51 protein-coding genes, 1 tRNA gene and 4 pseudogenes (2 of these 56 running past the window's edge) are annotated in these 56803 nt (G+C 63.4%); 20 read left to right on the forward strand and 36 right to left on the reverse strand.

The features are described from left to right. Positions 1-314: the final stretch of a hypothetical protein gene (locus KDC96_RS04645; protein ID WP_212451104.1), read on the forward strand. Its footprint begins 1030 nt before the window's first position; the window shows 314 of its 1344 coding nt (coding positions 1031-1344); the start codon falls outside the window, past its left edge; the stop codon is at positions 312-314. Between the two features lie 78 nt (positions 315-392). On the opposite strand, the gene KDC96_RS04650 is transcribed toward KDC96_RS04645, so the two are convergent. Genes KDC96_RS04650 through KDC96_RS04665 form a run of 4 tightly spaced genes read right to left on the reverse strand, consistent with a single transcriptional unit; the run spans position 393 to position 3130 of the window. Next, on the reverse strand, positions 393-1121 hold the full coding sequence (locus KDC96_RS04650) for an NYN domain-containing protein (protein WP_212451106.1): 729 nt from the start codon (positions 1119-1121) through the stop codon (positions 393-395). A 39-nt stretch (positions 1122-1160) separates the two neighbouring features. Beyond that, on the reverse strand, positions 1161-1802 hold the full coding sequence (locus KDC96_RS04655) for a carbonic anhydrase (RefSeq protein ID WP_212451107.1): 642 nt from the start codon (positions 1800-1802) through the stop codon (positions 1161-1163). 33 nt (positions 1803-1835) lie between these two features. Further along, positions 1836-2144 (reverse strand): P-II family nitrogen regulator, encoded by a 309-nt coding sequence (locus tag KDC96_RS04660; RefSeq protein WP_212451108.1) that lies wholly within the window; start codon positions 2142-2144, stop codon positions 1836-1838. Then, positions 2141-3130 (reverse strand): sodium-dependent bicarbonate transport family permease, encoded by a 990-nt coding sequence (locus KDC96_RS04665; RefSeq protein WP_212451109.1) that lies wholly within the window; start codon positions 3128-3130, stop codon positions 2141-2143. Before KDC96_RS04665 ends, KDC96_RS04660 begins: the two co-directional genes overlap by 4 nt. Positions 3131-3261: 131 nt before the next feature. On the opposite strand from KDC96_RS04665, the gene lipA reads away from it, so the two are divergent. Both lipA and KDC96_RS04675 read left to right on the forward strand, forming a co-directional pair. Beyond that, entirely contained in the window at positions 3262-4209 is a 948-nt protein-coding gene (gene lipA, locus KDC96_RS04670) for a lipoyl synthase (RefSeq protein ID WP_212451110.1), read from the forward strand. Further along, the gene (locus tag KDC96_RS04675; protein WP_212451111.1) at positions 4209-4670 is read left to right on the forward strand and encodes a type II toxin-antitoxin system RatA family toxin; all 462 of its coding nucleotides are present in this window, start codon (positions 4209-4211) and stop codon (positions 4668-4670) included. Before lipA ends, KDC96_RS04675 begins: the two co-directional genes overlap by 1 nt. On the opposite strand, the gene KDC96_RS04680 is transcribed toward KDC96_RS04675, so the two are convergent. From KDC96_RS04680 to KDC96_RS04690, 3 genes are read right to left on the reverse strand one after another with little or no spacing between them, the layout of a single operon-like run. Further along, positions 4631-5143 carry a CinA family protein gene (locus KDC96_RS04680; RefSeq protein WP_212451113.1) on the reverse strand — a complete coding sequence of 171 codons (513 nt, stop codon included), beginning with the start codon at positions 5141-5143 and terminating at the stop codon, positions 4631-4633. The genes KDC96_RS04675 and KDC96_RS04680 overlap by 40 nt on opposite strands. An 11-nt stretch (positions 5144-5154) precedes the next feature. Beyond that, positions 5155-5700: a hypothetical protein gene (locus KDC96_RS04685; protein WP_212451115.1), complete on the reverse strand. Its 546-nt coding sequence runs from the start codon at positions 5698-5700 to the stop codon at positions 5155-5157. Further along, entirely contained in the window at positions 5700-6866 is a 1167-nt protein-coding gene (locus KDC96_RS04690) for a bifunctional 2-C-methyl-D-erythritol 4-phosphate cytidylyltransferase/2-C-methyl-D-erythritol 2,4-cyclodiphosphate synthase (RefSeq protein ID WP_212451117.1), read from the reverse strand. Before KDC96_RS04690 ends, KDC96_RS04685 begins: the two co-directional genes overlap by 1 nt. Positions 6867-6943: 77 nt before the next feature. Here KDC96_RS04690 and dusB point away from each other — a divergent pair, with 77 nt between their 5' ends. The 7 genes from dusB to hflX all read left to right on the forward strand — a co-directional run bounded on the left by dusB (position 6944) and on the right by hflX (position 16285). Further along, complete coding sequence (dusB, locus tag KDC96_RS04695) at positions 6944-7960, forward strand: tRNA dihydrouridine synthase DusB (RefSeq protein WP_212451119.1); 1017 nt, start codon at positions 6944-6946, stop codon at positions 7958-7960. A 5-nt stretch (positions 7961-7965) separates the two neighbouring features. Beyond that, complete coding sequence (locus tag KDC96_RS04700; RefSeq protein WP_212451120.1) at positions 7966-9090, forward strand: nitrogen regulation protein NR(II); 1125 nt, start codon at positions 7966-7968, stop codon at positions 9088-9090. Then, on the forward strand, positions 9087-10505 hold the full coding sequence (locus KDC96_RS04705) for a sigma-54 dependent transcriptional regulator (protein ID WP_212451121.1): 1419 nt from the start codon (positions 9087-9089) through the stop codon (positions 10503-10505). The genes KDC96_RS04700 and KDC96_RS04705 overlap by 4 nt, the downstream gene beginning before the upstream one ends. 60 nt (positions 10506-10565) lie before the next feature. Then, complete coding sequence (locus KDC96_RS04710) at positions 10566-12806, forward strand: ATP-binding protein (protein ID WP_212451122.1); 2241 nt, start codon at positions 10566-10568, stop codon at positions 12804-12806. Between the two features lie 34 nt (positions 12807-12840). Continuing rightward, the gene (locus tag KDC96_RS04715) at positions 12841-14229 is read left to right on the forward strand and encodes a sigma-54 dependent transcriptional regulator (RefSeq protein ID WP_212451123.1); all 1389 of its coding nucleotides are present in this window, start codon (positions 12841-12843) and stop codon (positions 14227-14229) included. 167 nt (positions 14230-14396) lie between these two features. Beyond that, positions 14397-14969 (forward strand): RNA chaperone Hfq, encoded by a 573-nt coding sequence (hfq, locus tag KDC96_RS04720; protein WP_212451124.1) that lies wholly within the window; start codon positions 14397-14399, stop codon positions 14967-14969. 17 nt (positions 14970-14986) lie between these two features. Beyond that, the gene (hflX, locus tag KDC96_RS04725; protein ID WP_212451126.1) at positions 14987-16285 is read left to right on the forward strand and encodes a GTPase HflX; all 1299 of its coding nucleotides are present in this window, start codon (positions 14987-14989) and stop codon (positions 16283-16285) included. Between the two features lie 7 nt (positions 16286-16292). Here hflX and mazG read toward each other — a convergent pair whose 3' ends face one another. The 11 genes and pseudogenes from mazG to KDC96_RS04780 all read right to left on the reverse strand — a co-directional run bounded on the left by mazG (position 16293) and on the right by KDC96_RS04780 (position 26019). Then, positions 16293-17060, reverse strand: coding sequence for a nucleoside triphosphate pyrophosphohydrolase (mazG, locus tag KDC96_RS04730; RefSeq protein WP_212451128.1), 768 nt, complete (start codon positions 17058-17060; stop codon positions 16293-16295). 49 nt (positions 17061-17109) lie between these two features. After that, positions 17110-17292 carry a hypothetical protein gene (locus KDC96_RS04735; protein WP_212451130.1) on the reverse strand — a complete coding sequence of 61 codons (183 nt, stop codon included), beginning with the start codon at positions 17290-17292 and terminating at the stop codon, positions 17110-17112. Beyond that, on the reverse strand, positions 17289-18071 hold the full coding sequence (locus KDC96_RS04740; protein WP_212451132.1) for an MBL fold metallo-hydrolase: 783 nt from the start codon (positions 18069-18071) through the stop codon (positions 17289-17291). The genes KDC96_RS04735 and KDC96_RS04740 overlap by 4 nt, the downstream gene beginning before the upstream one ends. Beyond that, positions 18068-18844: a TatD family hydrolase gene (locus tag KDC96_RS04745; protein WP_212452403.1), complete on the reverse strand. Its 777-nt coding sequence runs from the start codon at positions 18842-18844 to the stop codon at positions 18068-18070. The genes KDC96_RS04740 and KDC96_RS04745 overlap by 4 nt, the downstream gene beginning before the upstream one ends. Continuing rightward, entirely contained in the window at positions 18844-20427 is a 1584-nt protein-coding gene (metG, locus tag KDC96_RS04750) for a methionine--tRNA ligase (protein WP_212451134.1), read from the reverse strand. Before metG ends, KDC96_RS04745 begins: the two co-directional genes overlap by 1 nt. Next, the gene (locus KDC96_RS04755; RefSeq protein ID WP_212451135.1) at positions 20420-21382 is read right to left on the reverse strand and encodes a DNA polymerase III subunit delta'; all 963 of its coding nucleotides are present in this window, start codon (positions 21380-21382) and stop codon (positions 20420-20422) included. Before KDC96_RS04755 ends, metG begins: the two co-directional genes overlap by 8 nt. Next, a pseudogene (gene tmk, locus KDC96_RS04760) lies at positions 21382-22016 on the reverse strand (dTMP kinase). Before tmk ends, KDC96_RS04755 begins: the two are co-directional and overlap by 1 nt. Next, complete coding sequence (locus tag KDC96_RS04765; RefSeq protein ID WP_249171926.1) at positions 22013-23116, reverse strand: D-alanyl-D-alanine carboxypeptidase family protein; 1104 nt, start codon at positions 23114-23116, stop codon at positions 22013-22015. The pseudogene tmk and the gene KDC96_RS04765 overlap by 4 nt, the downstream one beginning before the upstream one ends. Positions 23117-23236: 120 nt before the next feature. Next, positions 23237-24226 (reverse strand): lytic transglycosylase domain-containing protein, encoded by a 990-nt coding sequence (locus tag KDC96_RS04770; protein WP_249171993.1) that lies wholly within the window; start codon positions 24224-24226, stop codon positions 23237-23239. Positions 24227-24367: 141 nt separating this feature from the next. Then, entirely contained in the window at positions 24368-25105 is a 738-nt protein-coding gene (locus KDC96_RS04775; RefSeq protein WP_249171927.1) for a sulfotransferase, read from the reverse strand. After that, complete coding sequence (locus tag KDC96_RS04780; protein WP_212451139.1) at positions 25102-26019, reverse strand: aminotransferase class IV; 918 nt, start codon at positions 26017-26019, stop codon at positions 25102-25104. Before KDC96_RS04780 ends, KDC96_RS04775 begins: the two co-directional genes overlap by 4 nt. Positions 26020-26150: 131 nt before the next feature. Between KDC96_RS04780 and KDC96_RS04785 the strand changes: the two genes are divergently transcribed. After that, positions 26151-26240: transfer RNA gene (locus KDC96_RS04785), tRNA-Ser, on the forward strand. A 96-nt stretch (positions 26241-26336) separates the two neighbouring features. On the opposite strand, the gene KDC96_RS04790 is transcribed toward KDC96_RS04785, so the two are convergent. From KDC96_RS04790 to KDC96_RS04805, 4 genes and pseudogenes are all read right to left on the reverse strand, one after another. Next, the gene (locus KDC96_RS04790) at positions 26337-28904 is read right to left on the reverse strand and encodes an EAL domain-containing protein (RefSeq protein WP_212451141.1); all 2568 of its coding nucleotides are present in this window, start codon (positions 28902-28904) and stop codon (positions 26337-26339) included. A gap of 582 nt (positions 28905-29486) precedes the next feature. Beyond that, positions 29487-30898 (reverse strand): annotated as a pseudogene (lpdA, locus tag KDC96_RS04795) (dihydrolipoyl dehydrogenase). Between the two features lie 102 nt (positions 30899-31000). Continuing rightward, positions 31001-31390, reverse strand: coding sequence for a hypothetical protein (locus KDC96_RS04800; RefSeq protein ID WP_212451143.1), 390 nt, complete (start codon positions 31388-31390; stop codon positions 31001-31003). Beyond that, positions 31387-32793: a 2-oxo acid dehydrogenase subunit E2 gene (locus tag KDC96_RS04805; protein ID WP_212451145.1), complete on the reverse strand. Its 1407-nt coding sequence runs from the start codon at positions 32791-32793 to the stop codon at positions 31387-31389. The genes KDC96_RS04800 and KDC96_RS04805 overlap by 4 nt, the downstream gene beginning before the upstream one ends. 119 nt (positions 32794-32912) lie before the next feature. Between KDC96_RS04805 and KDC96_RS04810 the strand changes: the two genes are divergently transcribed. Further along, the gene (locus KDC96_RS04810) at positions 32913-33365 is read left to right on the forward strand and encodes a universal stress protein (protein WP_212451146.1); all 453 of its coding nucleotides are present in this window, start codon (positions 32913-32915) and stop codon (positions 33363-33365) included. A gap of 19 nt (positions 33366-33384) precedes the next feature. Here the strand turns inward: KDC96_RS04810 and KDC96_RS04815 are convergent, their stop codons facing one another. The 9 genes and pseudogenes from KDC96_RS04815 to radA all read right to left on the reverse strand — a co-directional run bounded on the left by KDC96_RS04815 (position 33385) and on the right by radA (position 43483). Then, positions 33385-33900 (reverse strand): peroxiredoxin-like family protein, encoded by a 516-nt coding sequence (locus KDC96_RS04815; protein WP_212451147.1) that lies wholly within the window; start codon positions 33898-33900, stop codon positions 33385-33387. A 61-nt stretch (positions 33901-33961) separates the two neighbouring features. Next, the gene (rnr, locus tag KDC96_RS04820) at positions 33962-36253 is read right to left on the reverse strand and encodes a ribonuclease R (protein ID WP_249171928.1); all 2292 of its coding nucleotides are present in this window, start codon (positions 36251-36253) and stop codon (positions 33962-33964) included. Between the two features lie 24 nt (positions 36254-36277). Further along, positions 36278-37639: a M28 family peptidase gene (locus tag KDC96_RS04825; RefSeq protein WP_212451148.1), complete on the reverse strand. Its 1362-nt coding sequence runs from the start codon at positions 37637-37639 to the stop codon at positions 36278-36280. 63 nt (positions 37640-37702) lie between these two features. Further along, positions 37703-38293: a polyhydroxyalkanoate synthesis repressor PhaR gene (phaR, locus tag KDC96_RS04830; RefSeq protein WP_212451149.1), complete on the reverse strand. Its 591-nt coding sequence runs from the start codon at positions 38291-38293 to the stop codon at positions 37703-37705. 67 nt (positions 38294-38360) lie between these two features. Then, entirely contained in the window at positions 38361-39410 is a 1050-nt protein-coding gene (gene alr, locus KDC96_RS04835; RefSeq protein WP_212451150.1) for an alanine racemase, read from the reverse strand. Further along, positions 39394-41057 (reverse strand): annotated as a pseudogene (locus KDC96_RS04840) (MFS transporter). Before KDC96_RS04840 ends, alr begins: the two are co-directional and overlap by 17 nt. A 55-nt stretch (positions 41058-41112) precedes the next feature. Continuing rightward, positions 41113-41562 (reverse strand): iron-sulfur cluster assembly scaffold protein, encoded by a 450-nt coding sequence (locus KDC96_RS04845; RefSeq protein WP_212451151.1) that lies wholly within the window; start codon positions 41560-41562, stop codon positions 41113-41115. Beyond that, positions 41559-42104 (reverse strand): CvpA family protein, encoded by a 546-nt coding sequence (locus KDC96_RS04850; protein WP_212451153.1) that lies wholly within the window; start codon positions 42102-42104, stop codon positions 41559-41561. Before KDC96_RS04850 ends, KDC96_RS04845 begins: the two co-directional genes overlap by 4 nt. Positions 42105-42115: 11 nt before the next feature. Next, the gene (radA, locus tag KDC96_RS04855) at positions 42116-43483 is read right to left on the reverse strand and encodes a DNA repair protein RadA (protein WP_212451155.1); all 1368 of its coding nucleotides are present in this window, start codon (positions 43481-43483) and stop codon (positions 42116-42118) included. A gap of 72 nt (positions 43484-43555) precedes the next feature. Between radA and KDC96_RS04860 the strand changes: the two genes are divergently transcribed. Further along, a complete protein-coding gene (locus tag KDC96_RS04860) occupies positions 43556-45871 on the forward strand; it encodes a patatin-like protein (protein ID WP_212452413.1) in 2316 nt (771 codons plus the stop codon). A 21-nt stretch (positions 45872-45892) separates the two neighbouring features. On the opposite strand, the gene KDC96_RS04865 is transcribed toward KDC96_RS04860, so the two are convergent. The 3 genes and pseudogenes from KDC96_RS04865 to dnaK all read right to left on the reverse strand — a co-directional run bounded on the left by KDC96_RS04865 (position 45893) and on the right by dnaK (position 49979). After that, positions 45893-46786 carry an MBL fold metallo-hydrolase gene (locus KDC96_RS04865; RefSeq protein WP_212451157.1) on the reverse strand — a complete coding sequence of 298 codons (894 nt, stop codon included), beginning with the start codon at positions 46784-46786 and terminating at the stop codon, positions 45893-45895. Positions 46787-47021: 235 nt separating this feature from the next. Next, positions 47022-47971 (reverse strand): annotated as a pseudogene (locus KDC96_RS04870) (molecular chaperone DnaJ); the annotation flags it as partial. 73 nt (positions 47972-48044) lie between these two features. Beyond that, complete coding sequence (gene dnaK / locus KDC96_RS04875; RefSeq protein ID WP_212451159.1) at positions 48045-49979, reverse strand: molecular chaperone DnaK; 1935 nt, start codon at positions 49977-49979, stop codon at positions 48045-48047. A 165-nt stretch (positions 49980-50144) separates the two neighbouring features. Here dnaK and KDC96_RS04880 point away from each other — a divergent pair, with 165 nt between their 5' ends. From KDC96_RS04880 to KDC96_RS04900, 5 genes are all read left to right on the forward strand, one after another. Further along, positions 50145-50648 (forward strand): copper chaperone PCu(A)C, encoded by a 504-nt coding sequence (locus KDC96_RS04880; protein WP_249171929.1) that lies wholly within the window; start codon positions 50145-50147, stop codon positions 50646-50648. Between the two features lie 182 nt (positions 50649-50830). Then, positions 50831-51175: a vgr related protein gene (locus tag KDC96_RS04885; protein ID WP_371815531.1), complete on the forward strand. Its 345-nt coding sequence runs from the start codon at positions 50831-50833 to the stop codon at positions 51173-51175. Further along, complete coding sequence (locus KDC96_RS04890) at positions 51168-51662, forward strand: GNAT family N-acetyltransferase (RefSeq protein WP_212451161.1); 495 nt, start codon at positions 51168-51170, stop codon at positions 51660-51662. The genes KDC96_RS04885 and KDC96_RS04890 overlap by 8 nt, the downstream gene beginning before the upstream one ends. A gap of 123 nt (positions 51663-51785) precedes the next feature. Beyond that, a complete protein-coding gene (locus KDC96_RS04895; RefSeq protein WP_212451162.1) occupies positions 51786-52454 on the forward strand; it encodes a crotonase/enoyl-CoA hydratase family protein in 669 nt (222 codons plus the stop codon). Positions 52455-52533: 79 nt separating this feature from the next. Then, positions 52534-53700, forward strand: coding sequence for an indoleamine 2,3-dioxygenase (locus KDC96_RS04900; protein WP_212451164.1), 1167 nt, complete (start codon positions 52534-52536; stop codon positions 53698-53700). A gap of 61 nt (positions 53701-53761) precedes the next feature. On the opposite strand, the gene grpE is transcribed toward KDC96_RS04900, so the two are convergent. Continuing rightward, the gene (gene grpE / locus KDC96_RS04905) at positions 53762-54340 is read right to left on the reverse strand and encodes a nucleotide exchange factor GrpE (protein ID WP_212451166.1); all 579 of its coding nucleotides are present in this window, start codon (positions 54338-54340) and stop codon (positions 53762-53764) included. Between the two features lie 27 nt (positions 54341-54367). Then, entirely contained in the window at positions 54368-55411 is a 1044-nt protein-coding gene (hrcA, locus tag KDC96_RS04910; protein WP_212451168.1) for a heat-inducible transcriptional repressor HrcA, read from the reverse strand. 103 nt (positions 55412-55514) lie between these two features. On the opposite strand from hrcA, the gene rph reads away from it, so the two are divergent. Together rph and rdgB are read left to right on the forward strand one after the other, a co-directional pair. Next, complete coding sequence (rph, locus tag KDC96_RS04915; protein ID WP_212451171.1) at positions 55515-56228, forward strand: ribonuclease PH; 714 nt, start codon at positions 55515-55517, stop codon at positions 56226-56228. Continuing rightward, positions 56225-56803, forward strand: partial view of an RdgB/HAM1 family non-canonical purine NTP pyrophosphatase gene (gene rdgB, locus KDC96_RS04920; RefSeq protein WP_212451173.1) — the 5' portion only. Its footprint extends 51 nt past the window's final position; only the first 579 of its 630 coding nucleotides appear in the window; its start codon is at positions 56225-56227; its stop codon lies off the right edge, out of view. The genes rph and rdgB overlap by 4 nt, the downstream gene beginning before the upstream one ends.

A 56803-nucleotide genomic window follows, 5' to 3' on the forward strand; every position in this document is an offset into this window, starting at 1 on the left:
CCGGTGCGGCGGGCGCGTCGCTGCGGACCGTCGTCGCTGCGGGCGATGCATTCCTGAGCTACGGCGAATACGCCAAGGCAGCGCGGTTCTACGAGAAGAGCCTGGGCATGCCGGGCGTCGAAACCCCGCGCGTGTTGACCCGCCTCGGGATCGCACAGGTCGCGATGGGGCAGCACGACGCGGCGCAGGCAACCTTCGCCAAGGTCCAGGGCCAGCGCGCGCCGATTGCGCAGCTGTGGAGCGCCTATGCGGACATGCAGCAGGGCGGCTCGGCAACGGCCACCACGGCTGCCGATACGACCATCGGCGGATAAACCGCGCAGCGTTGATCCGTACGGCAACGCAGAAAACATGGGCGTCGGGACCATCCCGGCGCCCTTTTTCATGCGAAATCAGCGCAGCCGCTTGACGTAGATCTGATTGTCGGAGCGGCGGTCGACCTGGAAGTTGTCGAGCGTACCGAACAGTTCGGACAGGCTCTGGAAACCGTAATTGCGCACGTCGAAGCTGGAACGGTTTCCCGCGATCTGCCCGACCTGCTGCAGCTTGGCATAACCCTTCTCGTCGCGTTTCGCCTCGGAATAGGCCCCGGTGATGAGCTCCATCAGCTCGTCATCGACCATGCCGCCGGCATCCGGCTTGTCGCTTTTCCGTTCGCCCGACCTGTCGGCAGCGTAATTGGCGATCAGCTGCTTGATATCGATGAACCGGGTGCAGACCGACTTGAACGCCTGCGGCGTTTTCGATTCGCCGAAGCCGTAGACTACGATCCCGTCCTGCCGCAGCCGGGTGACGAGCGGGGTGAAGTCGCTGTCGGAAGTCATGATCCCGAACCCATCGACCTTGCCCTGATAGAGCAGGTCGATCGCATCGATCGTCATCGCCATGTCGGTCGCGTTCTTGCCCTTGGACACATCGAACTGCTGCTGCGGGCGGATGCCGAACTTGTTGGTGATCTTGTCCCAGCGGGCAAGATTGTCCTTGGCAAAATTGCCGTAGGCGCGCCGGATATTGACCTGACCAAGCTCGGCCATGACCGTCAGCACCGGATCGATCCCTTCGGGCGTCGTGTTGTCTGCGTCGATCAGCAGAGCGATGTTCTTGAGTTCGGATTCGGACATGGCGGCTAGATGGTCGCGGGGCGGGGGCAGGGCAAGCGATTAATCCTCCGGCAGGAACTCGCCGGTGTCCTCGTCGAGCGAATAGAGCATGCCTTCGACGATCGAGAAATGGGCACCGCGCAGCTTTAACGAGCCCGCCTTTTCCTTCTCCGAGATCCACGGGAAGGTGCGCAGGTTTGCAAGGCTCTGGCGGATCGCGGCAAACTCCATCGCCAGTTCGGCCTTGCGCCCCGTGGTGCCATGCTTTTCCGCCACCGGCTGCCGGGCCTCGCTCAGGAGATTGATCCAGTTGGCGACGAACCCGCCTTCGCCAGGCGCGGCCGAGGCGAAATTCTGCGTCAGCGCCGCCTGGCACCCGCCGCACCGCCCATGCCCCATCACCACGATCTGCTTCACCTCCAGCATCTGCACCGCGAATTCGACCGCCGCCGATACGCCGTGAAGGCCGGGTGTCGTCTCGAACGGCGGCACCAGCGCCGCGACGTTGCGCACCACGAAGATTTCGCCCGGATCGACGTCGAAGATCTGCGCGGGATCGACCCGGCTGTCGCTGCAACTGATGATCATCAGCTTGGGATTCTGTCCCTCGATCGCGGTTTCCTTGAACCGGGCTCGCTGGCGCGGGTAGGTCTCCTCGCGAAAGCGGCGATATCCTCTCAGCAGCTCGGCATATTCAGGCATTGATCCCTCCGATCGCGGGGAGGGCGCCGGTCCCTAGAAACGCTCGCCCCGGATTACCGCGACATCCCACATCGACAGGATGAAGCCGTATTTCGTAAGCACGGGAGCGAGCGCCTCGGCAAGCGCCATCGCCTTGTCTTCCGCAGCTATCGTCAGCACGAACACCTTGTCGGTGCCCATCACGCGTTCCTCGCGCCAGGGCCCGTCGCGGCCCTTGCCGGAAGTAACCGGAACAATCGTCCATCCGGTGATCCCGGCTTCGTCGATCGCGTCCGTCACGCGCTTCTGCAGAGCCACGTCGGTCAGGATTTCGATCCGTTTGCGTGTCACTGTCTCGATCATGGTCCAACTCCTGCGCCGCCGGTCAGATAGACTGCAAATGCACTGATGAGCCCGATATTGACCAGCACGTTGAAGGGGAAAGTGATGCTGAGCGACATCGTCAGGTAGATGCCCGGATCCGCCTCCGGCAGGGCCAGGCGCATTGCGGCCGGCACCGCGATATAGCTGGCGCTGGCGCACAGGACGCCGAGCGCGGCCGCCGATCCTGCATCGAGACCGATTGCAGCGCCAAGACCTGTTCCCACCACACCGTTCACAATCGGCAGAAAGATAGCGATCGCCGTCAGGCGCCAGGTAATGGCGCGCGAATCCATCATCCTGCGGGCCGCGATGAGACCCATGTCGAGCAGGAAGATGCACAGCACGCCCTTGAACCCCGCTTCGAAGAACGGCGTCACTTCGGCGAAACCCCGTTCACCGGCGAGCATGCCGATGGCGAACGCTCCGAGCAGTAGAACGATCGACGAATTGGTGAACACCTCATGCAGCATTTCGCCGGTGCTTTGCGCGCCGTCTTCCTTGCTGCCAAGACCGCGCGCGAGCAGCAGGCCGCTCAGAATCGCGGGTGCCTCCATCGCCGCCATCACCGCGACCATGTAGCCGCCCGGCTCGCGCGACTGGCTGGTCAGGATCTCGACCGCCGTTACGAACGTCACGACGCTGATCGAGCCGTAATGCGCGGCAACCGCCCCCGAATTGATCCGGTCGAGCTTGCCGAACGACTTGAGCACCGCATAGGCGAAGAAAGGCAGCAGGAACCCCGCCGCGATCCCGGTGCCGAGCGCCGAAAGCACTGTACCGTCGATCCCGGATTTCGACATCGCAACCCCGCCCTTGATGCCGATTGCTGCCATCAAATACAGCGACATCGCCTTGGCGATCGCCTCGGGGATGGCGAGATCGGACCGCGCAAAGGCCGCGAGCAGGCCAAGTACAAAGAACAACACCACCGGCGAGGTGAAGGTCTGGATGGCGGTGTCGAACATGGGGTGCCCCGTTAGCGATCCTGCGCGTGCATGAAAAGCGAAACAGGTTGCATCGAATTCGTTCCCGAATGGCCGTTCGGGCGCGGAAGGTGCGCTTGCGGCAGGCGCTGCGGCAGCCTAGATGAGCGGGCATGAACGATCTCGCGAACACCCCGCAGCCCGATCCGCAGGCGGACCGCCCGCCGCGCCAGCGCAAGCCCGACTGGATCCGGGTGCGTGCTCCCGTCAGCGAAGGCTATCACGAGACCCGCAAACTAATGCGCGAGCTCAATCTCAACACGGTGTGCGAAGAGGCGGCGTGCCCGAATATCGGCGAATGCTGGACCAAGAAGCACGCTACGGTGATGATCCTCGGCGATGTCTGCACCCGCGCCTGCGCGTTCTGCAACGTCAAGACTGGGATGCCGCGCGCGGTCGATCCGCTGGAGCCCGAGAATACCGCGATCGCTGCGGCGAAGATGGGGCTCGAACATATCGTAATTACCAGCGTCGACCGCGACGACCTCCCGGATGGCGGGGCGGGGCAGTTCGTCAAGGTGATCGAGGCGCTGCGCCGCAACACGCCCGACACCACGATCGAGATCCTCACTCCCGATTTCCGCGGCAAGATGCGTGCCGCAGTCGAGGCTATTTGTGAAGCGGGTCCGGATGTTTACAATCACAACCTCGAAACCGTGCCACGATTGTACCCGACGATCCGCCCCGGCGCGCGCTATTATGCGTCGCTGCGGCTGCTCGAAGAGGTGAAGGCGCACAACCCGCTGATCTTCACCAAGTCGGGGATCATGCTGGGGCTGGGCGAACAGCGGCTCGAAGTGCACCAGGTGATGGACGACATGCGCACCGCCGAGGTCGATTTCATCACCATGGGTCAATACCTCCAGCCGACGCCCAAGCATGCCCGGGTCGAAGAGTTCGTGACCCCCAAGGCATTCGACGCCTATGGCGCGATCGCGCGGGCCAAGGGTTTCTTGCAGGTCGCGTCGAGCCCGCTCACGCGGTCGAGCTACCACGCGGGTGACGATTTCGCGGTAATGAAGGCCGCTCGGGAAGAAAAGTTCGCCAAAGCAAAGATTTGATGCCTGGAATTAGAGAAACCCGCAGGCTTCCCTACAGCGCCGAGCAGATGTTCGATCTGGTCGCCGATGTCGCGCGCTATGGCGAATTCCTGCCGTGGGTGATTGCCACGCGGGTCCGCTCGAACACCGAGACCGAGATGATCGCGGACATGGTTGTGGGCTTCAAGGCAATCCGGGAAAGCTTCACGTCACGGGTGACGAAGGATCGCCCGCGCATGATCGACGTGCACTATATCGACGGCCCGCTGTCCGATCTCGATAATGTCTGGACCTTCCGCCCAATCGACGAGCGCAGCTGCGAGATCGATTTCTGTGTCGATTTCACGTTCAAGAACCGTATGTTCGAACGGCTGGCCGGGCAATATTTCGACCGCGCCTTCCGGCGGATGGTCGAAGCATTCGAACGCCGCGCGGCCGAGCTTTACGGCAACAGCAATTCGAGCGCGCAGATCGTCGCCTGACGCCTGATGGAGGCGCGCGCGCCCGGTCCGTCGCCGCCGTCGAAATGCTTGAGCTCCCCCTCCTGTTCGCCTTCGTGATTGCGATAGGCGCGGGCGAACACCACGGTCCCCACCGGTTTGAGCTGGGTCCCGCCGCCCGGACCGGCGACACCGCTGATTGCCACCGCAACATCGGAATTCGACCGCTTGAGCGCACCTTGCGCCATCGCCCAGACGCAGGCGATCGATACCGCACCGAACGTTTCGATGATTTCTTGCGGTACGCCCAGCGCCTCCATCTTCGCTTCGTTGGAATAGGTAACGAACCCCCGATCGAGCACCGCCGACGACCCGGCGATTTCGGTAATCGCGGAGGCGACGAGACCCCCGGTGCAGCTTTCCGCAAGCGCGATCCTGCGCCCGGCGGCTGCGTTTTCGCTCACAACACGGGCGGCAAGATCGATCAGGTCCGAAGGCAGGAGGGATTCGGTCATCGCCCGCGACCCTACTGCTTCTTGGGCGGACAGATCGAGGGGTTCTTGAACTCCCCCACTTCCGCGATGAAAGCCATCAGGCCGGCCACGTTCTCGGTAGGCAGGGGGCTGAGCAGTTCCAGCCCGCGTTCGATGTCACCGCAATTCTCGGGCTTGATCTCCTTGGCGATCATCTGGCCCACCGTGCCATCGACGAACGGGCGCAGGGTCGAATCCGGCAAGCTGGCAATCATCGCGTTGAGATCGACGCCGCCAGTCGCCTTGGGATCGGCCTGCCTGTTCATGTAGGTCTTGAGCACGCGAAATGCGCCCGGCCAGCTACCGCTCTGCCTGGCCCGGAAGGGTGCAATGAACGTGTCGCCTTTGCGCGCGACGAACCCATCGGGCTTGAACTGGTTGCGGCACACGGTCCGCGCCGCGTCGTACGCGATCGGCATGGTGTATATCACGCCCGCAGATACGTCGGCCGCCGCGACGCACCCGTTTTGCGCATGGGCGAGCGAGGGCTGGGCGAGCGCCAGCAAGGCCGCGCAAGCGGCAAGAAACGGTTTCGACATCAGGATTGCTCCGTTCGGGTAAGAGAAACGATGGCCTGCGCAGCGATCCCTTCGCCGCGCCCGGTAAAGCCGAGGCGTTCGGTGGTGGTCGCCTTGATGCTGACTGCGGCCTCGTCGAGCGCAGCCAGTCGGGCGACTTCGGCGCGCATGGCAGGGCGGTGCGGGCCTATTTTCGGCGCCTCGCAGATGATGGTGAGGTCGATATTGCCCACTGTGTATCCGGCATCGCGGGCAATTTCGACCGCATGCTCGAGGAACCGCCCAGAACGCGCGCCCGACCATTGCGGATCGCCGGGCGGAAAATGCGTGCCGATATCGCCATCCCCGATCGCGCCAAGCACGGCATCGGTAATGGCGTGCAGCGCGACATCGGCATCGGAATGCCCGGACAATCCCTTATCGTGTTCGATCTTCACGCCGCACAGCCACAATTCCTCGCCTTCGACGAGACGATGCACGTCGAAACCCTGACCGATCCTGAACAACGGGGAAGCGGGTGACGTCATGAAGTCCTCAGAGTAAGTGATTTTGCGTAGGCGCTCATCGCCCTCGACCAGCGCGACTGTGCCCCCATTCTGTGCAAGCACTTGCGCATCGTCCCCCGCGATCGGATCGCCTGCCCAATTTCTGTGCGCCCTCAGTATTTCAGCGTAGCGGAACGCCTGGGGGGTCTGAACCCGTTTGAGCCGGTCCCTGTCAGCCGATCCCTCCATCGTGCCGCTTTCGTGGGCAATCGCAAGACTGTCGACCACCGGCAGCACCGGGATGGCGCCGGAATGGGCAGCAAGGGCCGTAAGGAGGCGCTTGATAACCGCTCGGGGCAGATCCGGTCGCGCCGCGTCATGGATCAGCACGTTTTCCGGGCATTCCCGTTCGATCGCTTCGAGCCCCTTGCGCACCGAAACCTGGCGGGTTTCGCCACCGGTGATGAATTTTACGGCAACAACCCCGGAAAGCGCCGCGCGCGCCGTATCTTCGCCATCGTCGGACACAACGATGATCAAGGGTGAGGCACCGGCGCTCGCGAGCGTTTCAACCGAATGGCGAAGCAAGGGCTTGCCGCGCCAGTGGCGGAACTGCTTGGGCGTCTCGCCGCCCGCGCGCAATCCTTTCCCTGCCGCAACCACGATCGCTGCGAATGAGGGGGTGGGCTGGGGGTCGGTCATTGCGGGGGAGCGCTTAGGGTCTGGACGGCATTTCCGCAATCCACTATGCGCTGCCCAATTATTAGGCATCTCCACCCATGACGACGCTTCCCTCCGCTCCGGCCTTGAAGCCGATCCACATCGGTCCGGTGACCATCGCCGAGCCGGTGTTGCTCGCGCCGATGACTGGCGTGACCGACATGCCGTTTCGCACCTTGGTGCGGCGCTATGGTTCGGGCCTCAACGTGACCGAAATGATCGCGAGCGAGGCCGCAATCCGCGAGACGCGCCAGTCGATCCAGAAGGCCGAGTGGGACAAGACCGAAGAACCGGTATCGATGCAGCTGGTCGGTTGCGATCCGGGCTCGATGGCCGAAGCCGCCAAGCTCCAGGAAGGCAACGGCGCGGCGATCATCGATATCAATTTCGGCTGCCCCGTGCGCAAGGTGGTGGGGCAGTTCGCAGGCTCGGCGCTGATGCGCGAGGTACCGCTGGCGACGAGGCTGATGGAAGCCACGGTCAAGGCGGTCGATGTGCCGGTCACGGTAAAGATGCGGATGGGCTGGGATCACCAGAGCCTCAACGCGCCCGAAATGGCGCGGATTGCCGAGGATCTGGGCGTCAGGATGATCACCGTACACGGCCGGACCCGCAACCAGATGTACAAGGGGCACGCCGACTGGTCCTTCATCCGCAAGGTCAAGGAAGCGGTGTCGATCCCCGTCATCGTGAATGGCGATATCTGTACGATCGAGGATGCTGCGAAGGCGCTGGAGCAGTCGGGCGCGGACGGGCTGATGATCGGGCGCGGAGCCTATGGCAAGCCGTGGTTGCTGGGGCAGGTGATGCACTGGTGGCGCACCGGTGAATCCATTCCGACACCCAGCTTTGACGAGCAGTATCAAACGCTTGTTGAACATTATCAACGAATGCTCGAACATTACGGGCGCAACGTGGGCACCAAGATCGCGCGCAAGCACCTCGGCTGGTATACGAAGGGAATGCACGGCTCGGCGGAGTTCCGCAACAAGGCCAATTTCATCGACGATCCGGACGAAGTGCTCGGCGAGATCGAGCGCTTCTACGAACCGTTCCTGAGGCGCCGCGCAGCGTGAGCGTGATGACCGATGCAGCCACTGGCGAGGCTGAAGGGCAAGGGGCGGACACCGACTGCGCGCAAGGCGGGCGCCCCGACGCCGCCGCGCAAGTCGGGGGCCTGATCTTCGCAGTGCTGCTGGTCGATCCCGAATTGCGGATCGTAGAGGCCAACCACGCGGCAGAGAACCTGTTCGGCACCAGCGCCAAGCGGTTCGTGGGGCAGATGCTGATCGACACGATCGGCACGGTCGGCAATCGCGTCGCGGAGCGGCTGGCCGATCCGGAAGCGGCGCTGGTCGCGCGCGATCAGGTGATTGCGGCTGGTGGGACCGAGAAGCGCGTCAACCTCACGGTATCGCCGGTTTCGGGATATCCGGGATGGCGGGTGGTGACGCTGTCCGAGATTGCACACGAGGAAAACGCGCGCGACGACAGCGGGGAATCCTCGCTCGGAGCGCCGACAATTCTGGCGCACGAAATCAAGAACCCGCTTGCCGCCATTCGCGGGGCAGGGCAGCTGGTCGCGCGCAAGCTGCCGCACGGCGACAAGAAGCTGGCGCGGATGATCACCGACGAGGTCGATCGGATTGCGCGGCTGATCGATCGGATGCAGCAGCTGGGCAGCACCCGGGCGGAACCGCTCATCCCGTGCAACCCGCACGAAGCGATCCGTTCCGCGATCGCTACCGTGCGCGCAGCCGGTGCGGAGGGGGTGACGATCCGCGAGGAATTCGATCCCTCGTTGCCGCCCGTCATGGCCAATCGTGACGCGCTGGAACAGGTGCTGATCAATCTGGTGTCGAACGCCCGCGATGCGGCGATGGGCGATGCCCGGCCGGAGATCGTCGTGCAAACCCGCTTCGTCAGCGGGCTTGCCTTCAGCGCCATTCGCCTTGGCCGGATGGTGCGGCTCCCGATCGAGATCACCGTCAGCGACAATGGTGCGGGAATCGATGCGGCGATGCGCGAGCACGTGTTCGAACCATTCGTCTCGTCGAAGAAATCGGGGCAGGGACTGGGTCTCGCGCTGGTTCGGAAGCTGGTGCGCGACATGAACGGCAGCGTCAGCCACGAACGCGACAGCCGCGCCGGATTGACGCATTTTCGCCTGCATCTGCCGCTGGGCGTAGCGGATAGCGCATCATGAGCCGCACCGTGCTCCTTGTCGAAGACGATGGTGCAATCGCGACGGTCATCACCGCCGCGCTCGAAGACGAAGGCTTTTCCATCGATCGCTGCACCAGCGTCGCAGCGCGCGATGGAAACCTTTCGGCCCGCACCTACGACGTCATGTTGACCGACGTCATGCTGGAAGACGGCGACGGATTAGCGACGCTCGATGCAGTTCGGAATGTGGCCCCCTCCATGCCGGTCATCGTGCTGTCAGCCCAGAACACGCTCGATACAGCGGTGCGGGCCAGCGACAGCGACGCGTTCGAATATTTTCCCAAGCCGTTCGATCTCGATGAACTGGTTCAGGCAGTAAATCAGGCCGCAGGCTCCAGGCGCGATTCCGTCGAACCGGCACCCGAGGCGGAACCCGATGGCATGCCGCTGGTCGGCAGAAGCCCGGCGATGCAGGGCGTGTACCGGATGATCACGCGGGTGCTGCGCAACGACCTGACCGTGCTCATTACCGGCGAGAGCGGCACCGGAAAGGAACTGGTGGCCGAAGCCATTCACCAGCTCGGCAGCCGCCGCACCGGACCGTTCGTTGCGGTCAATACCGCCGCGATTCCCTCGGACCTCGTCGAAAGCGAGCTGTTCGGGCACGAGCGGGGGGCTTTCACCGGGGCGATCGCGCAGGCGATCGGCAAGTTCGAACAGGCCAACGGCGGGACCCTTTTCCTTGACGAGATCGGTGACATGCCCTCCGAGGCGCAGACCAGATTGCTGCGCGCGCTGCAATCGGGGCGCATTCGCCGGGTAGGCGGTCGGCAGGAAATTGCGGTCGACGTGCGAATCATCGCGGCGACCAATCGCGACCTTGCCCCGATGATCGCAGCCGAAGCGTTTCGCGAGGACCTGTTCTACCGGCTCAATGTCGTGCCGATCGAACTGCCTCCCTTGCGCGAGCGGCGCGAGGATATCGAGGTCCTGTCGCAGCACTTCCTGATCCAGGCAGCCGAGGACGGATTGCCGCGCAGGCAGCTCACCGCCGATGCCATCGCGCGGCTCGAAATGCGCAACTGGCGCGGCAATGTCAGGGAATTGCGCAATGTCGTCTATCGCCTGGCGTTGATGGCGCGTGACGACGTGATCGATGCCGCGAGCCTGCAGGACATCATCGGCGTAGAGCAAGCCCCGGGTAACGCCGCGACGGGCACCGGCGGCATTGCCGAAGCGCTTGAACGGTGGCTGGCGGAAACTGCACCCCCGCCTGGCGCGGTCTATCACCGCGCGCTGGCTGCGCTCGAGAAGCCGCTTATCGAGCATGCGCTCACGCAGACCAGCGGCAACCAGTTGCGCGCGGCTCAGCTGCTCGGGATCAATCGCAACACGCTGCGCAAACGGATCGGCGATCTCGCAATCGAGCCTGATCGCTTCGCAAGACCGGCCTGACGCAGGCCGAAGCATTTTCGGCTTGCATTTGTGCAACACAGCAGTTGTAATCTCGCAACGATGAACGAGGCTGTGGCCAATCCCGGGCGCCAACCGCCACGCCATTCGCCGCGTTGGTGGCGTCGGTTCATCGTCGCCTCGCGCAAGGCCAACGTGTTCCTGTGGCTCGAGATCGCTTCGGCTCTGACGCTGCTCGCGGCGATCGTCGCCACCTACGCAGCCTATTCGCAAGCGCCCCCGCAGGGTGAGCTGCTGCCCACCATGCAGGTTTCGCTGCTGCTGATGGCAACGCTGGTCCCGGCGATGGCACTGCTGGTCCTGATCGGGCGAAGGCTGGCCTTGCGCAGGGCGGCGGGCAGCACCGCGCGGCTGCACGTGCGCCTGGTCTTCTTCTTTTCGCTGATCGCGGCGATTCCGACCCTGCTGGTTGCCGGGTTTGCGGCGTTCCTGTTCCAGTCGGGAGTTGATTTCTGGTTTTCGGACGATTCGCGTGGGCTGATGCAGAACTCGCGAGAGCTGGCGCAGAGCTATTACGATGCGAACCAGCGCGAAGTGCAGGACGAGACCGTGACGATGGCCAGCGACATGCGCTTCATCATCAGCCGCGTACCGCTGTCCGATGCCGATTTCCCCGATCTCTACGCCTTCCAGGCGCAGGCGCGCGAAATCTCTGAAAGCGCGATCCTGCAACGGCTCGACGACGGATCGCTGCGCACCGCAGCGATCATGAATCTGGTCGAAGACAATCGCCCGCTCGAATTCAGCGAGACCGCACTGCCTCGGCTCGACAAGGGAGAATTCGTCGTGGTCGAGGGATCGCCGACGCGGATATCCGCGCTGGCGCCGATCGACGCAGAGAGCGGAATTTACCTCTACAACGCGCGGAACACCGAAGCGACGATGTTCAATTCGTGGTCGCGCGCGCAGGCGATCGCCGCCGCTTACGACACCCTAACGCGCGACGCGCGTACCCTGCAATTGCGGTTCAACATAGCCCTGGTGCTGGTCAGCCTGGTGCTAGTCGGTCTTGCGATCTGGTTTGCGCTGCGGTTTGCCGATCGCCAGGTCGAACCGCTCACCGATCTGGTCGGTGCCGCGCGCAAAGTGGGGCAGGGGAATTTCGCGCTGCGGGTGGAAGGGCGGACGGGAGCCGACGAGATCGGGCTGCTGAACCGCGCCTTCAACCGCATGACCGCGCAGCTCGAAAAGCAGAACAAGGCGCTGGTGAGCGCCAACCGGCAGCTCGACGATCGCCGCGCCTTTACCGAAGCGGTGCTGGAATCGGTCACCGCCGGTGTCATTTCGGTCGACAAGGATAGCCGCGTAACCCTGATGAACGGGTCGGCGCAGGCGCTGCTCGCAGATGAGGAACTGTGCCATGCCGCACCGGACGATCTCGTCGGCCATTCGCTCGACAAGTTGTCTCCCGAAATTTGCCAGATGGTGCGCGAGCGGCGCGAGCGGGCGATCGTCACTCACGCCAAGGGCAACGAACTGCTCACTCTGGCGGTAAAGGTCGCGCCGGGCAGCAGCGGACACGTCATAACTTTCGAAGATATCACGCGGCAATTGCTCGACCAGCGCCAGGCTGCATGGTCCGACGTGGCGCGGCGAATCGCGCACGAGATCAAGAACCCGCTGACGCCGATTCAGCTCGCGACCGAGCGACTCAAGCGGCGCTATCGCAAGCAGATCGAGGCAGCCGACGGGGAACTGTTCGACGAGCTTACCAGCACCATCGTCCGCCAGGTCGGCGATCTGAGGAAGATGGTCGACGAGTTTTCATCCTTTGCCCGCCTGCCCAAGCCGGTGTTTCGCAACGAGGACGCCGTCGATCTCGTCAGGCAAGCGGTGTTCCTGCAGGAAGTCGCCCATTCCGGGATCGAGTTTTCCGTCTCCACGCAAGGCCTCGAAAACCGCATGATCAATTGCGATCGCCACCAGATCGGTCAGGCGATGACAAACGTGCTCAAGAACGCGGTCGAAGCGGTAGAAGCCCGTGCGGCCGAGGCGCAGGGCGAATATGCCGGTTCCATTTCGGTGAAGATCTGTCCGGACGGACATCTTCTCACAATCATCGTCGAAGACAACGGAATCGGGCTGCAGATGGATCGCGACCGATTGACCGAGCCCTATGTCACCACCCGCGAAAAGGGCACGGGACTGGGCCTCGCGATCGTCAACAAGATCGTCGACGAACATGGCGGCGACATGAGCTTCGCCGCGAGCTCCAGTGGCGGAACCACTGTCGTCCTGCGCTTCGCGCGGGATCCCGAGCTGACCGAAAGCGAGCCAGCCTGATGGCTCTTCCCACCCCCTTTCCGAGGAGTTGCGCATGGCGCTCGAAATCCTGATCGTCGACGATGAACGCGACATTCGCGAGCTGGTTTCCGGCGTGCTGGGGGACGAAGGCTACGAATGCCGCACCGCTGCCGACAGCACCGGCGCGCTTGCCGCGATCGACGAGCGAAGGCCGAGCCTCGTGCTGCTCGACGTGTGGCTTCACGGCAGCGAGATGGACGGGTTGGAGCTGCTCGACGCGATCAAGCTGCGCGAACCCGACCTGCCCGTGATTATCTTTTCCGGCCACGGCAACATCGACACCGCGGTTGCAGCGGTGAGCCGCGGCGCACTCGATTTCATCGAGAAGCCGTTCGAGGCCGAACGCCTGTTGCTGCTGGTCGAACGCGCGACGGAGACCGAGCGGTTGCGGCGCGAGAACACGCGGCTGCGCGAAGGCAGCTGGGGCAGCGCCGAGTTCACCGGCAATTCCTCCGCCATCAACACGGTCCGCGCGACGCTCAAACGTGTGGCCAATACCGGCAGTCGGGTGCTGATCTCGGGCCCACCAGGTGCGGGCAAGGAAGTCGCCGCGCGGCTGCTGCACGCCTGGAGCACACGGGACGACAAGGCGTTCGTCACGGTCAACTCGGCGCGGATCACCCCCGAACGGTTCGAACAGGAGCTGTTCGGCGAGGAAGCCGACGGCAAACAGGTGCGACCGGGTCTGCTGGAACTGGCCGACGGCGGGACGCTGTATCTCGACGAAGTCGCCGACATGCCGCTCCATACCCAGGCCCGTATCCTGCGTGTTCTTACCGAACAAAGCTTCGTGCGCGTTGGCGGCACGCGGCAGATCGGGGTCGATGTCAGAGTGGTTTCCTCGACTTCGCGCGACCTCAACGAAGAGATGGAAGAAAAGCGCTTTCGCGAAGATCTGTTCTATCGATTGAACGTGGTCCCCGTCTCGATCCCCTCACTCGCGGACCGGCGCGACGACATTCCCGCGCTCGCCGAGCATTTCTTCACCCGCTACTCCACCGATCAGGGCATCGCTCCGCCCGAAATCTCCGAAGAAGCCATGGCGGCGCTGCAATCCTACGATTGGCCCGGCAATGTACGCCAGCTGCGCAACGTCGTCGAACGCACGATCATCATGACCCCGCGCGAGCGGCTCGAAGTGGTCGAACCCGATATGTTGCCGGCCGAAATCACCGGCGGGCGCCTCGCGGCTTCGGGGCAGGGGCTCTCCGCCATGATGGGCGTGCCTTTGCGCGAAGCGCGCGAAAGTTTCGAACGCGAATATCTCACGATTCAGATTCGCCGGTTCTCGGGCAACATTTCCAAGACAGCGACCTTCATCGGGATGGAACGATCGGCATTGCACCGCAAGCTCAAGCTGCTGGGCATGGCCGAGCGCCGCGAAAGCGCCCGCAAGGACTGAACGTGCGGCGATTGCCGCCAAACCTCCCAAATCCCGCAACAATTCAGGCATTGCTCCAATGCCACACACACGTCATTATAGGTTACTGGTGCCCGGATGGGTGGGCTGTCCCGTGCGCCGGATATGCGGACCGTAATGACGGCCGCCAAAAACAAGGAGCGAAATCAATGACAAATGGGCGGACCCTCTCCCCGCGCCCTGTATCAAGCGCCCCCAGCGAACCTTTGGTCGACGAAGGCGGAGGCAGGGCAGGCAACCCGCAAGGAAATCTGCAAGACGCTTTCCTGAACCTGCTGCGCAAGAACAAGACCCCGGTCACGATGTTTCTGGTCAAGGGCGTCAAGCTGCAGGGGATCGTCACCTGGTTCGACAATTTCTCGATCCTGCTGCGCCGCGACGGGCAATCGCAGCTGGTCTACAAACACGCGATCTCGACCATCATGCCCGGCCAGTCGGTCGATGCCAGCCAGTTTCAGAACCGTTCGGGAAGCAAGAAGCAGCGGCTTCTGCAGGACGTGTTCCTCACTCGGGTCAGCGACGCGCACGTCCAGGTCACGATGTTTCTGGTGAATGGCGTGATGTTGCAAGGCCGGATCGCCGCGTTCGACCTGTTCTGCATGCTGCTCGAACGGGATGGGGCAGTGCAGCTTGCCTACAAGCACGCGGTCTCGACGGTTCAACCCGCCAGCCCGGTCGACCTCAGCGATCATGAGGAAGACGGGGAAGGGACCGAAGACTGAGCTTCGACGATGACTTGATGGACGAGGTTACCCGCGGTGCGCGGGCCCTTGTCCTGTGCCCGGATATCAGGGCCTTTACCTACGATCTCGACGCAGCCGAGCGGCTCGCCGAGGCCGAGGGGCTCGCGCTGGCGATTGGCGTGGTGATTGCGCACACCGCGATCATTCCTGTGCGGCAAATGCAGCCGAACACCCTGTTCGGATCAGGTCAGGTGCAGAACATTGCGACCTGGTGCGAACAGCACGAAGCCGAACTGGTGATTGTCGATGGCGCGCTGTCGCCGATCCAGCAGCGCAATCTCGAGGAAAAGCTCAAACGCAAGGTGATCGACCGCACCGGGCTGATCCTGGAAATCTTCGGCGAGCGCGCGGCCACTGCCGAAGGACGGCTCCAGGTCGAGCTGGCGCATCTCGATTACCAGCAGAGCCGTCTCGTACGGAGCTGGACTCACCTTGAGCGCCAGCGCGGCGGCTTCGGATTTCTCGGCGGTCCGGGCGAAACCCAGATCGAGGCCGACCGCCGGATGATCCGCCAGCGGATGGCGCGGCTGCGGCGCGAGCTCGAACAGGTGCGCAAGACCCGCACGCTGCATCGCGAGCGACGCGGCCGGGCACCGTGGCCGGTGATCGCCCTGGTCGGCTACACCAATGCGGGGAAATCGACGCTCTTCAACCGCCTGACGGGCGCGGACGTGATGGCCGAGGATCTGCTGTTCGCCACTCTCGATCCGACGATGCGGGCGATCAGTCTGCCCGGTGTGGAAAAGGCCATCCTGTCGGACACGGTGGGGTTCATTTCCGATTTGCCGACCCAGCTGGTCGCGGCATTCCGCGCCACGCTGGAGGAAGTGACCGGTGCAGACATCATCTGTCACGTGCGCGACATGGCCAATCCAGCGCATGCGGCGCAGAAGAAGCAGGTGATGGAAGTGCTCGCCGACCTGGGCGTGGTCGATCCGGAAAGCGGGCTCGGCGAGATCCCGATCCTCGAAGTGTGGAACAAGGTCGATCTGCTTGGCCCCGAACGCGTCGCCGAACTGGCGGAGGCAGCCGCAGGGCAGGGCGCGGTAATGCTTTCTGCCGCGAGCGGGGCCGGAATCGACGATTTTGCCGACCGCCTGGCTGAGATGCTGACCCAGAAGGCGGAGGAATTGACCGTGACGCTGCCTGCCAGCGACGGTCGCCGGATCGCATGGCTACACGCGCACGGTGAGATCCTCGCGGATGAGGATGCCGGTCAAGGAGAGCACGGACCCTTGCGGCGCTTCACCGTCCGGCTCAATCCCAAGGAACTCGGACAGTACAGCACTCTGTAGGAGCGGGCTATTCGTCGCCCTTCACCCGCTGCCACAGCGATTCCTGCTGATCGAGCGAAAGCCCGGGAAACGCGCCGCCGCCAAGGCTTTCCATGGCGCGAAAGCGACGTTCGAATTTCGCATTGGCGGCCCTTAGGGCGTCTTCCGCGCTGATGCCGTGCGCGCGCACGAAATTGACTACTGCGAATAGCAGATCTCCGGCTTCCTCGAACTTTCCTGTTTCCGAGGTTGCTCGTTTAAGTTCATCGATTTCCTCGGTAATCTTGGCCTCCGATCCGCTCGGATCGGGCCAGTCGAAGCCGGTGCGCGCGGCGCGTTTCTGGAGCTTCTGGGCGCGCATCAGAGCAGGTAGCGCTAGCGCGACGCCATCGAGGGCGCTGGTTGCGCCTTTCTCGGCCCGCTCCGCTTCCTTGAGATTTTCCCACCGCGTTTCGCCCATCGATCCGCCTTCATCGCCGAAGATGTGCGGATGGCGCGTTTCCATCTTGTCGCTGATCGAGCGTGCAACGTCGGCGAAGGCGAACGTGCCGGCTTCCTCCGCCATGCGTGCGTGGAATACGACCTGGAGCAGCAAGTCGCCGAGTTCGTCCTTGAGATCGGCAAGATCGCCGCGTTCGATGGCGTCGGCAACTTCGTATGCTTCTTCAATCGTATAGGGCGCAATGCTGGCAAAGTCTTGCGCCAGATCCCAGTCACATCCGCGCTCGGGATCGCGCAGCCGCGCCATGATCGACAGCAGACGGGTTAGTTGTGCCGGTGGGGCGGTGTCGGTCATTCCGATCCTTGAGACTGATAATATATATTATGTTAAATCTGAGGGCCCATCAATTCGGCAGCTTTGCTCCGAACAGATACGCCAACAGGAAGAACCCACCAAAAATTGCGCCCCACGTCAGCGCCAGGCGCGCAATCTTGCTCCAGCCGAGTTTGTACGATGACAGCGCGCTGCCGACCAGGATCAGCCAGCCGATCATGGCAACGATTGAAATCAGCGCTCCTTCAGTCATGCAACAATCTCCAATCCATCATAGCCGACCACGACATGATCCGGTGTCTCTTCCACCAATGAGCGATAATCCATGCTCTTGTCGAGGTGGCTCAACACCAGCTGCTTTGCGCCCGAACGCTCGGCCAACTCGATCGCCATCGCAAGATGCGCGTGCGTTGGATGCGGTTCGCGCCGCAGGCAATCGCTGACCAGAATGTCGACATCTTCGAACAGCTCAACCATGTTATCGGAAATGGCGCTGAAATCGGTGGCATAGGCAATCGATTTTCCGTCCGCTTCGAAACGGTAACCGGTGGTTTCGCCCGGACCGTGTTCCATCTGGCACCAGTCGACCCCGAAACCCGCGACGATCTTCAAGCGGTCGAGGGTGTCGAGATTTATGATGGTCGGATACCCGTCCTGGCCAGCGAACACGTAACCGAAACGCTGTCGAAGCCGTCTGACCGTATCGGATGATGCGTAACCCGGGAGCGGCCCTCCGCGCCCGTAGCGCATGACCCGCAGATCATCGATCCCGTGGCAATGATCCGCATGGTCGTGCGTCCAGAACACCGCGTCGACGGCATTGATCCGGTTGGCCAGAAGCTGCGCGCGGCAATCCGAAGACGTATCGATCAGCAGCCGCTTGCCTTCGTCGCTTTCGACCACGATCGAAACCCGCGACCTGCGGTTGCGCGGCTCTGCCGGGTCGCAATCGCCCCAGTCGCCGGTTCCATCCGTGCCGCCGACCCGGGGTACCCCCGTGGACGTACCCGAACCGAGCATGATGAGCTTCACAGACCAGCCTTGTCGAACAGTCGTGCGAAATTGGCGGTAGTCTGCCCGGCCAGCAGTGCGGGATCGACACCGCGCAATCCGGCAACGAACCGCGCCGTATCGGCGACGAAAGCCGGTTCGCACGGTTTGCCGCGGTGCGGAACCGGCGCGAGGAACGGGCTGTCGGTCTCGACCAGCAGGCGATTGTCAGGAACCTGCCTGGCGGTTTCCTGCAAATCCTTCGCATTCTTGAAAGTCACGATGCCGGACAACGAAATCGTCAGCCCCAGATCGAGTACTTTGCGCCCGAACGCCTGCGACGCGGTGAAACAGTGGATCAGCGCGGGAAATGCGCCCTTAGCCAGCTCGTCTTCGAGGATTTCGTATGTGTCGTCCTCGGCATCGCGGGTGTGGATGATGACCGGAAGTCCCGTTTCTCGCGCCACATCGATATGCATGCGAAACAGCTTTGCCTGGTTCTCGCGATCCGAATGTTCGTAGTAATAATCGAGACCCGTTTCCCCGATCGCGATGACGCGCGGGTTCTCGGTCGCGTTGAGCAGCACCGCCCTGCCCAGATCTTCGTGCCCGTCGGCCTCATGCGGGTGAATGCCGACGCTGGCAAAGACGTGGCTTTCGCGCGTCGCGGTGGCGACAACCTGTTCCCACTCGCTTTGCTTGGTCGAGATATTGAGGAACGCCCCCACCCCCGCCTCGCGAGCGCGGGAGAGAACGCCGGCCTGATCTTCGACCAGTCCTTTGTACTCAAGGTGGCAGTGACTATCGATCAGCATCATTCGCTCTCGACGGCTTCAGGCAATTCAAGCCGCGGGAAGATCGGCGTCGGCTTCCCCACCGCAAAGCCGCTCTCGACAAGACGTGTGTACCACTCGCTATCGGCGAGATCGGCAAAGCTCCGTTCGCTGTCGGGGATGCCGAGCTGATCGAGCAGCGAAGCGGCCTTTTCGGGCACCACAGGCTGGATCGCGATGGCGAGATCGCGAAGAGCCATGAACAGCGTGAGCAACACTGCCTTCATTCTCTCAGGATCGGTTTTCTTGAGCGCCCACGGAGCTTGCTCATCGACATACTGGTTGCAGGCATAGACCGCCTTTACCCAAGCCTCGATCCCGTAGGAGAAAGCCAGCTTGTCGAACTCGTCCGGCAAGATGTTGCGGCACGCATCGGCTACGGTGCCAAGCAGATCATCGTCGGCTTGATGGCTTTCGAATGTCTCCAGCACGCCGTCCATGTTCTTCACGAGCATGGATAGCGTGCGCTGCGCCAGATTGCCGAAGCTGTTGGCGAGCTCCGCATTCGCGCGCGTGACGATGGCCTCTGCCGAATAGCTCCCGTCCTGCCCGAAGGCGATTTCGCGCATGAAGAAGTAGCGCAGATTGTCGACGCCGAATTGCTCCGCCAATTCCATCGGATCGACGACATTGCCAGCGCTCTTGCTCATCTTCTCGCCGCCACGCGCGAGCAGGAAGCCGTGGCCGAAGACCTGTTTCGGCAGCGGCAGACCGGCGCTCATCAGGAACGCGGGCCAATAGACCGCGTGGAAACGCACGATATCCTTGCCGATCATGTGGATGTCGGCGGGCCAGTAGCGCTGGAACATCTCGCCATCGCTGTCGGGAAAGCCGACACCGGTCATGTAGGTGGTGAGCGCGTCGACCCATACATACATGACGTGCCCCTTGCTGTCGGGCACGGGCACACCCCAGTCGAAACTGGTGCGCGAGACGCTCAGATCTTTCAGTCCGCCTTCGACGAAGCGCTGCACCTCGTTGCGACGGCTTGCCGGGCGGATAAACTCGGGTTGGTCCCGATACAGCGCCAGCAGCTTGTCCTGATAATTCGACAGGCGAAAGAACCACGTCTCCTCGGCGGTCCATTCGACCGGGGTTCCCTGCGGCGAAAGCTTCGCCCCGCCCTCGCCATCGGTCAGCTCGCTCTCGTCATAAAACGCCTCGTCGCGAATCGAGTACCAGCCTTCATAGCGATCGAGATAGAGATCGCCCGCCGCCTCCATCCGCTTCCACAGTGCCACGCTCGCCGCGTGGTGGCGCGGCTCGGTGGTGCGCACGAACTCGTCATATTCGATATTCAGTTTCGAGCACATCTCGCGGAAATAGCCTGACATTTCATCAGCGAGGTCGATTGTCGCCCGACCCGCCTTGCGCGCCGTCTGGTCCATCTTCAGCCCATGTTCGTCGGTGCCTGTGATGAACCGCACATCGCGGCCCATCAGCCGCTGGAATCGCGCCACGACGTCGGTCGCAATCCCCTCATAGGCATGGCCGATATGCGGGCGACCGTTGGGATAGTTGATCGCCGTGGTGATATAGAACGGGGTCTTGTCGGTTTCAGACATCGGCCCGGTCGCTAGCGGCGCTCGCGCCCACAAGCAAGGTGCCGATTTCCAGCGTCAAAAGTCCGGTGTCGAAATTGTAGGTCGGTGCCTGCCCCGCCAGCCTCACCAGGGCGGCATGCGCATCGATCAGGCGTGCGCGATGTTCGGAAGACTGCGCCTGACGCGCAGCCTCCGCTACCATCGATTGCGCAAGCTCCATCACCGCCTGCAAACGCTCGCGATCCGCCCTCGGCCCGATCGCCCGCGCCAGATCTCCGCGCCCCGAAAATGCCAGATCTTCTTCTTGCAGCAGCCGTGCGATCAGCGCGGCGACGGGTCCGAGATTCTGCTCGATGAAGCCCAGCGCCGCCCCGTAGGAACCGCTCGCGGCCTTCATCGCCGCCTCACGCGAAGCGTTATCCGGAACCGCATCGTTTTTGGCGAGCATTTGGCGCAGCTGATCGTCGGTCAGCAGCGGAAACCGGAGAACGCGGCAGCGCGACCGGATGGTCGGGAGCAAACGCGCCGGGCGATGCGAGACAAGGATGAAAAAGGTGCCCTTGGGTGGCTCTTCCAGACTTTTCAGAAGCTTGTTCGCAGCATGAGTGTTCATGTCGTCGGCCGGAAACACGATAACAACGCGTCGGGAACTCATCGTGGGGCGGGTCTGGAGCTTTCGCTGCATTCGTCCGATATCGCGCTCACGTATTACTCTGGAGAGTTCGAAATCCTTTCCGTCTGCCTGCTTCTTCTCCTCTTTCTCGTCTTTGGCGCTATAGGTGACGGAGATGATGTCCGGATGCTCTGCCGGGGCACCCACCCCATGCTCGGCGACGAGTTCGCGCGCAGCAGCAAAGGCGAACTCGAGCTTTCCCAAACCGCTCTTGCCCGCGAGAATCCAGCCATGGTGCATCCTTGCGCCCGTCATCGCCTCGCGCCACTCGCGCCACGGGCTTGCGTGATTGGGCCATTCCATCACGAAAATTCCGGGAAGCGGTCGGCGATCGCGGCGACGACGCGCGTGTGGACCTGATCGGCGCTGCCGCCGCCGTCGACGATCGCAAAGCCTTGCGGGTCGGCTTGCGCAAGGGCGCGAAACGCCGCCGCGACCTTGCGATGATAGTCCGCGCTGCGCCCGCCGATGGCGTCGCTTTGCTCGCCGTCGCGTTGCGCAAGCCGATCGCGCACGGTCGCTTCGCCGACTTCTATCAGCACGGTCAGATCGGGTCGCAACCCACCGCTGCCGAAGCCGTGAAGGGTGGTTATCGCCTCGTCCCCAAGACCCCTGCCCCTCCCTGATAGGCACGGCTCGAATCCACGAAGCGATCGCACACCACCCAGGTTCCGGCGGCCAGCGCCGGGCGAATACGACGTGCGACATGGTCCGAACGCGCGGCGGCGAACAGCAGGGCTTCCGCAGCGGGTTCCCAACCTTCACCCGGTGGAGACAACAGCAGGTTGCGGATCGCCTCGGCCCCGGGCGTCCCACCCGGTTCACGCGTTTCCTCCACCGCGATGCCGCGCGACTGGAGTTCGACCGCCAGCATCCGCGCCTGGGTTGACTTGCCGGCCCCCTCCCCGCCTTCGAACGCGATGAACCGACCGGTCACGAGAACCACTCGGCGATGCCGTTCCAGAGGCGCGCGAAAGGCCCTGCGCGTTCGATCGAATGCCGCGCCATCAGCGGTATGCGCGCGGGCTCCATTCCCGGCACCGTGACTTCGAGAATGGCGACCCGATCGCCCGCCTCGAACGGCGCGCGCAGCGGGCCGTCGTAGCGGATCGCCATAGCCAGCTCTGCGCTGCGTCGTTGCGGAACGTTCACGTAAACGGGCCGATCGGTGACGAGTGCGATGCTGCGCGCAGACCCGTCCTGCACCCGTGCAAACCCGACCTGCTGACCCTGCGCAAACAGACGGCGGCGTTCGAATGCGGAAAAGCCCCATTCGATGTAGGAGCGGGAATTGCGCGCGCGCGAGCCGTAGCCATCGGCTGCAGCCAACACCATCACTAGCCGCTGGTTTCCGCGCCGCGCGGTCCCGAGAAATCCGTGCCCCGCCTCATTGGTAAAGCCGGTCTTGATGCCATCGGCGCCCTTCACCCTGCCGATCATCGGATCATGGTTGGGCTGTGAAATTCCGTTCCAGAGGAACTCGGGACGGCCGACGTATTGCGCGAACTTCTTCGGATGGCGCGCCACCATCGCCTCGGCAAGCCGCACGAGATCGCGCGCGGTCGTGAACGTTCGCCCCTCGTCGGGCCAGCCATTAGGCGTCGCGAAATGGCTGTTCGTCATCCCGAGCTCGCGCGCCTTGGCGTTCATCAGCTCGGTCCACGCGGCCACCGAGCCCGCGGCCCCTTCGGCAAGCACGATGGACGCGTCGTTCGCCGAAACCGTGGCTATCCCGGTCAGCAAATCCGCAACCCGTACGGGGTTTTCCGGCGCGATCCACATGGTCGAACCCTTGCCGTTCCATTCGCGCCACGTCTCCGGGCGCACGGAGAATGTCTGCCGCGGATCCAGCCTTCCCTCCTCCATCAGCTCAAAGGCAAGGAAGATCGTCATCGCCTTGGTGATGGATGCCGGTACAAACCGGCGATCGGCGTTGCGTTCGTGCAGGATCTGGCCGCTCGAAATGTCGACCAGCAACGCGATCGGTGCTTGGTCTTCGGGAGGCAGCACTGCTGCTGGATTTTTCTGCGCCGCCACGGGCACGCTCAGAATCGCGGCTGCCCATACGAGACAGCCGGCCGCAAGCACCCTGGAATTCTTCGCAATCACCCGCGCGCTATAGCCCCCGCCCCCGCCATGGCGAGGCGCACTGCCGCGTTAGTTCACGATTTCGTCGGCCAGCAATCCGACGCTCATCGCGTAGTAGTTCGAGCAATTGTATTCGAGGATCGCACGGTAATTGCCGGTCAGCAGCCAGGCCGGCGCGCCCGGTCCGTCGGGCTGGAACAGCGAGACCAGAGTGTCTTCCGCGAGCGGTCGCTGCGGTTGTACGCCGAGCGCGCGCCACTCGCGGACGGTCTTCCACTGGCTGTGGCGTTCGTGAACGCGTGGACAGACCGGCGCGACCAGCTCGGTCTTGTAGGCATCGATATCGAAATTGTCGGGAACGTAAGCGCGCACGCCCCACGGCTGGCCCGGGCGCCACCCGGCATCGCGGAAATAATTGGCGATCGAGGCAAAGGTGTCGGCCCGGTTGGTGAAGATATTGGCCCGCCCGTCGCCATCGCCGTCGGTTGCCAGGCGCAAATAGACCGAGGGAAGAAATTGCGGATTGCCGAACGCGCCGGCATAGCTGCCGACGAGTTCCTGACGCGAATAGCCCTTGTCCGCAACTTTCATCAAGGCAATGAATTCATTGGCAAACAGCTCACGCCGCCGACCTTCCCAGGCCAGCGTCGCGAGACTGCGCGCGAGATCGAAATCGCCGCGAATCCGACCGTAGCTGGTCTCGTGACCGAAGATCGCGACCACGATTTCTGCAGGCACCCCGTAATCGTTCTCGATCCGGCGCAAGGTCGTGCCGTAATCGCGGTAGACGCTGCGACCGCCGGCGATGCGGGTCGAATTCACGTGGGTTGCGATATACGGCGCCAGCGCCGGATAGCCGCGCACCGTCGGGCGACCCGGCTGACCGCGATCGAGGCTGATCACGCGGTCGTTGGGCGTAAGCCCGCCGGTCATCCTCTGGAGTGTCGCCTCGCTCACGCCCTCGGCGCGGGCGCGCGCCTTGAGCAGCTCGAGATAGGCGCCGAATTCGATCCCGTCGCGCGCCTGGTATTGCTGCGCACGGACCGGCTCGGGTGAAATCGACCCCACCGCGAGGCAGGATGAAAGGGCGGCGGCGATAGCAAGGGCTTTGAAGGGCTCATGCGGGCAACATTCTCACAGCCAATGTGAATTGCCAATTATCAAACCGCTGATGTTCGACAGAAAAGCGCGGGACCGGGTTCAATCCGCTTGAATCGCGTATCGGGCGAGGAATTCATAGTCTTCGCGGCATTCATCGGCGACCCGCCGGTATTCGCCATCGAGCAGCGGGAGGGGCCCCGGAGGATTGCCGAATCCGGTCGACGCGTTGACCTTGTCATACCAGTGCGCGCCCCACACGCCGTCTTCCGGGTGCGGCCCCTTTTGCCACGACAGCATGACGTCATCCCACCCGATCCCCAGATGGTCGCACAGCTTCGCGAGCACACCCGGCGGGTCGGCCAGGATGGCATCGCTGTCCACTACCGGCGGGTATTCGCCCGCCAGGTCTGCCGCGATGGTGAAATATTCGCGCAGCCTGGCGAACCCGAGCATGTCGGAGCGGCGCAATTCGTTCTTGGCGCGGTAGCTCGCGACGACGCGTTCGGGAGCGCGGATCAGGAAGGCATGGCGATGGCCGGGCATGTCGCGCAGGTCGACCGGTCCCACCATATGATGCGGCATGTGCTTCTGGTACCAGACCGGCGCGCCACCGGGTGCTTCGCCCGATTGCGCCGCGAGCACGCTGTGCCAGTCGCAATCCATCGCAGCGATCGTTTCCGCCGCCATCGGATGCTGCTCTCCGCTGGCTTTCAGGAACGCGCCGTAAAACGGCTCATCGCTGACCGCGCAATCGGACCGCGAGGAAAAGCTGCGCATCATCGCGGTCGAAATGTTGCGCGGGCCCGACCACATCGCGATGCGGAGCGTCCCGCTCATTCGGCCACGTCCCGATCGATCAGATCGCGGTAATGGCCCTGCAGGCGTTCGACCATCGGCCCCCTGCCCTCGCTCAGCACCCGCCCGTCGATCTCGGTCACGGGCACGACGCCGGCAAACGTCCCGGTGACGAACGCCTCTTCGGCACCGTAGACGTCGGTCAGCGAGAAATTCTTCTCGAACACCGGAATATTCTGCTCGCGGCAGATGCGGATCACGTTCGACCGGGTGATCCCGCCGAGGCAGTAATCGCCGCTCGATGTCCAGACCTCGCCCTTGCGAACGATGAAGAAATGGGTCGAATTGCAGGTCGCGACAAAGCCGTGCGGATCGAGCATCAGCGCTTCGTCGGCCCCTGCCTGCGCGGCCTGGATGCAGGCGGTGATGCAATTAAGCTTCGAATGCGAGTTAAGCTTCTGGTCCTGCACCGCCGGATCGCCGCGGCGGACATGCACGGTGAACAGCCGGATGCCGCGCTCGACGGTTGCGGGCAGCGGAGCCTTGTATTCGGGAATAATGACGACCGTGGCGGGAGAAATGATCACGCGCGGATCCTGATAAGGCGTCGAACGAATACCGCGCGTCACCATCAGGCGAACGTGAACGCCGTGTTCTCCGCGCATGGAATTGCCATCGATCATGGCCTCGAGCCGCTCGATCAATTGTGCGCGGGTGAGGCCGATATCCATCGCGATCGCCTTCGCGCCCTCGAACAGCCGATCGAGATGGGCATCGAGAAATGCGAAGCGGCCCTTGTGCAACCGCAGGCCCTCCCACACTCCATCACCGAGCATGAAGCCGCTGTCGAATACCGATACGCTCGCCTCTGACCGAGGAACCAGCGTGCCGTTGACGCTGATGAGGATGCTCTCGTTGCGCGGATCGGGCGCGTAATCGTGTGTTCCTTTCGCCATGCGCGCCTTCTAGGACGATCAAGGCGGCTGACAATAGCGGACGTAGCGAAAACGGTCTGCCGGCGCGGACAGGTTACGCAACGGTCAGTGCGTGACAAAATCAGATCAAGCGATTAGCGCGCTGCGGACGCGGACAGGTGGCAGAGCGGTTGAATGCACCGGTCTTGAAAACCGGCAAGGGTGCAAGCCCTTCGTGGGTTCGAATCCCACCCTGTCCGCCACTTTGCTCTCGCGGTCTTCTGCGCCCTCGAGCTGGCTGAAACACGATGGCCCGGCTCGCTACCCGACTTTGCCGGCGGACCCTGGGGATGCGCTGCTCAGGCTGCGGCCTGGTTGTCGCCGACGTCCGGAAGGGCCGACTTGCTGTCCTGCTCGACATCCGGCGACGGGTGGCCGAAATGAAACCCCTGGAAGCAAGAGCATCCGAGCTTGAGCATGGCGTCGGCCTGCCCCTCCTGCTCGATGCCTTCTGCGGTTACGTCGATGTCGAGCGACTGTGCGAGCGAGACGATCGCGGTCACGACTGCCTGGCTGCGGCGCGATCCAGCTGCAGCGGCCTGCACGAACTCGCGGTCGATCTTGATCATCGAGAAGTGCATCTTCTCGATGTAGTTCAGCGAGGAATATCCGCGGCCGAAATCGTCGAGGGCGAAGGAAACGCCCAGCGATTTGAGGCTCTTGAGAAGCTGCTCGAGTTCGTCGTCCATTTCGAGGATCAGCGACTCGGTCAGTTCCAGGATCAATCGGTTCGGCGTCAGTCCGCTCGAAGCCAGCGCCTGCATAACAGTATTCAGGAACGCGGCATTCGTGAGCTGCAGAGTAGAGACATTCACTGTCAGTTTGATGTGCTCGGGCCAGCGCGCCGCTTCCGTACAGGCCGTGCGCAGCATCCATGCCCCGAGGGGATCAATCAGCAAGGCTTCTTCGGCAATCGGGATGAACACGCTTGGCGGAACGACCCCGCGTTCGGGATGACTCCAACGCATCAGCGCCTCATAGCCCATGACCGAGCGATCCGAACCGGTGATGATCGGCTGGTAGCAGATCGACAATTGTCCGTTTTCGAGTGCGTTCGAAAGGTCGCTTTCGAGGCTAGAGCGGTCTTCCAGCTTCTGGCGCATCGACTGTTCGTAGGTGACGCACATGCCGCGCCCGCGGTTCTTCGCTTCGTACAGTGCGAGGTCGGCATTGGTCATGTGCACGCTGGTCGAGGTGTCGCCGGAAACGAGGGTGAGGCCGATCGATGCGCCCACCGACAGTTCGTACCCATCGATCTGGTAAAATTCGCTCACGCAGTCGATAATGTCGCTCGCGATCACGACCGCTTCGCCCAGCTCGATTCCCGGTGGCAGCAGCAAACCGAACTCGTCGCCGCCGAGCCGTCCGATTTCCGCCTGCGGACCCGCCGCACTGCGGAACCGCTGCGCCACCTTGGTGAGCAGCCGATCACCGATTGCGTGGCCGTAGATATCGTTGATTTGCTTGAACCGATCGAGGTCGATGAACATCAGCACCGCCGGATTGCTGGACCGGATCGAATCCGCCGCCATCTTCTCCAGCAATGTCCGGAAATGGTCGCGCGAATACAGACCGGTTAGCCCGTCGTGCTGGGTCACGTAGGTCAGTTTTTCGTTGGCGGTCTTAATCGCGGTGCGGCTGCGGCTGACGGTGCGCAACACGAGTAGCGCAACGAGAAATGCCGCGATCACCAGCGCGATCACCGCCGTCAGCAAGAACACCTGGTTCTGGGCGCTGCTCAGGCGTGCCTCGTTGGCTTCCTTCTCGGCGGAAAGCTTCGAAATACGCAGCTCGCGATTGGCTGCATCGAAGCGCGCACCCAGCAGGGCGTTGTTCGCTGTCGCCGAAAGGTCGCGCGCCTGGCCGTCGATCCGGTGAAACGCCGCAAGGTGTTCGGCCGCGAGCTTGTATTCGCCGCGCGCAGAATAGATCTTGTACGCGGTGTCGTGGAAATCGCGGAAAAATGGTGACGTTTGCGTCAGATTTTCACCCGCAAATGTCTGCGATATGTGTTGCTGCGCCCGGGCCAGATTGCCGCGCGCAAGATCGATCTGGGCCAAAACGCCGTACAGGAACGGCCGCCATTCGGGCGCTCCTTGATAGGCGATCCGCAGACCGCGCCGAACCGTGTCCTCCGCGGCGGCGTAGTCACCCTTCAGATATTGGGTCGATGCGATGTTGGTCAGGATCCGTGCTTCGAGCAACGGGCTTTCCATCCCGGCAGCGACATTGAAGGCGCTGCGGAATTCCGCTTCTGCCTCGTCGAGTCGGTCAAGTTCCTTGAGAGCGTTCGCGGTGTTGTTGTGCGCCGAAAGCGCCAGCGCGTTGTCTTCGGGATAGGCTTCGTTCGCCTGCCGATAGTAGCGCAGCACCCGTTCGTAGTCGCGCGCGTCGGAATAGAGCGAGCCGATATTCTGCAACACGATGGCGCGGCTTCGGTCTTCGCCAAGCGCCTTGTAACGGTTGTGCGCGGACAGGAAGCTGTCGAGCGCCTGCCCGTATTCGCCGGCGCCGGCCTTGAACGATGCCTGCGATCGCAGCAGGTCGGCATGCAGCTTGTCGTCGGGAAAGCTTCGGGCCGTCTCCTTGAGCGCGGCTTCGATGATGGTGCCGGCTTCGTCAGCGCGGTTCAGGCGCATCAGCGCCTCGCCTTCGAGCCATTGCGCAGTCAGACGGTTCTTGCGTGCGTCTGCCGAATTGCCTTTGACCTGTCGCTTGGCATCGCGTGCGAGCGCGAGAGCCGATGCCGAATCGGCCATCATCAGCGATTTCGCTTCGGCGATTGCTGTATCGAAAGCATCGACCGGACCTGCGCCACTGGCGAAGGCCGGGGTTGCAAAGCCGAGCGAAAACGCGGCCGCCAGCAAGCACACTTGCCTGTTTGCCCCTTTCAACACGTCCCTTCTTACCCCCATTGCTTTGGTCGAGCGACGAGCCGGTCAGGACCCGCAGCACGGCTGCGACATGGATCAGAACCGGTCGCTGAAGTTACCGCCGACAACGCATTGTGCGTCGCCTCCGGTTGCACCAGTACTGACAAACCTACCAAACACTCCAAACTCGCAAGAACTGGTTAACAGCAAGGCACTAACCGCCTCGCCGATAGACCGTTTGCGCGTCCGGCCGACTAACATCCGGCTTACCCGAGCGGCTTCTCGGGAAATTCCGCAGAGCAAATCTCCGCAGAAATCTGGCGATGCTGCACACAAACCGGTTCCGCCGATGAGTTGGCAACCGCGAGAACTGCGTTTTCGATTGTGCACGACCTCATCATGCGGCTCACCCGATCCGCGACGCGACGCGGAATTGCGCCGGCCCGTGAGTTCTCAATAGCGGGGTCGTTTTGGCATAAGGTTCATGCACTTGGTTAAAATCTTGGGAATTGGCTCGACGAGCCTGCACGACGCACACCGTGCGATCGGCTCAGCCGCTGGCGAATCCGCTACGGGTTAGATGTGCAGCGCGCGTCCGTAGGCTTCGAGGACACTCTCGTGCATCATTTCCGACAGCGTCGGGTGCGGGAACACGGTCTGCATCAATTCCGCCTCGGTCGTCTCGAGCACCTTGCCCACGGTATACCCCTGGATCAGCTCGGTCACTTCCGCGCCGATCATGTGCGCGCCGAGCAGCTCGCCGGTTCTGGCGTCGAACACGGTCTTGATCATCCCTCGGCCTCGCCCAGCGCAATCGCCTTGCCGTTGCCGATGAATGGGAAGTTGCCAACCCTGATATCCTTGCCCGCGTCCTTCGCCGCCGCCTCGGTCATGCCAACGCTTGCCACCTGCGGGTGACAATAGGTGCAGCCGGGAATGGCGCTGCGATCGAGCGGGTGCGGGTGCACATCCTTGTTGCCCAGCTCTTGCGCGATAGCCTCGGCACAGGTCACGCCTTCATGGCTCGCCTTGTGCGCCAGCCACGGACCGGGCGTGCAATCGCCGATCGCCCACAGCCCCTTGGTCTTGGTGCGACCATAGGGATCGATCTGGATGAACCCGCGATCCAACTCGGTGAGCTTGTCGATTCCGATGCTCTCGGTATTGGGCACGATCCCGATCGCGACGATCACGTGGCTGAACTCGGTCGTTTCGACTTTGCCCGCCTTGTCCTTGATCTTGGCAGTCACACCCTTGGGCCCAACCTTCAGATCCTCGACGCCCGCGCCGGTCATTACGCCGATGCCCTGCTTCTTGAGCGACTTTTCGAGGAAGGCCGAGATGTCATGGTCTTCGACCGGAACGATCCGGTCGAGCATTTCGACAACGGTCACATCGACGCCCATGTCGTTGTAGAAGCTGGCGAACTCGATCCCGATGGCACCCGATCCGATCACCAGCAGCTTGCCCGGCATTTCGGGCGGTGTCATTGCGTGGCGATAGGTCCACACGCGCTTGCCATCCGCCGGGGCAAACGGCAGATCGCGCGCCCGCGCTCCGGTCGCTACGATCACGTGCTTGGCGCTGAGCTTCTCTTCGCCCTTGTCCCCTTTGACGCTCAGCGAGGTCGCACCGGTCAGCGTGCCCTCACCCATGTGAACCGTGATCTTGTTCTTCTTCATCAGGTGCGCGATGCCCTGACTGAGCTGTTTGGCCACGCCGCGACTGCGCTTCACGATCGCGTCAAGGTCCGCCTCGATCCCCTTAGCGACGAGGCCGTACTCCCCGGCGTGCTGCATGTAGTGATAAATCTCCGCCGAGCGCAGCATCGCCTTGGTCGGAATGCAGCCCCAGTTGAGACAGATGCCGCCGAGGTTCTCGCGTTCCACGATCGCGGTCTTGAGCCCAAGCTGCGCGCAGCGGATTGCGGCGACGTAGCCGCCGGGTCCGGAACCGAGAACGACGACGTCGTAGGAAGTGTCAGCCATGAAGGTTTTCCTTGGGGAGGATTGTCGGAAGAGGTGCAGGTGAAAGGGTCGCGTGCCGGCCTGGATTAGGAGTGCAACAAGACGCGCAGCAGGACATCGGACCTACCCCGCCAGAAACTCGACGAAATATTTGTGGACCCAGCCATAGCGGCATGGCCCGCGGTAGGCGCCGACGAAAGCCGAAGGGCTGCCTGCGCCGCAATCCTGCAGCGTGTCGCCTGCCTTCTGGTATACGACCCCATACCAGTCGCCCGATTCGTCGCAGAGAAACAGTCGGTTGCCGTTCTCCACCCGATCCTTTTCGCGCGAACTGATTGCCGGGGCGATGTGGACTCCCAGAAGGCTATCGCCTTCAGTATCGAGCCCATAGACTTGGCCCACTGCCCCGCACGCGTCCAGCTCAGATCCATTGCGACCCACCATTACTAGCCGCTCACCGGTCTCGATCTCGGCGCTCGCGAGCGCCAGCGGCAGAACCGCAACAGCTATCATACTACCAGCCCCATCGGGTTCTCGATCAGGCTGCGGAACTGGTCGAGCAGCTTGGCGCCGTCCACCCCGTCGATCGCGCGGTGATCGAAGCTGCCGGTTGCGCTCATCACCGTCGCGACCTGCAGTGCGCCGTCCACGACGTAGGGGCGCTGTTCCCCTGCTCCGACCGCGAGGATCATCCCCTGCGGCGGGTTGATGACCGCGTCGAACTGCTTGGTGCCGAACATCCCGAGATTGGACAGCGAGGCGGTGCCGCCCTGGTATTCGTGCGGCTGGAGCTTTCCGTCGCGGGCCTTGCCCGCAAGCTCTTTCATCTCGGTCGAGATTTCGGCCAGCCCCTTGCGCCCGGCATCGCGGATCACCGGAGTGATAAGGCCCGAAGGCGCAGCCACGGCGACCGAGATATCCTGCCGCGAATACTGGTGCATCACATCGCCCTGGAAACTGACATTACACTGAGGTTCTCTCTGCAATGCACGCGCCAGTGCCTTGATAATCAAGTCATTCACCGAAAGCTTGACGCCATCGGCTTCGAGCGAGGCGTTCAGCTCTTGGCGCAGCTTGAGCAACGGATCGAGCCGCACGTCCACCGTCAGGTAGATATGCGGGATCTGCTGTTTCGCTTCGGTCAGACGTCGCGCGATGACCTTGCGAACGTTGTTGAGTTTCACCTCCTCGAACGGCGCGCCGCCGTCTTCGACCGCCATCGAGGGCGCGGGCGCAGGGGTCGAAGCCGGGACGGCGGCCGCGGCGGAGGCTGCGGGGGTTGGCTTGTAGCCCTCGACATCGGCCTTGACGATCCGCCCGTTGGGCCCGCTGCCGCTCACTTGCGCAAGATCAATCCCCTGCTGTTCGGCGATACGTTTGGCGAGCGGCGATGCCACGATGCGATCGCCCGAGGCGGAACCGGCAGGAGCAGGAGTTGGCGCAGGTGCTGCTGACGGAGCGGCGCTGCTGCCGCCTGAATCGCTCATTGCCGCTTCGACATCGCCCTTGGTAATCTTGCCATTCGGTCCCGTGCCTTCGAGCGACGCGAGGTCGATCCCCTCGGCTTCGGCAAGTTTCCTCGCGGTCGGGGTTGCAGCCGGGCCCTCGCCCGGCGGCTCAGAGGGTGCTGGCGCACTTTCGCCGCTCGGCGCGCTCACATCGCCGATATCCTCGCCGTCCTCTGCGAGCATCGCGATGACGGTGCCCACCGAGACATTCTCGCTGCCTTCATCGACCATGATCGCCGCAAGGGTTCCCTCGTCGACCGCTTCGAACTCCATCGTCGCCTTGTCGGTCTCGATCTCCGCCATGATATCGCCCGAGCGGATTTCGTCGCCGACCTTGACCAGCCACTTGGCCAGCGTGCCTTCCTCCATCGTGGGGGAAAGCGCAGGCATCTTAAGTTCGATTGGCATGGCGCGTAGAGACTCCCTTCACCGTCGCTCGCTTGCGGTGTGGCGAATTCAGCCTGTGCGGGCAAGGCCTTGCTGCATCGCAAATTGACTTGACGGCATTTAGCCACGAGAAGCGCGCGATGCGCACATTCCTTGTGGTGATGGACGAAAGCGAAGAGGCGCGGGCTGCGCTGCGCTATTCTGCACGCCGCGCGGTGGCCGTCGAAGGCGCGGTCCATATCCTCGCGCTCGTGCCCCAGCAGAATGTCAGCGCGTTCGGCGCGGTCCAGGCGACGATCGAAGAGGAAGCCCGCGACCGGGCGGAAATGATCGCCCACGGTGTCGCCGGTAATCTCCTCGCCGAAAGCGGGATCATGCCGACGATCTCGGTCAAGATCGGCAACAGCCAGAAGATCGTGGCCGAATTCCTGACCGGTCATCCCGAGGTCGCCGCGCTGGTGCTCGGCGCGGCGAAGAGCAACAGCCCCGGACCGCTGGTCACGCACTTTTCCGCCATTGCCGGGACGCTGCCTTGCCCGCTCTACGTGATCCCGGCCGATTACGACGAGAAGCGCAGCGACCACATGGCGTGAGGGGCAAATCGACGCGAAATCAGGTGAGCGTTCCGCGCACCGGGTAATCGTTTTCGAGAATGTGATCGATCCCTTCGAGCAACTGATCGAGCGGTGGTCTTGTGAATGGCGCGTTCTGAACGCAGGCGAAATGCAGCGCTCCATCGGGCCGCACCAGGAACAGGCCCGGCTCGGAAAAGACGTCCGGCTCTTCACTGTCCGGGCGTTTCTGCGATAGGTACAGACCCCATTCGCGCGCGCTGCTCTCGCTGAGATTGTATACCAGCGGCACGTCGCCCGTATCCCATTCCTCGTGGACGACGGTGGCGCGTTCCTTGTTGTCCATCGAGATCGCAAACACGTTGATCCCGCGTTCGGTGAACGCGTCGAGCCTGTTCGACAGTTCCTTCAGATAGCCGCGGCAAATGGGGCAGTGCTTGCCGCGGTAGAATACCAGCAGGTTGAAGTTCTCGGGGCTTTGCTTGTCGAGCGTGAAATGCGCGCCAATCGTCAATGGCCCTTCCAGCTTGGGGACTTTTTCATCGGGTTTCAACATCGCGTTCTCCTTTGCCGATTCAATGGCTCGGAGGGTGCGATGTTCCGATCGACGTCGAATGTCAGCGCCGCTTGCGCCCTTGGTGGCGGATATTTCCGGGCCGCCCGCGCTTGCCGGTCGCATGCTTGCCGGCCTTGCCGGGATTGCCCCGACGGGGCGGAGGGCGGTTGCCGCGCGGTTCGATCGGCTGCCCGTCGGCATCGAGCGGGACGAACTTGAGCGCACCGGTCAGCGGGTTCGCTTCGCCCAGCTGCAATTTCAAGCGGTCGCCGGAAGCGTAGCGCTTGCCCGTGTCCTCGCCGATCAGGGCCTGCGCGGCTTCGTCGTAGCGGAAGTGTTCGGCACCCAGCGTCGAAACCGGCACCAGCCCGTCTCCGCCCAGCCCGACGATCGTTGCGAAGAATCCGAAGCCCTGCACGCCGGTGATCCGGGTATCGAACGTCTCGCCCACCCGGCCCGAAAGCCAGGCGGCGACGTAGCGATCGATCGTGTCGCGCTCGGCCTCCATCGCGCGCCGCTCGGTCTGGCTGATTGCGTCGGACACCTGCTGCAAAGAGGCACGGTCGACATCCGAAAGTCCGGTCGTCGGAGGGAGCGCGCCTGCGGGTTTCGGCTGTTCGAGCCCGTAGGCCTCGACCAGCGCCCGGTGCACCAGGAGATCGGCATAGCGGCGGATCGGCGAGGTGAAGTGCGCGTAGGAGCCGAGCGCGAGGCCGAAATGGCCGGCATTGGCGGGCCCGTAATAGGCCTGCATTTGGCTGCGCAGCACTGCTTCCATGATCAACGCCTTCTCGGATTCGTCCGAGACGTCCTTGAGCATGCGGTTGAACAGGCTGGGCGTGACGACCTGCCCCAGCGCCAGCTTGCGATCCATCGTCTGGAGATATTCGCGCAGCGCAATCAGCTTCTCGCGGCTCGGCGGCTCATGGATGCGATAGACCACCGGCGCGGTCTTGGCTTCGAGCGCCTTGGCCGCCGCGACGTTAGCGGCGATCATGAAATCCTCGACCACGCGGTGCGCATCAAGCCGTTCGCGGATCGCGATCTCGGCAATCCTCCCCTGCTCGTCGAGCACCACACGACGCTCGGGGAGCTCCAGCTCGAGCGGGTCGCGGCGGTGCCGTGCCCCTTCGAGAGCGCGCCACGCAGCCCACAGATGCCCCAGGTACTCGGGCGCATCCCCGCCGTCGATTGCGGCCTGTGCGTCCTCGTAGGCGATGTTGTGATGAATGCGCAGGATGGCGCGCGAGAACCGCCATTGCGTCACATTGCCCTGAGCATCGATCCTGAGATGGCAGGCCATCGCCGCCCGGTCCTCGCCCTGCTTGAGCGAACAGATGTCGGCGCTGAGCACTTCGGGCAGCATCGGTACGACCCGGTCTGGGAAATAGATCGAGTTGCCCCGCTTGCGCGCTTCGCGATCGAGCGCCGAACCGGGGCGGACGTAAAACGAAACGTCCGCGATCGCGACCAGCGCGTTGAAGCCGCCCTGCCCATCGGGTTCGGCCCAGATCGCATCGTCGTGATCGCGCGCATCGGCAGGATCGATCGCCACGATCGGCAGGTGCCGCAGGTCCTCGCGCTGGTCCTCGTCGAGCGTAAGCTCGGCGGCGCGATGCGCTTCCTCGATGACCTCTTCGGGGAAGACATGCGGTATGCCGTGCCGGGCGATGGCGATCAGGCTGAAGCTCTTGGGCGCAAGCGGATCGCCAAACACTTCGGTGACCTTGACGCCCGAACGCTGCGAGCGGCCGGTGCGTTCGGCGAGCACCAGCTGGCCTTCTTCCGCCTCGCCGAGATCACTGATCCTGGCCGAGTGGCGAATGCGCTTGTCCACCGGCGCGAGCCAGGCCTGTCCGCTGCCGTCGATCTCGACCACGCCCATCAGGCCCTCGGTCCGCGCGGGCAGTTTCTTCATCGGATGCGCGATCCACCCCAAATCGCGTTCTTCCGTGCGCGCCAGCACCCGGTCACCGCGTTTCAGGGCCGGAGCCCGCTTTGCACCCCGCCCCTTCAATTCCTTCAGCACAAGGCGCGGGGGCTTTTCGGGAGCATCGGGGGCCCAGGCATCGGGCACGGCGATCGCCTCGCCATCCTCGATATCGACGACGCGGAGCACGGTGACCTTCGGCACCCCGCCCATCCGGTGATAGGCGGTCTTCTTGCCATCGATCAGGCCTTCCTCGGCCATGTCCTTGAGCAAGCGCTTGAGCGCGATCTTTTCCTGCCCCTTGAGGCCGAAAGCTTTCGCGATCTCGCGCTTGCCTGCGGGGGTTTCGCTCGACTGGATGAATTCGATGATCTGTTCGCGCGAGGGCATGCCCTGGGGGCGGTTCATAGGTCGTTTGGCCATTACACGCGGCCTATGGACGCTGGATCAGTCGCTGTCACCTTCGGGAGTGGCCACCGGTGCGAACGCGCCACCCGGAACGGCGCTGGCGACTGGCGAGCAGAACTCCCCGTCACAGGCGCTCACGCCGAACAGCCAATCGTCGCCGCGCAGGGGAACGATGGCCGAAACGATGCCGACCCCGGCTGACTCTTCGAGGATTTCGATATCGAGCGGCTCGTCGCGCCAATATGGCTCGTCGGTCCGGCGCGCGAATATCCGGTAGTCGTAGGCACCGGCAACCGCGTTCCACGAAACCTCGGTGTCGACCCGCACGGCGGCGTCGGCCGTCGGAGCGGGTGGCATCGGCGTTCTTGCCAGCGCGTCGAGCGCGCTCACGTTCAGCCGTGCAGCGCGGGTCAGGTAATCGAAATCGATTTCGTCGACGGTGTCGCCATACTTGACCCCATCCTCGGTGCGCAGATCCTGGTGCTGATGCTCGTAATCCTCGACCGCGACGGTGATGCGCACTGCCGGATAGCCCTTGTCGAGAAACGGGATTTGGTCTCCGCCCCGCCCCATCCGGTCGGTGCGCCAGATCTGCCGCACCTGCATGCCTGCGGGATTCTCTGCGGCAAGATCGGCGAGCCAGCGCGACAGGTTGCGGCCCGGGCTGTCGTTCTCGCCACCGAACCGACGCTGGCGAGCACGCAGCTCCTCGGTCGAATCCGCCCGCAAACCTTCCGAAAACACCCGCACATGGGCGGCATCGCACACGCCGTCCGATCCGCACGAATTGCCGATCATGTCGTTGTTGAGCACCGCTTTCACCGTCATGCCCTGATCCTCGACCCAGTCGGCCAGGATGCGCGCGCCGTGGAGACCCTGCTCCTCGCCGGTCAGCAAGGCGTAGATGATAGTCGAAGGATATTGCCGCCGGGAGAGGATACGCGCCGCCTCGAGGATCATGACACTTCCCGAACCGTCGTCATTCGCTCCCGGCGCATCGTCGGTAGAATTGAGCGGATCGGTGACGCGGCTGTCGTAATGCCCCTGCACGATGATCACCTCGTCGGGGCGCACGTTTCCGCGCTGGATGGCGACGGCATTGCGCACCAGCGTCGGCTCGGGAATGCGGGCGGCGGTGACGATTTCGCTCGGCGAAACAACCTCGAGGCAATCTCCGCAGCGCGATCCGATCCGCCGGAATTCGTCCAGCGCCCAGTTGACGGCTGCGCCGATCCCGCGTTCGGGATCGTCCTGCGACGACAGGGTATGCCGCGTACCGAAGCCGACGATCGTATCCATGTCGGCGCGCAGCCGCGCTTCGGACACCTCTTCGGCAGGTTCATTCTGGGCGGCGAGCGGCGCAGCACAGAGTGCGGCGATCAGGGCAATGTGTTTGATCATGGCAAGGTCTGTGCCGTGCCGGGCAGCGCAGATCAATAGGCTGCCGAACCGTGGATGGCGGACCTACTTGCTGAGTTCGTCGAGCTTCTTCTGCATCGCCGCCATCTGCTCGCGCAGGGCCGCGATCTCGTCGCCCGGTTTCTCGTCTGCCGGTTTCGTGCTGCGCGGCGTTGCAGTGCGCGAAGCGGCACCGGGGATGAACACGTCGGCGGCGGCGCGCATCATCGCCATGTTGGTTTCATGGAGCGCCGCGAGCGGCCCGCCGCTCAGGCCCTTTTCGAACGCTTCGCGGATCTTGCTCTGGTTGGCGCGAAAATTGGCCATGCTGGCTTCAAGATAGGACGGCATCATCGCCTGCATGGAATTTCCATACATGCTGATCAATTGGCGCAGGAAGCTGACCGGGAGCATCTGCTGCCCGCTATGCGCTTCCTCGTCCATGATGATCTGGGTCAGGATCGAATGCGTGATATCCTCGCCCGACTTGGCATCGATCACCTGAAATTCGACATTGTCGCGGACCATGCCGGCCAGATCGTCCAGCGTGATGTAGCTCGACGAACTCGTATTGTAGAGCCGCCGGTTGGCGTATTTCTTGATGATGATCGCGTCGCCAGCGCTGTCGCCCTGCGTCGCATTTGCCTTGCGTGCCATGTTTTCTCTGCCCCGGTTAGGCAACGGGCTTAGCACCTGCACAATGTGCAGTGCAATATGGCATCACTCAGAGACGCAGCCGCTGTCCCAGAACGGTAAGCAATTCGTATTGGGAAAGAGCGGTTTGCTGCGCAGCAACAGGCAGATCGTAGGGCACATTCAACCAGTCGCCCGCCTGCAGATCGGGCGCATTCGCCAGATCGACCACGATCATGTCCATCGATATCCGGCCAAGCACCGGCAGAGCGGCGTCGCCATGTCGCAGCACCGCCTTGCCGGCCCAGCTGCGCAGAAAACCGTCGGCATAGCCGAGCGAGACGGTCGCAACCTGCATCGGCACCGGTGCGACGAAGGTTGCGTTGTAACCGACCGCATCGCCCGCCTGGATCTCACGCCGCTGGATGATCGCGGCTTCGATGGCTGCGACCGGCCGGATCTGGTCGGCGAGTTCGAGACGTGGCACGCCGCCATAGAGCGACAGACCGGGCCGCGTGAGATCGAATGCGTAGTCGCTTCCCAGCGCGATGCCCGCACTGTTGGCGAGACTGAGTGAGCGGTGATTGACCACGTCTGCCGCAGCGCGAAACGCGGCAAGCTGGCGCGGGTTCATCGTGCTGTCCTCGTCGGCGCAGGCGAGGTGCGACAGCAGCACATCCACGTCGAGGGCGTGGATACGCGCATCGGACAGCTCGGATGGCGCGATCCCGAGCCGGTTGATCCCGGTATCGACCATCAGGTGGCAGCGCCCCCCGCCCCCGGCCCGCCAGATTTCGGCCTGCGCCAGCGAATTTATCACCGGCACCGCGCCGCTGGCGCGCGCGTAGGCCGTATCGGCGTCGCTCAGCGGCCCGTGGAGGACAGCAATCCGATTGCCGGGCACATGCCTGGCAACGGCCGGAACCTCGCTCCAGTGCGCTACGAAGAATTGCTCGCATCCGGCATCGCGTAGCACCGGCACGCAGACATCCACGCCCAGCCCATAGGCATCCGCCTTGACCGCGGCCCCGGCACTGGCCGACCCGGACAGCCGATCGAGCGCGCGCCAGTTATGCGCGAGTGCTTCGGTATCGACCTGCAACCGCAGCGTGGATGGCGGCGGCTCAGGTTGGGACGTCATCGGCGAAGTCTCGCGGCGGTCCGTCCGGAATGCCCCACCACGCGACAATCACGCCAAAGGCAACCACGACCCAGGTGTACCACAGCCCGGAATAGATATTGCCCGTGCTCGCGACGATCACTCCGGCTATCAGAGGCAGGAAGCCACCCAGATATCCCGCGCCGATATGGTACGGGATCGACATCGACGAATAGCGGATCTTGGGCGGGAACATTTCCGACAGCAGCGCCGCAACCGACCCGTAGGTCAGCGCCGAGAGGAAACCGAGGCCGAGCAGGATCGCGATGATGCCGACGACATTCGCGACTGCGGGCTGCTGCTTGGAAAAATCGAAACCGAATTCGCTCAGCGCGCCCCGGATACCTTCGGTGCGCGCGGACCCGCTGTCGAACCAGCTGGGATCGATGGCGATGTCCGCGTCGCCGGCCCGCAGCGTCAGGGTGTCTCCGGGAACGAGGGTGTAGCTGACGCCCGATGCGGTCAACGTCTCCAGGACCTTGCCGCAATCGGTCTGCTCGCGATCGAACAGGTCCGCAAACGGATCGGTGGTGCATTGCGGCCCGCTGACCGTGATCGGCGTACGTTCGGCGGCGTCGGCCAGCCCTGGGTTGGCGAGGCTGCCAAGGCCCCAGAACGCCGGGAACAGCAGCAGCAGCGTCGCGACCGCGCCGATGATGATCGGTTTCTTGCGTCCCACCCGGTCCGACCATTTGCCGACCACGAGATAGAAACTCATGGCGATGAGACCGGCGATCAACAGGATCATCTCGACCGTCTGATCGTCGACATGCATCGGCCCGCGAAGGAAGCTCATGCCCGAGAAGAACGCGGTGTACCAGATCGTCGTCAAGATGCCGGTCACACCGAACAGCGCGACGAAGATGCGCTTCCTGTTGCCCGGGTAGGTGAAGCTTTCGACGAAGGGGTTCTTGGCGGTTTCGCCCGCGTCCTTCATCGCCTGAAATACCGGGCTTTCGGACAGCTTCAGCCGCATCCACAGCGATATGACCAGCAGCAGGATCGACAGCAGGAACGGGATGCGCCAGCCCCAGGCGACGAAATCGTCCTCGGGATCAGGAACCGGCATGCCAGCACGACGATGATCGACAGCACGAAACCGCCGGCTACGCTGGCCTGGATGAAGCTGGTGTAAAAGCCGCGCTTTTCCGGCGGCGCATGTTCGGCGACATAGATCGCCGCGCCGCCATATTCGCCGCCCAGCGCAAGTCCCTGGATCACGCGCAGCAGGATCACGATGATCGGTGCCGCAATTCCGATCGTGTCGACCGTGGGGATGAAGCCGACCCCGGCGGTGGCAATCCCCATCAGCGTCACGGTTACGAGGAAGGTGTATTTGCGCCCCAGCTGGTCGCCGAGGAACCCGAACAGGATCGCCCCGATCGGGCGGAAGGCAAAGCCCACGGCAAAGGTCGACCAGACCAGCAGCAGCCCCAGCGTGTCGTTATCGACGTCGTAGAACGCGTCTTTGAGGATATACGCGAGCGTGCCGTAGATGAAGAAATCGTACCATTCGAAGATCGTCCCGGCGCTGCTGGCACCGATGACGAGCTTGATTTCCTTTTCACTCGGTTCGCGCGCGGCGAGCGCCGATGCATCAGCGGTCGTTCCCACCCCGTTTGCAGCCATCTATCCCAACCCCTTGCTGCGGAATGCGCAGTCTCTCTCAGGCGAAGTCCTGCCTCTAGCCTGTGGGCGAACGCGATGAAAGCGCCAGCTCGGCGGCCTTCCACGGCAGCAGCAGGGCACCGTGGCGTGCGCTGTGGTCGCGCGCATCGAGCAGCGCGTCGAAATCCGGCCAGTCGGGGACGGCCCCCGCACCCGCGAGCCAATCCGCGATATCGGCATGAATGCTCCGCATCGTGTCAGCATCGGCCCCGATAATTCCGCGCGCCATGATCGCGGCAGAACTCTGCCCCACCGCACAGGCCGCAACCTGCATGCCGACCCGCGTCACGGCACCGTTTGCGTCGCAATCGAGCCCGAGCCTGATCGAACTGCCACACGTACGCGAGCGCGCCTCTGCATGATGGGCGAATTCATCTTCGTAGGGATGGTGTGCCAGTTCCGCCGACAGGGCCAGGAGACGGGGCGTATAGAGCTTGCCGGCCGGCGGCGCGGCAGACGCGTTCATTCGTTCTCTTCGGCGGCCGCGGCTGCCGCAGCTTCCGCTTCGCCGCGCAATTGCGCGCGACGTTGCGCAATCATCGAAACCAGCTCGCGCGAGAACGCATCGGCGGCGGGATAGGTCCGCGCGGTGGTGATCCAGACCGGCCGGCCCTTGTATCCCCACACCGTGTCGAAACCGAGCACCAGCACCGAAAATGCAAAGACCACGATCAGCGCGCCCTTGACCGCGCCGAAGCCGAAACCCAGCACCCGGTCGATCGGACCGAGGATCGAATTGCGCGATGCCTGGCCGACATTGTTGGCAATGACCTTCATCGCAGCATAGGGAATCAGCAGCAGCAGTGCGAAGGCGAGGATGGAGGTGGCCGGATCGGCGTCGTAAAGCCCCCGCAGGGCATCGGTCAGCGGGGTGTGAAGATAGAAGATTGCGAACGCGGCAAGAACCCAGGCGGCGAGCGACAGCACCTCTTGCACGAGGCCGCGCATGAACCCGCCAACCGCCGCCACACCAACGATGACGAGGACGAGGATGTCGAACAAAGTCATGGACGCGGGGGTTATGCGCTGCCCATCACATGGTCAACGAGGTTGGCGAGTTGTCCTAAGCCGCGATAATCGAGCTTCGACGAGCCGGTCTTGGCATCGGACGGACCGAATCCACGGGCAAATCCGAGCTTGGCCGCCTCGCGCAGGCGCAGGTCTGAATGTGCCACCGGGCGAATCTCGCCCGCCAGCGACACCTCACCAAACAGCACCGACTTGTCCGGCAACGGGCGATCGGCAAGCGCGGACACGAGCGCCCCGGCGACTGCAAGGTCCGCAGCCGGATCGCTCAGCCGGTACCCCCCGGCGATATTGAGGTAGACCTCTGCCGAACTGAAATTGAGCCCGCAGCGCGATTCGAGGACCGCAAGCAACATCGCGAGCCGCCCGCTGTCCCACCCGACCACCGCCCTGCGCGGGGTCGCCCCCGATTGCAGCCGCACGATCAGCGCCTGGATTTCCACCAGCACCGGGCGCGTTCCTTCGAGCGCGGGAAACACCGCGCTGCCCGCCAGCGCCTGATCGCGCCCGGACAGGAACAGCGAGGACGGGTTAGATACCTCTTCGAGCCCCTCGGTCTCCATCGAGAAAACGCCGATTTCGTCGACCGCGCCGAAGCGGTTTTTGAGCGCGCGCAGGATGCGGTACTGATGGCTGCGCTCACCCTCGAAGCTCATCACCACGTCGACCATGTGCTCGAGCACCCGCGGGCCGGCGATGCTGCCATCCTTGGTCACGTGACCCACCAGCACCAGCACCGTGCCCTTTTCCTTGGCGAAGCGAATCAGTTCGAGTGCGCAACCGCGCACCTGGCTGACCGTGCCCGGCGCCCCTTCGATCGTGTCCGAATGCATCGTCTGGATCGAATCGATCACCATCAGCGCGGGAGGGTCCTCTCGCCCCAGCGTGGTCAAGATGTCTCGCACCGAGGTTTCGGACGCGAGCCGGATCGGGGCGTCGGCAATCCCGAGCCGGGAAGCGCGCAGCCTTACCTGGCCCGCAGCCTCCTCTCCACTGACATAGACGACATCGTTGCCACCGCGCGCGATCGTCGCTGCGGTCTGGAGCAGCAGGGTCGATTTCCCGATTCCCGGATCGCCGCCCATCAGCACCGCCGAGCCGGGCACGAGACCCCCGCCCAGCGCGCGATCGAATTCGGCGAGGCCGGTCGATTTGCGCACCGGCAGTTCGGTCGGGCGATTGAGCGGCACGAATTCGAGCGCCCGTCCGCCACTCGACAAGTTGTGTTTCTGCGAAAAAACCGTCGCCGGCGCGTCCTCGACGATCGAATTCCACTCGGCGCAGTCAGGGCACTGCCCCTGCCAACGGGTCGAAACCCCGCCGCACGCCTGGCATACATATCGCCGCTTCGCCTTCGCCATGGACCGGCCAATACCCGGAACATTTGCGGAACGCAATTGCCATGGCGCTCTTTCCCCGGCATCAGTTTCACCATGCGCCAGAAGGAATTGCGTCTTGCCCTCGTGTGCTATGGCGGCGTCAGCCTCGCCGTCTACATGCATGGTGTCACGAAAGAGGTCTGGCACCTCGCCCGCGCAAGCCGTGCCTATCATGCGAAGGATACCGAAAATCTTTCCGGCGTCGCCTGCGTGTACCACGAGCTGATCGCGGGTATCGAACGCGACAACAAGCTGCGGCTGAGGGTTTTGCCCGATATCCTCACCGGCGCCAGCGCGGGCGGGATCAACGCGGTGTTCCTCGCGCAGGCGATCCATTCCGGCCACTCGCTCGAACCGCTGACCGATCTGTGGCTGACCAACGCCGATGTCAGCAAGCTGACCGATCCCAAGGCCGAACCGATGTGGCGCTTTGCCAAGTTCTGGGCGCAGCCGATCGCCGAATGGTTCCTCAGCCGCCCGGGTAACGCCGTGAGCGAAACGGTGTCCCCCGAAACCCGCAAGGAGGTGAGGCACAAGGTGTCGCGGCTGATCCGGGGCCGGTGGTTCAGTCCTCCGTTTTCCGGCGAACGGTTTTCGACGATGTTGTTCGAAGCGCTCGAAAGCATGGAAGCCCAGGCCGGTGGCCATCCGTTGTTGCCCAACGGCCATCCGATCGACCTGTTCGTCACCGCGACCGATTTTCGCGGCCACATCGAGCTGCTGCGGCTCAATTCCCCTCCGGTGGTGCAGGAGACCGAGCACCGGCTGCCGATCAGTTTCTGCGATCTCATCGGGCCGCATGGCAACGGCCGGCTGGGAGACCCGTTGGAGCTGGTGCTGGCGGCGCGGGCGACGGCCAGCTTCCCCGGAGCGTTCCCACCGCTCCAGATCAACGAGATCGACCGGCTGGCGGCGTATCGCGGGCATCACTGGGAATCGCGCGGGGCGTTCCTGTCGCGGCTGATGCCCGACCATGTCCGCGACGGGACGCTCGACAGTGTGTCGCTGATCGACGGCGCCGTGCTGGTCAATGCCCCGTTCGGGGCCGCGCTGAACGCGCTGTCTCGCCGTCCTTCACAGCGCGAGGTCGATCGCCGGTTCGTCTATATCGACCCTCGGCCGGACAGGATTGGCGCGTTCGAGGAAAGCGCCGACCGCCCGATCGGATTCTTCGGAGCGATATTCGGTTCGCTGTCGACGATCCCCCGCGAGCAGCCGATCCGCGACAACCTCGAACGGATCGAACAGCAATCGCGCGACGCCGCGCGGTTGCGCCAGATCGTGATGGGATTGCGCCCCGAAATCGATCGTGCGGTCGAAAAGCTGTTCGGCCGGACGTTCTTCCTCGATCGCCCCACGCCCAAACGGCTCGCGAGTTGGCGTGCAAAAGCCCAGCAGGCGGCGGCGGAGCGGGCGGGCTATGCGTTTCAGGCCTACGCCCAGACCAAATACAGCGGCATCATCGAGCGGCTGGCCGCGGTTACGCATGCCGCGGCGCCTGAACTGGCGCTGGCAGATAGCGGCCCGATCGTGTCGCGCTTCCGTCAGGAGCTTTCGGCTCGCGGTCTTGAATCGCTCGCCGACGAGAACGGCGGTGCTAGTGCGGAGGCAATCGCCTTTTTTCGGGCGCACGACATCGGCTTCCGCATCCGGCGCCTGCAATTGCTCGCACGGCGGCTGTCACGCGACTGGGAGGTCGATCCGGAGATTCCCGACGATGCGCTCGATCTGGCGCGCGAGAAGATCTACGCCATCCTGGCGCTCTATTTCGAAGCCGACGATGCGGCGATGCTGGGCGATGATTTCAAAACGCTCGCCCGGACCTCGCTGAACGAGCCCGGTCCGGTGCTGGATTATCTCGAATTCAAGCGCTTGCTGCGGGAAACGGATCTCGAAGCCGAGGAAATGTTCGCCGCAGCGCTCGAGGAAATGCCCAAGAACCTGAAGCGCCGCATGCTGCTTACCTATCTCGGCTTCCCGTTCTACGACGTCGCGACCCTGCCGCTGCTCCAGCGCGACGGGCTCAGCGAATACAATCCTGTGAAGGTCGATCGCATCTCGCCCGAGGACGCGCTGTCGATCCGTGACGGTGGCACGCGCGCGACACTGCGCGGGATCGAATTCTACAATTTCGGCGCGTTCTTCAGCCGCCATTATCGCGAGAACGATTACCTGTGGGGGCGGCTGCACGGTGCCGAGCGGATGGTCGATCTCGTCACTTCGACGGTCGAGGACGGCGTTCGCGAAGGAGATATCCGCGAGGCCAAGCGCGCGGCATTTCTCGCCATCATCGAGGAAGAGATCGCCCTCGGGCGCTGCGAGCGCGGACTGCTGGAGCAGGTCCGCCTCGAAATCGAACAGCGCTTCTAGAGGAACCTCACCGGGCGATGATCAATCGTCTATGCTGTTCCAGATTGCTGTCACGAAAGCATCCGGGCCGATGAAACCGCCCTCGCCGCGATCGATCCCCTCGAGCGGTTGCGCCGCTACCGCCTGGTCCAGTGTCAAACCCTGTGCATGAAGCGCTTCGACGCGTCTGACCGCCTCCCCGATCATTGCCCGATAGGCGACCAGTTCGGCCTTGTTCGACATCGGCCCGTGCCCCGGAATGACCTTCGTCTCGTCGTCGATCATGGCGATGACGAGATCGAGCGACTGCATGGCTGCATAGACATTCCCGCCCGAACTGACATCGATGAACGGGTAGCCGGGGATCTTGAAATAGAGATCGCCCATGTGAACGATGTTCTTTTCGTCCCAGAACACGACGCTGTCGCCGTCGGTATGTCCGCCGCCCAGAAACATCAGGTTGATCGTATCGCCGTTGAGATGGAATCGCAGGCCCTGGCCGTAAGTGACGATGGGAAGCGCTTCCTTGGGCGAAGGTGGCGTGACGCGATCGCCCCGCACCTGTTCGGTCGACATCCGCACCCGGACGTTATCGTGTGCGAAGATCGTCGCGCCGGTCTTGCCGAAATTCTCGTTCCCGCCGGTGTGATCGCCGTGCCAGTGGGTGTTGACGACATACTTGACCGGCGTCGCACCAAGCGCGGCAATGGCGATGGAAATCTTGTCGCTGAGCGGGGCGAATTGATCGTCGATCAGGACTGTCGCGTCTTCGCCGTGCCCGACCGCGATATTGCCTCCTGCGCCGAACAGCACCGCCACGCCAGGCGCGATTTCCTCGGTTCGGATTTCGACTTCGCTGAAATCACGCTGGGCGAACGCGGGCGATGCCAGCAGCGGCGCGGTGAGTGCGAGCGAAAGGGCGGCAAGACGGTTCATGGGGGTCTCCTCTTCAGCGCTGGGGTAGCGCGACGAGAGGAGGCTGTCGACCGGCCTAGCTGCTGAAAGCGTCCTTCAGCTTGCTGAAAAAGCTGCGACTCTCGGGGCATTCCTCGCCGGTTTCGGTCTCGCGAAACTGCTCGAGGATTTCCTTTTGCTTACGACTCAGCCTGGTCGGGGTCTCGACCTTGATCTCGACCACCAGGTCACCCCGCCCGCGCCCTTGAAGCACGGGCATGCCCGCCCCGCGGACGCGCAACTGCTTGCCCGACTGGATGCCGACCGGGATGTCGACCGTGTTGGTCGACCCGTCGAGATCGGGAATATCCACGCTGCCCCCAGTGCCGCGGTGGTGAAGCTGATCGGAACACGGGTCGCCAGCGTGGTGCCCTCGCGCTCGAACAGGGGATGCGGCTTGACGTGGATGAAGATGTAGAGATCGCCCGAAGGCGCACCGCGCGCGCCGGCTTCGCCCTTGCCCGAAAGGCGGATACGGGTGCCGGTATCGACGCCGGGCGGAATTTCGACTTCGAGCACCTGCGGGCGGTCTACCCGGCCTTCGCCGCGACATTCGTCGCATGGGTCTTCGATCACCATGCCGCGCCCGCTGCAGGTCGGGCAGGAGCGTTCGACCACGAACAGGCCCTGCTTGGCGCGCACCGTGCCGCGCCCGTGGCACAGGTTGCATTGCCGCTCGCCGGTGCCGGGGGTCGCGCCCGATCCGTCACAGGTCTCGCAGCTCTGCGACACTTCGATCTCGATCTCGGTGGATTTGCCGTGAAACGCTTCGTCGAGGCTCACCTGCATGTCATAACGCAGGTCTGCGCCCCGCCGGTTCTGCTGCCGCGCCGCTCCGCCGCCGCCGAACGCGCTGCCGAAGATCGTTTCAAAGATATCGCCGATATCCGCGAAGTCCCCGCGATGCCCCTGCCCGCTGCCGCCGTTCATGCCCTGGGTAAAGGCCTCGTGGCCGTAACGGTCGTACGCGGCACGCTTCTGCGGGTCCTTGAGGCATTCGTATGCCTCGTTGCAGGCCTTGAATCTGGCCTCGGCATCGGCATCGCCCGGATTGCGATCCGGATGATACTTCATCGCCAGCTTGCGATACGCGCTCTTGATCGCCGTGCCGTCGGCATCGCGCGACACGTCGAGCCTCTGATAATAATCGAGTTGTGCAGCAGCCATGGGAACCTGTCCTCAAACCGGGCCGCCGCCAGCGCTTGTGGCACCAGCGGCGGTTCGGTTGGTCATCGGGACATCAGCCCTTGTTGTCTTCGTCGACCTCGGAGAATTCGGCATCGACCACTTCCTCGTCCGGAGGAGTCTCTTCCGATGCGCTGTCGCCACTCGCGTCGCCGCCTTCGGTGCCCTTGGCCTGCTCCTGTTCGTAGATCTGTTGACCCATCTTCATCGCCGCTTCGGTCAGAGCCTGAGCCTTCGCGGTGATTTCGTCGGCGTCATCGCCTTCGAGCGCGGTCTTGGTCGCGGCAACGGCATCCTCGACCGCCGACTTGGTCTCGGCATCGATCTTGTCGCCATGTTCCTCAAGCTGCTTCTCGGTCGCGTGGACCAGGCTGTCGGCCTGGTTGCGGGCCTCGGCAGCGGCGCGGCGCTTCTTGTCTTCTTCGGCGAACTTTTCGGCATCCTGGACCATCTGATCGATATCGGCATCGGACAAACCGCCCGAAGCCTGGATCTTGATCGTCTGTTCCTTGCCGGTGCCCTTGTCCTTGGCCGCGACCGAGACGATGCCGTTGGCGTCGATATCGAAGGTCACCTCGATCTGCGGCACGCCGCGCGGAGCGGGCGGGATGCCGACGAGGTCGAAATTGCCGAGCAGCTTGTTGTCCGCCGCCATCTCGCGCTCGCCCTGGAAGACCTTGATCGTCACCGCGTTCTGGTTGTCCTCGGCGGTCGAATAGGTCTGGGTCTTCTTGGTCGGGATCGTCGTGTTGCGATCGATCATGCGGGTGAAGACGCCGCCCAGCGTTTCGATACCCAGCGACAGCGGGGTCACGTCGAGCAGCAGGACGTCCTTGACGTCGCCCTGAAGCACGCCGGCCTGGATCGCAGCGCCCATGGCGACGACTTCATCGGGGTTCACGCCAGTGTGCGGTTTCGCCTCGAAGAATTTCTCCACGACTTCGCGAACCCGCGGCATGCGGGTCATGCCGCCGACCAGGATCACCTCGTCGATATCGTCCTTGGACACGCCGGCATCGGCCAGCGCCTTCTTGCACGGATCGAGAGTGCGATCGATCAGCTTGCCGACCAGCTTTTCGAGATCGGAGCGGCTGATCGTTTCGACCAGGTGCAGCGGGGTCGAGCTGCCGCCTTCCATCCGCGCGGTGATGAACGGCAGGTTGACTTCGGTGGTCTGCGAGCTCGAAAGCTCGATCTTGGCCTTCTCGGCGGCTTCCTTGAGACGCTGAAGCGCGAGTTTGTCCGCCTTCAGGTCCATGTTTTCCTTCTTCTGGAACTGCTCGGCGAGCCAATCGACGATCGTGTTGTCGAAGTCTTCACCGCCCAGGAAGGTGTCGCCATTGGTCGATTTCACTTCGAACACGCCGTCCCCGATTTCGAGGATCGAGATATCGAAGGTACCGCCGCCAAGGTCGTAGACGGCGATGGTCTTGCCGTCTTCCTTGTCGAGACCATAGGCCAGCGCTGCCGCAGTCGGCTCGTTGATGATGCGCAGCACTTCGAGGCCGGCGATCTGGCCGGCATCCTTGGTCGCCTGGCGCTGGGCATCGTTGAAATAGGCCGGGACGGTGATGACCGCCTGCGTCACGGTTTCGCCGAGATAGCTTTCGGCGGTTTCCTTCATCTTCTGCAGAATGAAGGCGGAAATCTGGGAGGGGCTGTATTCCTCACCGCCCGCTTCGACCCACGCATCGCCGTTCTTGCCCTTGACGATATCGTACGGGACAAGTTCCATGTCCTTCTTGGTCAGCGGATCATCGAACCGGCGACCGATCAGACGCTTGATTGCGAACAAGGTGTTGTCGGGATTGGTCACCGCCTGGCGCTTGGCCGGCTGACCGATCAGCCGCTCGCCATCCTTGGTGAAAGCGACGATCGACGGCGTCGTGCGCGCGCCTTCCGAATTCTCGATAACCTTGGGCTTGCCGCCATCCATCACAGCAACGCAGCTGTTGGTGGTGCCGAGGTCGATACCGATTACTTTACCCATGTGTTCCCCATCCATTGGAAGTCATTGGACACCGCCGTCGTGCGTTTCCCGGGACCGGCAAAACGCCTGGGCGGCTCGAATATGAGCGGGATATAGGTGCGGTTTTGCTTGGCACAAGAGATCGCAGCCCCTAGTTTTCGCCCCATCTCAGGAGGGGACAGAAACGTGCTTGTGACAAAAAAGACGGGATCGAAAACGCGCATGCTGGCGCTGGCGGGGGCGCTGGCGGGAGCGATCGCACTCGGGGCATGCAGCGATGAACCCCCGCCGGTCGAAAAGGTCGAAGGCGTCGTTCCGGGGCTGACCATCAGCAACGCCCGGATGATGCTGGCCCCGGTCGAAGGCAATCCCGCAGCGGTCTATTTCGACGCTACTTACGAGGGGGAACGCGGCATCTCGATCAGCGGCGCCGAAGTGGCTGGCGCGGCGAACGCCACGGTGCACGACATGATGGAATACAATTTCGAGATGACCATGGCCGAAGCCGGACCGATCGCGATCACCAATGGATCGGAACTGAATTTCGAACCCGGCGCGCTGCACATCATGGCGTTCGAACCGTCGGCCGATCTGCAGCCGGGCGGCAAGGCCGAGGTGACGCTCAAGATCTCCGGCGGTGCCCGCCACAAGTTTCAGGCCGATATTCTCGCAGCCGGGGACGAGCGCTGAACCAGTCGACTCCGGCAGCAGCGACGACGTCACCCGTTCCGGCTTGCCCGGTAGGGGGCGAACGGTCGCTGACGCCGGGAGAGACCGAACTGGCCCGCACCGTCTTCGGCGATGCGATCGATTATGGTGCAGTGAAACTCAGACGGCGAAAGTGGTTTCCGTTTCAACCGCGAAAAACCACCATGGCGCCGCGCGGGCATCTCCATTTCCATCCGCGCGGCACGGCCTATTGCGACGATTTCTCGACCACCAACCTGGTGCGGCAGGGCCTGCTGATCCACGAACTGACCCATGTGTGGCAAACGCAGACGCGCGGGGACTGGTACCTGGTGCTCCACCGCCACCCGTTCTGCCGCTATGGCTACAGCCTCAAGCCGGGGCAGCCGTTCACCGCCTACGGCATCGAGCAGCAGGCCGAGATCGTGAAACACGCCTTCTGGTTGCGCCACGGCGCGAAACTGACGGGCGTGGGCGACAAATCCGTGTATGATATGCTGGTGAGGTTTCCGGGAGCGACGATTGGCTAAGATCGACTGGCAATTGCGCGAATTCAGAGCGTCCGACGCGCCGGCCTTCGCCGCGCTCAACCGCCGCTGGATCGACGAGATGTTCGGGATGGAGGAAAAGGACCGCCGCCAGCTCGAGCATCCCCAGATCGCGATCCTCGATCCGGGCGGCTATATCGCGGTGGCCGATGCCCACGGCTGGGTCGTGGGGACCGGTGCCTTTCTGCCGGCCGCCCACGCTCCCGACGACGGGCATCGCTGGATGGAGATTGTCAAGATGGCCACCGAACCCTCGGCCCAGGGGCAGGGAATCGGTGCTGCGGTACTCGATCGGCTGGTCGACGAAGCAAAGGCGCGCGGTGCAGACCGGATCTGGCTCGAGACTAATCGCAAGCTCGAAGCGGCCACAGCGCTGTACGAGCGCAAGGGCTTCGTATCGCTGGGCGATGACGAATTCTGGGACACGCCGTACGATCGCTGCAACCTGCAGATGACGCTCGAACTCTAGCTCCTGCAAACTTTCTGCACGACCTGCCGCAACGCGTCGTAGCGGCATCCACAAAATTGCCATTGCGCCCACCGCGCGGCCCGATAACGCTCCGCGCAATCCATTTCTCGCCGGGAGGTTATCATGATCACGATCGAACAGCGCGACGGGGCGCACATCATCACGTTGGACGATGGCAAGGTGAACGCGCTCAACAAGGACAAGCTCGACGGTTTGGTAAACGCGCTCGCCGAGTGTGCCGCGGAGAAAGCGCCGGTCGCGATCCGGGGGCGCAAGGGCATCTTTTCCGCAGGATTCGATCTCAAGGGGTTCGCTGCCGGACCCGACGTCGCGACCGCGCAGTTGCAGGCCGGCAAGGACGCGATCCTCGCTATCCTGCGCCACCCGGCCCCGGTCGTGACCGTGTGCGAAGGCCACGCCTACCCGATGGGGGCGTTCCTGATGCTCGCCGCCGACAAGGCGATCGGTACCGAAGGCGAGTTCGTCACCGGCATGAACGAAAGCGCGATCGGCATGGCGCTGCCGATCTACCCGATGATCCTCGGCGCAGCGCGGCTGAGCCCGTTCGGTCGCAAGGCGGTCGCAACCTCGCAGATGTTTTCCCCGCACGAGGCGCGCGATGTGGGCTATTTCGACGAAGTGGTCGCGCCCGATGCACTGGAGGACGCGGTCGCGGCCACGCTCACGCACATGAAGGGCCTCAACATGGGGGCGTTCCACGCGAACAAGTCGGCCATGAACAAGCATTTGATCGCCGATATCGAAGCCAGTCCATTGCCCGATTTCGGGTGACGCTTGAGCAGAATGGTTGCAAACGATACTGTCTCGACGTCCAGACGGCCAAACCCGCGCCTGGCGACGAGCACTCATAATGGAGATCAAGGATTACGGACTGTCGCGTGAGCGCGGCTATCTTTCGCATCACGAAATCGACGAGATCACCCTTCCGGCACAGTTCGACGAGGTCTGCCACGCCGCAGGCAATCTTTCGGGGCTGCTGTCCTCGGGCCGCGTACGACACTGGCTGAACCAGTTGCCCGATCCGCAGATCGAGGACTGGGCCAGACAAGCCTCCGAAGAACAGGTTCGCACCGCGATGGTGCATTACAGCTTTCTGGTTCAGGCCTATGTCTGGGGCGAAAGCACGGCCCCGCCCCACCTGCCGAGAAACCTCGCTCGCCCGATCGTGGCGCTGGGCGAGCGGCTCGATCAGGCACCGCTGCTCCCGTATTCGGGATACGTGCTCGACAATTGGGCGCGGATCGACAAGTCGCAGCCGGTGTCGCTCGACAACATCTACATGGTCCAGAATTTCTCGGGCGGAGACGACGAGAACTGGTTCGTGCTCGTCCATGTCGCGATCGAGGCGGAAGCGGGCGTGTTGCTGGACAATGCGGCGAAACTGGTCACCATTTCAAACGAAGGCGGCGATCCGTCGGACGCGGAACACTTGCTGCTGGAGATGCACGCCGCGTGGGAGCGGATCTATGCCCATTTCGATCGGATGCCCGAACGCTGCGACCCCTACATCTACTTTCACCGGGTGCGGCCCTACATCCACGGTTGGGCGAACAATCCGGCGCTCGATGGCGGTTTGATCTACGAAGGCGTCGAGAAATACGCCGGAAAACCGCAGGCATTCCGTGGCCAGACCGGTTCGCAATCCAGCATCGTCCCGGCGATGGACGCGCTGTTCCAGGTCCACCACTCGGACGATCCGCTCAAGGCTTTCCTCGACGAGCTGCACGCGTACCGGCCGGTGATGCAACGCCGGTTTATCGAGGATCTTGCGACCCAGTCACGGCTGCGCAGCTACGTGGCCGAAAGCGACAATCGCGACCTGCGCGATGCGTTCAATGCCTGCCTTGAACAGACCACGCGGTTCCGCACGCGGCACCTCGAATACGCGGCGAGCTACATCAACAAGCAGGCCGGCTCGATCGCGGGCAACGACCCCGATGTCGGCACCGGCGGCACGCCCTTCATGCGGTACCTGAAAAAGCACCGCGACGAGAACCGCGACCAAGCGATCTCGTGACGAACAAAAAGGCCGGGGTGCATGATCGCGTCCCCGCCTCTGTTGTTCTAGTTCTTGAAGATCACTCCGGCTTCTTCGCCACGCCCACCATTGCGGGGCGCAGCAGGCGGTCCTTGATCATCCAGCCCGACTGCATCTCCTGCACGATCGTGCCCGGCTCCTGCTCGGCGCTCGAAATCTCGATCATGGCCTGATGCTGGTTGGGATCGAGCGGCATACCGGTCGACGCGATGCGTTCGATACCGTGCTGCTTAAACACCTTTTCGAGCTCGCGCTGGGTCGCTTCGATCCCGGTGACGAGACCCTTCATCTTCTCGTCTTCGCGCAGGCTGTCTGGGATCGCCTCGACCGCGCGCGAGAGGTTGTCCCACACACTCAGAACATCGCGGGCGAAGCCGGTCGCGGCGTAGTTGCGCGCATCGGCGATGTCCTTTTCAAGGCGCCGGCGAACATTTTGCGTTTCAGCCTGCGCGTAGAGTACGTCCTGCTTTGCCGATTCGAGGTCCTGACGCAGGTTGTCGAGCGCGTCTGCCACGCTGCCCTCGTCTTCCGATTCGTCACCGTCTTCGAGGAACTCCTCCGGCACGCCCTTCAATTCTTCAGCCACCGCTTCGTCTTGCGGTTTGTCGTTGTCGATCATGTATCTGGTTCCAGCTTGTGTGGTCAATCAAGCGATCAGTTTGCCCAAGGATCGGGCGGTCAGGTCAACCATGGGGACGACCCGCGCGTAATTCAACCGCGTCGGTCCGATCACGCCCAGCACGCCCACGACCCGGCCTTCGCGGTCGCGGTAGGGCGAGGCGATGACCGAAGAGCCCGACAGCCCGAACAGCCGGTTTTCGCTGCCGATGAAGATGCGGGTGGCATCCGCCTCTCGGGCACTTTCGAGCAGGGCGGCGACCGATTGCTTGTTTTCGAGATCGTCGAGCAGCGAGCGCACCCGCTCGATATCGCCCAGAGCCGATTCGTCGAGCAGGTTGGCAGCGCCGCGCACGATCAGCACCGGGCGCGCATCGGCGTCCTCGCTCCAGACGGCCAGACCGCGCTCGACAAGGTCCCGGCTGGCGTCGTCGAGCTGCGATTTGCCCGCGCCGATTTCGGCGCGCATCGCCTGCGCCGCTTCGGCAAGCGTGCGTCCGGAAAGCCGCGCGGTGATGAAATTGCTCGCCTGGTCGAGCGCGCCCGGACTGATCCGCCCGCCGATCTCCAGCACCCGGTTTTCGACCCCACCATCCTCGCCGACCAGCACCGCCAGTGCCCTGCCCTGGCCAAGGTCGACGAGGTTGAACTGCGCAAGCCGTTGTTCGCGTGTCGGCACCATCACCATGCCCGCCGCACCCGAAAGATCGGACAACAGCGAGCTCGCCTGCCGTAGCGCCTGTTCGACCGGCCCCGCCCCTTCGAGCCGTGCCTCGATCTGCGCGCGTTCCTCCTCGGTCGGCTCGGCCACGCGCATCATTCCGTCGACAAACATTCGCAGCCCCGCATCGGTCGGCATGCGGCCGGCACTGGTGTGCGGGGCGGCGAGCAATCCGAGCCCTTCGAGATCGGCCAGCACCGATCGGATCGATGCGGGCGAAAGGTTCAGGGTCCCGTCCGTCGCCAGCGTCTTCGACCCCACCGGTTGCCCGCTATCGATGTATCCTTCGACCACCCGGCGAAAGATTTCGCGGGCGCGTTCGGTCAGTTCTGCGATCGGAGGGGCAGCCATACCTGCAACTTAGCGTCCAGATTGTCCGCGCCAAGCCTTGCGGGCAAGGATGTTCCCAGCCACACCGCGCGCACGCACCGAATCACCCAGACAGGAACAGACCATGCGGCCATCCGGACGCGCGCCCGACGAAATGCGCGCCATCACCATCGAAACGGGTTTCACCAAGCATGCCGAGGGATCGTGCCTGATCAGCTTCGGCGATACGCGCGTGTTGTGCACCGCAAGCGTCGAGCGCGGCGTCCCCCCGTGGATGCGCGGCAAGGGCACGGGCTGGGTCACCGGCGAATACTCGATGCTCCCGCGTGCCACGCACACCCGTGGCAGTCGTGAGGCGGCGCGCGGCAAACAGAGCGGGCGGACGCAGGAAATCCAGCGGCTTATCGGCCGTTCCTTGCGCGCAGTCGTCGATCTCGAGAAGCTCGGCGAACGGCAGATCACGCTCGATTGCGACGTGATCCAGGCCGATGGCGGCACCCGCACCGCTGCAATCTCCGGCGCATGGGTGGCACTGCGGCTGGCCGTCAACGGACTGATCGCCGCCGGCGATGTCAAGGAAGACCCGATCATGTCGCAGGTCGGGGCGATCTCCTGCGGCATCTTCCAGGGCACGCCAGTGCTCGATCTCGATTACGACGAGGATTCGAGCGCAGATGCCGATGCGAATTTCGTGCTGCTCACCGGCGGCCAGATCGCTGAGGTGCAAGCGACCGCAGAAGGTGCGACCTATGACGAGGAAGGCTTGCTGCGGCTGCTACGGCTCGCGCGGATCGGCTGCGACGGGATCTTTGCCGCGCAGATGGACGCGGTGAAGTGACCCGCAGGCTCGGCGGTGGCTCGCTGGTCATAGCGACGCACAATGCGGGCAAGCTGAAGGAGATTTCGGCGCTGCTCCAACCATACGGGATAAAGTGCCTGTCGGCAGGGTCGCTCGGGCTGCCCGAGCCGCCCGAGACAGGCAAGACCTTTGCCGAGAACGCGCTGATCAAGGCCCGCTCCGCCGCCGAAGCATCCGGGCTTGCGGCGCTCGCCGACGACAGCGGTCTGAGCGTCGATGCGCTGGACGGGCGCCCCGGAGTCTACACCGCCGATTGGGCCGAGAGGCAGTGGTTCGAAGGCGAACCGGGCCGTGACTGGTACATGGCGATGGGCAAGGTCGAGGGGATGTTGCATCAGCTCGGGCCCGATACCGATCGCAGTGCGGCGTTTCACTGCGTGCTGGCGATCGCGTGGCCGGACGGCGAGCACGCCGTCTACGAGGGGAAATGCCCCGGCTCGCTGACATGGCCGCCGCGCGGCACGCTCGGCTTCGGGTACGATCCGGTATTCGTCCCGTCAGGGCGCGAACAGACCTTTGCCGAAATCGATCCGGCGGAAAAGCACGCCATCAGC

It is taken from the genome of Erythrobacter sp. JK5, assembly GCF_018205975.1.
In the GTDB taxonomy this organism is placed as follows: domain Bacteria; phylum Pseudomonadota; class Alphaproteobacteria; order Sphingomonadales; family Sphingomonadaceae; genus Erythrobacter.

Bases quoted from the DNA above. Each gene is read 5' to 3' on its own strand.
- KDC96_RS04860 (WP_212452413.1), top strand. From the start codon at position 43,556: ATGCGCCAGAAGGAATTGCGTCTTGCCCTCGTGTGCTATGGCGGCGTC.
- grpE (WP_212451166.1), bottom strand. From the start codon at position 54,340: ATGATCGACAACGACAAACCGCAAGACGAAGCGGTGGCTGAAGAATTG.
- KDC96_RS04715 (WP_212451123.1), top strand. From the start codon at position 12,841: ATGGCGCTCGAAATCCTGATCGTCGACGATGAACGCGACATTCGCGAG.
- KDC96_RS04865 (WP_212451157.1), bottom strand. From the start codon at position 46,786: ATGAACCGTCTTGCCGCCCTTTCGCTCGCACTCACCGCGCCGCTGCTG.
- KDC96_RS04885 (WP_371815531.1), top strand. From the start codon at position 50,831: ATGGCGCCGCGCGGGCATCTCCATTTCCATCCGCGCGGCACGGCCTAT.
- KDC96_RS04650 (WP_212451106.1), bottom strand. From the start codon at position 1,121: ATGTCCGAATCCGAACTCAAGAACATCGCTCTGCTGATCGACGCAGAC.
- KDC96_RS04745 (WP_212452403.1), bottom strand. From the start codon at position 18,844: ATGCTGATCGATAGTCACTGCCACCTTGAGTACAAAGGACTGGTCGAA.
- KDC96_RS04800 (WP_212451143.1), bottom strand. From the start codon at position 31,390: ATGATAGCTGTTGCGGTTCTGCCGCTGGCGCTCGCGAGCGCCGAGATC.
- KDC96_RS04710 (WP_212451122.1), top strand. From the start codon at position 10,566: ATGAACGAGGCTGTGGCCAATCCCGGGCGCCAACCGCCACGCCATTCG.
- rnr (WP_249171928.1), bottom strand. From the start codon at position 36,253: ATGGCCAAACGACCTATGAACCGCCCCCAGGGCATGCCCTCGCGCGAA.
- metG (WP_212451134.1), bottom strand. From the start codon at position 20,427: ATGTCTGAAACCGACAAGACCCCGTTCTATATCACCACGGCGATCAAC.
- phaR (WP_212451149.1), bottom strand. From the start codon at position 38,293: ATGGCACGCAAGGCAAATGCGACGCAGGGCGACAGCGCTGGCGACGCG.
- KDC96_RS04680 (WP_212451113.1), bottom strand. From the start codon at position 5,143: ATGACCGAATCCCTCCTGCCTTCGGACCTGATCGATCTTGCCGCCCGT.
- KDC96_RS04685 (WP_212451115.1), bottom strand. From the start codon at position 5,700: ATGTCGAAACCGTTTCTTGCCGCTTGCGCGGCCTTGCTGGCGCTCGCC.
- hrcA (WP_212451168.1), bottom strand. From the start codon at position 55,411: ATGGCTGCCCCTCCGATCGCAGAACTGACCGAACGCGCCCGCGAAATC.
- KDC96_RS04815 (WP_212451147.1), bottom strand. From the start codon at position 33,900: ATGTTGAAACCCGATGAAAAAGTCCCCAAGCTGGAAGGGCCATTGACG.
- KDC96_RS04665 (WP_212451109.1), bottom strand. From the start codon at position 3,130: ATGTTCGACACCGCCATCCAGACCTTCACCTCGCCGGTGGTGTTGTTC.
- hfq (WP_212451124.1), top strand. From the start codon at position 14,397: ATGACAAATGGGCGGACCCTCTCCCCGCGCCCTGTATCAAGCGCCCCC.
- KDC96_RS04775 (WP_249171927.1), bottom strand. From the start codon at position 25,105: ATGAGCGGGACGCTCCGCATCGCGATGTGGTCGGGCCCGCGCAACATT.
- KDC96_RS04755 (WP_212451135.1), bottom strand. From the start codon at position 21,382: ATGGAATGGCCCAATCACGCAAGCCCGTGGCGCGAGTGGCGCGAGGCG.
- KDC96_RS04895 (WP_212451162.1), top strand. From the start codon at position 51,786: ATGATCACGATCGAACAGCGCGACGGGGCGCACATCATCACGTTGGAC.
- mazG (WP_212451128.1), bottom strand. From the start codon at position 17,060: ATGACCGACACCGCCCCACCGGCACAACTAACCCGTCTGCTGTCGATC.
- KDC96_RS04675 (WP_212451111.1), top strand. From the start codon at position 4,209: ATGCCTGGAATTAGAGAAACCCGCAGGCTTCCCTACAGCGCCGAGCAG.
- KDC96_RS04825 (WP_212451148.1), bottom strand. From the start codon at position 37,639: ATGATCAAACACATTGCCCTGATCGCCGCACTCTGTGCTGCGCCGCTC.
- KDC96_RS04810 (WP_212451146.1), top strand. From the start codon at position 32,913: ATGCGCACATTCCTTGTGGTGATGGACGAAAGCGAAGAGGCGCGGGCT.
- KDC96_RS04655 (WP_212451107.1), bottom strand. From the start codon at position 1,802: ATGCCTGAATATGCCGAGCTGCTGAGAGGATATCGCCGCTTTCGCGAG.
- KDC96_RS04850 (WP_212451153.1), bottom strand. From the start codon at position 42,104: ATGACTTTGTTCGACATCCTCGTCCTCGTCATCGTTGGTGTGGCGGCG.
- KDC96_RS04900 (WP_212451164.1), top strand. From the start codon at position 52,534: ATGGAGATCAAGGATTACGGACTGTCGCGTGAGCGCGGCTATCTTTCG.
- KDC96_RS04780 (WP_212451139.1), bottom strand. From the start codon at position 26,019: ATGGCGAAAGGAACACACGATTACGCGCCCGATCCGCGCAACGAGAGC.
- KDC96_RS04690 (WP_212451117.1), bottom strand. From the start codon at position 6,866: ATGACCGACCCCCAGCCCACCCCCTCATTCGCAGCGATCGTGGTTGCG.
- dnaK (WP_212451159.1), bottom strand. From the start codon at position 49,979: ATGGGTAAAGTAATCGGTATCGACCTCGGCACCACCAACAGCTGCGTT.
- KDC96_RS04805 (WP_212451145.1), bottom strand. From the start codon at position 32,793: ATGCCAATCGAACTTAAGATGCCTGCGCTTTCCCCCACGATGGAGGAA.
- KDC96_RS04735 (WP_212451130.1), bottom strand. From the start codon at position 17,292: ATGACTGAAGGAGCGCTGATTTCAATCGTTGCCATGATCGGCTGGCTG.
- alr (WP_212451150.1), bottom strand. From the start codon at position 39,410: ATGACGTCCCAACCTGAGCCGCCGCCATCCACGCTGCGGTTGCAGGTC.
- hflX (WP_212451126.1), top strand. From the start codon at position 14,987: ATGGACGAGGTTACCCGCGGTGCGCGGGCCCTTGTCCTGTGCCCGGAT.
- dusB (WP_212451119.1), top strand. From the start codon at position 6,944: ATGACGACGCTTCCCTCCGCTCCGGCCTTGAAGCCGATCCACATCGGT.
- KDC96_RS04660 (WP_212451108.1), bottom strand. From the start codon at position 2,144: ATGATCGAGACAGTGACACGCAAACGGATCGAAATCCTGACCGACGTG.
- KDC96_RS04845 (WP_212451151.1), bottom strand. From the start codon at position 41,562: ATGAACGCGTCTGCCGCGCCGCCGGCCGGCAAGCTCTATACGCCCCGT.
- radA (WP_212451155.1), bottom strand. From the start codon at position 43,483: ATGGCGAAGGCGAAGCGGCGATATGTATGCCAGGCGTGCGGCGGGGTT.
- KDC96_RS04705 (WP_212451121.1), top strand. From the start codon at position 9,087: ATGAGCCGCACCGTGCTCCTTGTCGAAGACGATGGTGCAATCGCGACG.
- KDC96_RS04700 (WP_212451120.1), top strand. From the start codon at position 7,966: ATGACCGATGCAGCCACTGGCGAGGCTGAAGGGCAAGGGGCGGACACC.
- rph (WP_212451171.1), top strand. From the start codon at position 55,515: ATGCGGCCATCCGGACGCGCGCCCGACGAAATGCGCGCCATCACCATC.
- lipA (WP_212451110.1), top strand. From the start codon at position 3,262: ATGAACGATCTCGCGAACACCCCGCAGCCCGATCCGCAGGCGGACCGC.